We start from the raw sequence: 56362 nt of genomic DNA, 5'->3' as shown, positions 1-56362 counted from the left end.
AAAAACGTCGACACCATCATGAGATATTCAGTGAACTCGCTGACCCATGATATCCGCGCAAGTGCAAGATTTCGGATCACTACATCTGCACAGACAACGATAGCTATCGCGGCAAAGCCAACTGCGGAGGCGGCACCAAAACAGCGCATAGCCCAACTCATCGAATTTTTGATCAACGTCACTCCCCCAACCTTTTCAATCATGATAGTCATGCCGAATAGTAATTCAAGCTTAAAGTAAATGAGAGGAAGGGATAGACTGGCATGAGGTGAAAAGCCCATAAATTATGCAAATTCAGTGCCTAAAATACGAAATAGCCCATATTTTTGACAATAAATGGAAATTAAAACTTACAGACCATTTTAATAATATTTAACCTTAAATTATATGGGCGCATACATCGCGAGCCATCATAAGGCCAAACCTTGTGCGAACAACCTCAGAAAACACCCGCTTTGCACGCTCTTTGTAGACAAGATTCTACAGGCCTATAAGCGCGCAGGTCACCGGGGATGTAAATGCCGCGCACAGAAATAGGCTACAGTCTACTTCGCGCGTCAACTGTGAGAAGCAGCATCAATCGCAATCATACACGCGGTAGCGCAGCTCACTGTCTCTCAACTTACTTGGCTGACCAACGCGCAGCACATGATGTGCGGCGACCATCGCGGGATCAATCATCAATACCAAAGCTACCATTCCAAGTTCAGGCGCACCATCTGGGAGATAAGACAGGAACAGCGCAGGCGTTGGTGCGCGGCGCAGTTTGCCAACAGTCGCACTCAAGCCACATCGATCGGCATCAACCTCACGAACCTAGTTTTGTTTAACGAGCGGAATGGCGAACTTTTCCTACCGCTTGCGCCTGGGCAAAACAGCAAACGCGAAACGCTCTCCGCCACCATAGATCGCATTAATCTGCGGTATGGCAAAACCGTGATTAAGTATGGTGAGCAGCAAGAGCACCTTGGGTTCCTTGATAGGGGATGAGGGCGAATTCTGTTGAAAAACTCTTGTTGATTTGAAGTGCTATCAATGATTCAATTTATCTGTGAATGCAGGGGGATTGACGATGCAGGGACGAAGCAAGAGGCGCAAGGCGTGTTGTTCTATGGGTTTTCAATGACGATCATATTCCACAGCATCACCTGTTACGTTCGATTATCGGTTCGTCGATTTAAGTGACATTCACCAGTACTTGGCAGAGTTTTACAGCCACACAACGCGCTCATCCCAACGGTTGCGCCGTTGGGATGAGAGAGGCTGCATCCTGCGCGCTCATAATCTTGGATTAGCGAGATACTGGGGCAGCGCGATTGGATCGCATCATTCGAAATTCCACTTTGTCGAACGCGCTAGGCAAATTTGATTGATAGAAGTGGTTTGCAATATTGACAGGCAAGACGTCTTGCTCACACCCAAACATGTATCAAGTTGCAGTTCAGGCCACAAAGGCCCGAACGCAAAAACGACTGACGATGTCAGCTTTGGTACTTATAGAATCCTTCGCCCGTTGCGCGTCCCAGTTTACCTTTGTCGATGTAATTTTCCTTGATATAGGCGGCGAACTCTTTTTGGGTTTCGTCGCCTGTCATAGCGACGTTATAGGCCGTGTTGAGGCCAACCGTGTCATAGATTTCGAATGGGCCCGCAGGAGCGCCAGTGGCAATTTTCCACGTTTTGTCGATATCCTCAGCGCTGGCGATTCCCTTGACCAAGAGTCCCGACGCGGCGCGCAGGAACGGCACCAGTAGCGAATTCAGCACATATCCAGGTTGTTCCTTCTTCACCTGAATCGGCACCATCCCGATGTCTTCAGCAAAGCTCACAATTTCATCAAAGATAGCAGGGTCGGTTTTCGCGTGCCCCATAACCTCGGCGGTGTTGTGCAACCAAATGGTATTCGCGAAATGTAGCGCCAAGAACCGTTCTGGTCGCCCAGTCGCTTCAGCTATGTCGGATGGAAGCAGGGTTGATGAATTGGTGGCAAAGATTGTCTCGCTCGGGGCAAGGCGACCAAGTTCGGCATAAACCTTTTTTTTGAGGTCAAGAATTTCCGGAATCGCTTCGATCACCAGATCAGCCTGTTGAACCGCCAATTCCAAGTCGGTGGCATAGCTGATGCGGGCAGTCCCCTCAGCGACTTTCTCTGGGGTAGCATCGGTGAGGTCATTTAAATAGGAGTGGCCCAATTTCTCCATCGTTTTGCGCGCTGTGGCAATCTTGTCTTCATCAATATCGTAAGAGGTAACTTCGAAGCCGCTATAGGCAGTCTGAAAAGCGATTTGAGCGCCCAAAACTCCAGTGCCAAGTACGGTAACCTTACGAATAGACATAATTTTTCCTCTCATATGTTAATCTTGTATTTAGTATAGCTAATCACTATCGCACACGCTTCAATCCCCTCTAATCGTGCCATAAGGCCCGTTCTTGCCGAGCGAGATGAGGGCGGCAAGCGGACCTTCGCTGCAAGTTGCACCGAAGTCTACTTTGGGACAAACCCGCCGGTGCAGTTGCAGCTACGCACAGCTGTGAAGTTTGCGCCGTTCCGTTCCATGGCTGGATCAATGGGGCAGTGCCCCACTCCGTTTCGCGGGGGCACTGCCGTTTGTTAATTTCGCAATCCTTGTCTCAACAATGTGATGAATTGGTATGTCATGACAGGATCATGGAGAAATAGCCGCCAATCAATGCAAGCACAGTCGTGAGGGCATAGCTGACTGGATAAGGAACAGCCGCAACAGAGCTCTTGGATTCTTCCATGATTGCATTCAGTCCGGGGGTACTGTTTCTGCCGCCAGTCGTGGCACCATCTGAAATAATCGAATTTAAGCCAAAGACTTTTACTCCGACCCAAAATGCGACGAGTGGCGGGATAAGCGCCCCCGCTATTCCGATCAACGCGAGCCACATGATTGTGTCGCCACCGAGGGCAGAAATCACCTTGGGACCGACATTGGCCGACAAAACAGCCACAAATGCATTCAGACCGAAATCCTGAAGAAAGCTACGCGCGCCTTCATGTACGGGCCCCCCAAAGTTTGGATTCCGGCTTCGGAAATAGCTGACGCCCACACCGGCCATGATGACACCCGCGGATGTGCCGAGCGCGAAGGGGATGCCGGAAACTGTGACAGTAACAATTCCCACCAAGTACCCCACCAGCATGGCAAGCGCGAGATAGAGCACCTCGGATTTCATTGTCGGCAAAATCGCGTGCCCGCCAAGTTGTTTTGCTGCTGCTTTTATTGCGGCATCCGGACCTGTCAGGCGCAGCACATCGCCAAAACGAACGTCGCTATCGGGGCCTAATGGTAACTCGTTACCAGCTCGAAACAGAGCTTGAACTTCCACACCACCGGTACCGTGGCTTTCCAGTTTTGCTATAGTTTCCCCAGAAACAGCATGTGAACCAATATGGACGTCGGCAACTTCCAAAGGCACATTGCGGGCCAATTGATCATCGGATTCAGGTCCGATGAGTTCACCTTCTTCGAGGATCAGATCATGTACATTGCTGCGGACGGTTACGATATCGCCTGCAGCGATCACGGGATCGCTGGACAGCTCTACAATTTGGTGATCACGCACCACACGCAAGATCGGCACATGCGGGAAATCAGCAGCCAACTGCGAAATGCTGCGCCCTAGAAAGTGATAATGAGTCACACTGAACGCGCGAAGATCATAGGGGGACGCGCTCATCGTCAATGCCCCCGGGGCACCTGGCACTGGATGCATGGCGCCGCCCGTGTACTCGGCCTCGGCCCGCTTGGCGTCTGCTTCCGCATCATAGCCAAAGATACGGGGAAGGTAGCGGATCAACAGGATGATACCCACAGTCGATAGGACATAGCTGATCGCATAAGCCGCGGCCATGTTTGCACCGACTTCCTCAACCGTCATGCCATCAGGCGGCACGTATGCGCCACTGGTCATAGCACCTTGACCAACGCCTAAGATGGCCGTGATGGTATAGCTTCCCGATATCAGCCCTGTTGCGTAACCGGGTGCCAAACCGACCAGTTTTGCCCCGAAATAGCAGATGACCCAGTTCAGAACCCAGACGATTACGCCTATCCCGACAAAGGCCAAGCCGCCTTTGCGCAAGCCGGAAAAGAACTGTGGGCCGACTTTCAACCCGAGGGCGTACATGAACAGCAACAGCATGAAAGAGGACAAAATTCCGGGGATAGAATAGGTGATGCCATAGGCCGCCTCGGCGATCATCGAAAGAATGACCCCCACAAGCAGCGTGCCTGCGGTGGACCCCAAAGAAACCGTCTTAAAGCTGATCTTTCCGATCAATGTGCCAAGTGTCAGCGCAAGCAGAACAAAGGCAATTGGTTGGTTGTCCAGAAGCTGAAAGAAGCCGTGAAGCCCAGCCTCGGTGACCGGTTCGATCTGGTCAAATATCTGGCCAACCACGCTTTGGCCAGTTGAGGGTGCCCCATCTTGCGCCAGTGCAGGTCCAGCGGCCAACAACAGAGTCAGCCACGAGATATGGGCAGCAAGTCTCCCTGCCGCCCTCAAGTGGTTTCCCGATTTATCCATGATGGAAGCCCGGTTTAGCGGTGGAATTCGGGATCGGATTCTTTGATAGGTGCTCAATTGCACGTTTCATATCATCAAGAAGAAGTTCCACCAGATCGCGACTGACCCCGTGGCGTATCAGGATGCGTTGCACGACAGTTTCTTGGCGGTTCGACGGTAGCGGATAGGACGCAATCTGCCACCCGCGCATCCGCACCCGTTCTGAGAGATCGTAAAGAGTGAAGCCATGATCAGCATCTGTCAGCTTGTAGGCAACAGCAGGTAGACCGCCATGACCGTCGTAAACCATTTCGAATGGTCCGATCTTGGCCAGTTCTGCGCCCAGCCATTGAGCTGTGTCAGCACATGCCTGCTGAATCGCTGTATATCCATCACGGCCCAACCGCAGAAAATTGTAATATTGCGCAATAATCTCACCGCCCGGACGAGAGAAATTCAACGCGAATGTCGGCATGTTGCCACCCAAGTAATCCACGTAGAAAATCAGGTCTTCAGGCAGATCTTCTTTTGACGCCCAAATCACCCAGCCCACACCCAGCGGAGCCAGCCCGTATTTGTGGCCTGAAGCATTGATCGACCGGACGCGCGGGATCTGAAAATCCCAGACCAGATCACGCTGGATGAACGGTGCGATGAAACCGCCCGATGCCGCATCGACGTGGATCGGAATATCAAGCCCAAGATCACGCTCCATTGAATCCAACTCGCGCGCCAAGGCTTCGACCGGCTCGTAGATGCCAGTGAACGTCACGCCCAACGTTGCAACCACGCCGATGGTGTTTTCGTCGCAATATTTGCGCAGGTCTTCTGGCTGTATCCCAAGCGCATCGCCTTCAAGCGGCACTTCGCGGATTTCAACATCAAAATACCGTGCAAATTTTTTCCAACAAATCTGCACTGGGCCGGTGACGATATTGGGTTTGCTGGTGTCCTTGCCCTCGGCTTCGCGTCGCGCACGCCATTTCCATTTAAACGCCAAGCCCCCCAGCATAGCAGCTTCGCTTGATCCTGTGGTCGAGCAGCCGACAGTTTCCCATGATTTCTCGGCGTGCCAGAGGTCTGCGAGTATGTGGACGCAGCGGTTTTCGATCTCGGCGGTTTGTGGGTATTCGTCTTTGTCGATCATGTTCTTATCGACGGCGTCTGTCATCAGCTGTTTAACTTCATCTTCAACCCAAGTGGTGCAAAACGTCGCTAAGTTCTGACGCGCATTTCCGTCCAGCAGCAGTTCGTCACGTACCAAAGAATACGCGGCATGCGGCTCAGCTCCCCCGTCCGGCAAGCGATACTTTGGAAGGCCTTTTTCTGAGGCATCCGTCGCATAGATATCCTGAAGAGTGGATTGGTCGTTGAGATCAACTTTGTGGATAGGCATTTCGAGAGTCCTTTGATGGTGTCGATTTAGACTGAATACCAATTTATATGTGCGCCAGTTGACGCCGCGCCGATAGCGCTACCAATGATACCTTCTCTAACTAACGCCTAATCACCCAAAGCTGCATTGACTTAGGTCAATTGTAGAACATCTCGAAATTTGGCTTCCAAGTGGACGCGAATTTTCGAAAGCGGCAATTGGCGATACAATATACTGCGTCGTGCTCAAATATCTCGCCTGCCGAAATCAGATTCCGCCAGTTGTTGCCGGCCGGGCGTTCTGCAGCTTCTGTAACTTTTGGGCTCGAAGCGGCCGTTAGCTGCGACCAAGCCCAACGACGACTTTGGGCAGCTCGCGTCGATCAACACAAGGGGCGGAATCCAGACATTCGCGGTAAAATGAACTAAGTTCAGCTGTGCGGTTTCAATGGACCGCTGCAACACAGGCCTCAAATTTCTCTACTGGTGTTTGATATTGCAAGGTCTTTCTTGGTCGCTCGTTTGGCTGTCGAAAGGGATTTTTACAAAAACTTCACTTTTTGAGATTTATTAATTCTGTTATTCGTGAATTATGGAATCACAAATCATTAACCGCTTTTCATTGCTTGGCCATCCGCAACGGATGGCCCTGTTCCGGCTTCTCATGCGCCGTTACCCCGATCGCGTTCCTGCGACTGAGTTGGCGCGGGCGCTTGGGCTAAAGCCAAATACGCTTTCGGCCTATGTAAGCGCCCTGATGCAAGCCGGTTTGGTGACGCAAGAGCGTATCGGAACGTCATTGCGTTACGCTATCGACTTAGATGCTGCCCGCGAAACCATTGACTATCTCCTGCATGATTGTTGCAGGGGGCGACCTGACATTTGCGTTCCCAATACCAAGCCTGCCTCACACGGAGACACTCCAATGACCGACCGTAAGTTCAACGTCCTGTTCATATGTACGGGAAACTCTGCCCGCTCAATCTTTGCGGAAGCCATTCTGCGAGATATCGCTGGAGATCACATTGTTGCCTACTCCGCAGGCACTCAGCCCCGCTCGGCGCTCAACCCATTCGCGCTCCAAGTGCTGGAACAAAAAGGGCATAACGTCTCAGTCCTGCGTTCCAAGAACGTATCAGAGTTCCAAAGCGCGGATGCTCCTGACTTTGATTTCGTCTTTACGGTATGTAATCAAGCCGCAAACGAGGAATGCCCCTCGTGGCAGGGCCAGCCAATCAGTGCGCATTGGGGGCTTCCTGACCCGGTCAGTGTTGAAGGTACTGACGCCGAAAAAAGCCTTGCATTTCAGCAGACCTACGGCGCGTTGCGCAACCGCTTGATTGGCTTTACCGCCCTGCCGCTCGCGTCGCTGGATCGAATGTCTTTGCAAAAGGCAATCGATGAGATCGGGCAGTCGAAAGAGGAAGGGGCATTCACATGACTGTTTATGCTCTCAACGGCCTTGGCCGCATGGGCAAGCTCGCGCTGAAGCCCTTGCTTGAGCGGGGGGCAAAAATCGCTTGGGTTAATGATGCCGTAGGCGACCCTGAAATGCACGCTCATTTACTTGAGTTCGACACGATTCACGGGCGGTGGAAGGCTGATTTTTCACATGATGGCAATAGCATTACAATCGATGGTGTACGCCTGCCGTTTATCGGTACATGTGATATTTCATCGCTGCCTTTGGAGGGGATTGATGTTGTAATTGACTGCACCGGAGCTTTCAAAACAGAGGCAAAAATCGCGCCCTATTTCGATGCAGGTGTAAAAAAGGTGGTTGTGTCTGCGCCTGTGAAAGACGGGGATGCCGCCAATATCGTCTATGGCGTCAATCACGACATCTACGAACCCGACCGCCATCGTATTGTGACCGCTGCCAGTTGTACGACCAATTGCCTCGCGCCGGTCGTGAAAGTCATTCATGAAAACTTGAAGATCAAGCATGGCTCAATCACGACGATCCATGATGTCACGAACACGCAGACCCTTGTTGACCGTCCTGCCAAAGATCTGCGTCGTGCTCGATCTGCATTAAACTCATTAATCCCGACCACGACCGGCAGCGCGACAGCTATCACACTGATCTACCCCGAGTTGACCGGTCGTCTGAATGGCCATGCCATTCGCGTACCGCTACTCAATGCATCCCTGACGGACTGCGTATTTGAGGTGGAGTGTGAGACAACAGCAGATGAGGTCAACGCTCTGTTCAAAGCCGCATCACAAGGCCCGCTCAAAGGCATCTTGGGGTATGAAGAACGCCCACTGGTATCCGCCGACTATACCAATGACGAACGCTCTAGCATCATCGATGCGCCGTCCACCATGGTCATCAACGGCACACAGGTGAAAATCTACGCGTGGTATGACAACGAAATGGGATATGCGCATCGGCTGATCGATGTCGCCAGCATGGTAGGGAATAGCCTGTGACCGACACCTCCCCACGCCCTGAGGGGCTATCGGCCTACATTGCGGTCACTGCATCTTATTGGGCCTTTATGCTCACCGATGGCGCACTGCGCATGTTGGTGTTGCTGCACTTCCATATGATTGGCTTCTCGCCTGTTCAGCTTGCCTATCTGTTTGTGCTTTATGAGGTTGCAGGCATGGTGACCAATCTGTGCGCCGGCTGGATTGCTGCGCGATTTGGTCTAACGTCGACACTTTATGCAGGGATTGGCCTGCAAGTTCTCGCGCTGTTGGCTTTGTCCCGGCTTGATCCCAGTTGGACGGTCGGTGCTTCGGTTGTTTATGTGATGCTGGTGCAGGGGGCGAGCGGGGCAGCAAAGGACCTCGCCAAGATGTCTTCCAAATCAGCCGTAAAGTTGCTTGCACCATCAGCAAACGGGGGGCTCTTTCGCTGGGTGGCATTCCTGACCGGCTCCAAAAACATGGTTAAGGGCTTAGGCTTTCTTCTTGGTGCCGTACTGCTGGCAATGCTGGGGTTTGTCTGGGCTGTTCTCGGAATGGCTGCGATTTTGGCTGTGATCCTGATAGCGGTCCTGTTCGCGATGCCGCCGGGTCTACCAAAGGGACGTAAAGGTGCTAAATTTTCTGAAGTATTTTCCAAATCATACAACGTGAACTTGCTGAGCGCGGCACGGGTTTTCATGTTCGGTGCGCGGGACGTCTGGTTTGTTGTCGGTATTCCGATCTACTTTTATGCCGTACTGTCGGATGGCTCCACAGAAGGTAACCGGGCCGCGTTCTTTTTAATTGGAACGTTCATGGCCGGTTGGGTGATCATGTATGGTTTGGTACAGGCCAACGCTCCTCGTATTTTGCGGGCGAAAATCCGACCTGAGGCAGACTTGATCGCAGCCGCACACAGATGGGCATGGGGCCTTGCCATCGTTCCAGCAGGTCTGACCTTGGCGTCCATGTTCGCGGATGGCCCACAGATGTGGATGACCACAACTCTCATTGTCGGATTGCTGGTATTTGGCGCGATCTTCGCTGTGAATTCCTCCCTGCATTCCTATTTGATCCTATCCTTCACCAAGGCTGAGCGCGTGACCATGGATGTGGGCTTTTACTACATGGCCAATGCGGGGGGACGGCTGGCAGGGACACTGCTCTCAGGGTTGACCTACCAAGTCGGAGGGCTGCCTCTTATGTTCGGCACTGCAGCAGTTTTAGTCGCGCTATCATCGATCACGGTCGGGTATTTGAAGCCTGCTCAAAGATAGAGGTCTAGCTCAACGCGCGTGAAACCGACCTGACATTCATTAGTCATTTAAGCATAAGTGGCCGTGAGCCGAGCGGAGCGTCAATGGCAGCAATGAGAAGAAGATTTAATCAGGCCTTCTTGAGGTGAGGTTTAAGCGCACCTCTGTCCAGCCCACCTTGTTTGGTGGGTGGGCTTCGATCCGGGTCGATATCAGGGACCAATTGGTGCAGGGCTTGCAAGACCTGATAGAGCGAAATGCCATCAGCTTGAGCCATGCCTTCTTCTTCAGCGACACTAAGTTCGCTTGCGTCGTATTCCCAACGACGAAGAACCTCGATCTTTTGGCTCTCTGCAAGGTCAGGATCGTTCAAAACATCATTAGGGGTTTCGTACACGTCTTGCGGATCAAGGAGCGCACGAGCCAGTTTGGTTTCATGTGTCATCATTTGTCTCCTAGGCTGTGTGGTGCGCAGACCGTAAACTGCGTCATTATACTTACTGTAGCATATCGGATCCGAGCGTTGGCTGTATAGAGCGGTTGCAAATTAGGCCTCGGTAGCCTCTTCACCATCCCATTCAAGGCCGTGCGCGAGCGTGAAGTTTTTCTCGGCGCCATCAGGACCTGTCAAACGGGCCCCATATCTCAAACCTATAAGTTTCGGCTTTCGACATCAGCGTTCCCACGACGGCTGTTTTGGAACGTGGATGCGGTCTGTGATTTAAGTGCATGCAACGATCACGTCTGTGGCAGCGCAGCCAGTCGAAGCTCCAGAAAAAGTGCCTCCGCCTGCCCCGGTGCTGTCGCTATGGCATGTCGATAGGCGGCGGCAGATTGCGAGTAATTGCCCGTCTTGGCCAGCAATGCTGCGCGTGTGGCATGCCATGGCTGGTAATCTGACAGCTGATCGGCAAGACTTTCGACCCATTCAAGCGCATGCTCTGTCTGCCCTGCTTCAGCCATTGCAACCGCCGAGTTGAGAGCGACGACTGAGGTTGGCTCATATTGCCAAAGTGCGCGATAAAGTGCCGCTATTTGTAACCAGTCAGGAGCGGGTTCGGCCATTTGGCAATCGGCGATAGCGGCCTTGATCTGAAAAGGTCCTGCGTCGTTCCTCTTTACTGCACGAGCTAGAATAGAGCGGCCTTCAGTAATCCGCGCGCTGTCCCATAGGGTACGATTTTGCTCTGCAGGCGGCAGGCTTGCACCATCGTCTCCGATACGCGCCGCACGACGCGCAGCCGTCAACAGCATCATCGCCAGCGCCCCCTCGATCTCGGCGTCATTGGGACGTAGCTGGTCAATCAGTCGCATGAGGTATTCGGCCTCAAGGCACAGATCGCGCGGCTCATTCGGCCCCGCGATGTATCCGGTGGTAAAAATCAAATAAACGGTCGTCAACACGGCATCTAGGCGTGCGGGCCAAAGTTCGGGGTCCGGCACGGCAAAAGGAATACCTGCCGCCGAGATCTTTGCTTTGGCTCGGCTCAACCGTTGGCCCATCGTCGTGTCATTGTCCAAAAATGCGCGGGCTATTTCGACCGTGGTCAACCCGCAAACGGTGCGTAGGGTCAACGCGACACGCGATTTGGGGTCCAGTGCAGGGTGACAACAAGCGAAGATCAAGCGCAATCGGTGATCGGGGATAACGTTGGTATCAGGATCGGCATCATCATCAGTCAAAATTGCCAGTGCTTCAGTTTGAAGCTTACTGCGTTTAGCGCTGCGCAGTCGGTCGATGGCCTTGCACCGCGCCACCTGAAGCAGCCAGCCTTGCGGCGATGTGGGCAATCCTGATCGCCCCCAGTGCTTTAGCGCCGAAACGGCGGCCTCTTGCAGGACATCCTCGGCAAGACTGAGGTCGCGCAGGCCTGCCGCCAGCGCCGCGATCAACCGTCCCCGATCCAGCCGCATCACGCGGTCGAGCTCTTTTGCCGCCGCGATGGTGCGGGCTGTGGAACCGGGGACGGTCTTGGTCATTAATCGCCCGCCGGATTGTAGTCCATCATAGGCCGCACTTCGACCGTGCCATAGAGCGCGGCAGGCACCATGGCCGCATAGATTAACGCCGCATCCAGATCAGGCACGTTGATCAGATAGTACCCTCCCAAATGCTCGCGGGTTTCGGCAAATGGACCGTCCATGGTTTCCACGCGACCAGCGCGCACCCGCAGCGACGTTGCCGTTTCAATGCCCTGCAAACCTTCGCCACCTTTCAAGACTCCATCAGCCTGAAGTGTTGCGCTCAGAGTGGCATATCCCGCCATCATCTCGTCAAATTCAGGCGTTCCGTAAGCGGGCTCTTTCTTTGGATCACCGTATAGAAGTAGCATATAGTCCATTGGGTTAGTCCTTTTTGGGATGGGTGTTTTGGCCTACTGGCCAATGATTTGGATACAGATGCAGACCTCGCAGTGAGAGCTGCAAGGATGTTGGTGCCGTTGCCGACATAGCGCAGCGGATGGCTCGCCGTGTCCGACGTTAGTCCGAGCGGATGTGCGATGCGACCAACCAGCAGCAATGCGCCTGAGATGTGCAGCCACACTGCGGCTGCCCCCCTGCCTTCGGCCAAGATAAATCACGGCCACTGGCAGCGCGTAGAGGGGGGTAATAGCAAAAACCATTATTGCTCCTTCAATTTTGAGGTTCGATACCACTAGGACGCTTCACGTTTGCAGTTTTCGACATTTCCGTAAATTATTTTTGATAGCCCGCCTGTTCTTTTTGTAGAGACCCGCAAAATGCGGGTGCTGACAGCCTCAACACGGATGGCCGTAAGCTGCAAAGCTACGTGCCATGAGCAATCAAAACGCTCGTTTTTTTGCATAATTGCAAAACACGTCGTCTGATGCTTCCCCCCGTTCAAAACCAAAAAAGTTGTTAAAGGGTTTGGGCTCGCGCGAGATAGCAGACACTTGCATCATGCAGCATCCGTATATCTGGGCAAAAAAGCGGACTTTCGCGGCGAAGTTGCCAAGGTCGGCTTCTGGCCGTTCCCCCACCTCACACCACTCACAACGCGATCCTCTCCAGCCACGACAGCTTATTTTGCAAGCTTGCACCCTGTCCGTAGACGACGCCACCAATCGCGTGGCCCATCAGTTCTTTTCGGGTGCGGTCGGGGCAGTCTATATTTTGCAGGCTGTCCGAAAACATGTGTCGCAGCGAATATGTTGAATGGGCGTCGGTTTCCAACAAGCTATTATTGCGCAGGTATTTCATCACTAGATTGGACCAGCTCGTAGCGCGATCTGCATAGCGCGGAAACCCTGAGGCGCATTGCTTTGCAGCCTCGAGCGAGATCCCCGTCAATGGAATGTCGCGCGCGCTTTTTTCTGTTTTGAGCGCCCGCTCCCCTGCCCTAATCGCAATGTAGGGAATGTCTTGATCCAGCCGGATCCGGTCCGAGGTCAAACCAAGGATCTCGGAAGGCCGTGCGCCTGTATTTACCATAATCAAAAGCGCGATACGGGCCTCAAGGTTCAGCCCGTCAAGCGCCCCTTTGGCCAAAATTTTGTCGCGCACCCAATCGCGTGAAAACGCCAAGCGCTGCCCTTTGTCTTCATGAAACCGCACGCCTTTAAAGGGGTTCTCAAACGCGCGCGCCTCAAGCGTAATCACCGCGCCAATCATGGCCGACAAAAGCGAAAAGTCTTTGTTCGCGCTCGAGGCAGATGCAGCCCCCGCCCCGACCCGCGACCACCACCATATGCGAAACCGCAAGACATCGGATCGCGTCAGATCCTCGATGCCTTTGTCGCCGACCTGTTCGATCAAATTGCCGATCGCACGATTGCGCTCATTTTCCCAACGGCGCTTTTGATCTTTGCTTTTTCCGACCCACCTGTCCGCCGTCAATTCAGAAAACCGAGCCAACAGCGCAGACAGGCGTAAAGACGGCACAGGGGCGCAGCCTAGAAGCGCCATCGCAGTCTCTGGCAACTCACTCAACCGAGGGACTGTCGTTAATCGCGGCCACACGGGTCAAAATCTCAGATATAGGCCCGCGCGCCAAATCACCCGCCTCGATGTAAGCAAAGCCACGCCGCTCAGCCACTTCGCGCAAACGATCGAACATTTCTTCGGCGCGCCCATCAATGCCCGCAAGCCGCGCTTCCCAGATTGCAACCTGCAAACGCTCAATCTCAGCTTGCTTGGCCTGCGCCTCGGTTATGTCGCCCGTGTGCTATGAGGTGAATATATGCCGCCGCCCATCAACTTTTTGATACCATTTCGGCACCCGCCACACATGCGAAAATAGCTCATCCTTGCCCCGCCGAACCAACATGCGAAATCGCCTTTGTATAGTAATAAGTATAGCGCACAAGCGTAGGGGGCTGGCAAGCACAAACAAAAAAGCCGTAATATCCTTTATAATCAGGATATTACGGCTTTTTTGATATTTTTAAATCTGGCGGAGACGAAGGGATTCGGATCCTGGTACGCTTTCTTTTTTCTCCCTTAGTTGGGGGTCGCCTTCTCCTATTTGTTCTGGTGTTTGTTGTGCCGTTTTACGCTCGATTGTTTGGGTCGTGATATTTTCATGGGGGAGGGCTGGCATTTTTAATTCTTTTTTTGGGGTGCCTTTTGTTTGGGTGTCCTTTTCGATTATTTGGCTTGTTGTCGTCGGCTCCCGTGCTTAGCGGCTTTTTGGGGCGTTTTGTCCGCGTGTTTGTTCACGTTGTTGGTTTACGCTTGATTTGTTTGGAGGTTTGGGGGGACCAGCCCTTATGTGTTCCTGTCTTGTTTTTTTGCCGTTTCAATTGCTTGTGTATTTGCCTTTCTCTTTCCGTGGCTTGTTGTGCTTCGACTCGTCGGTTGTTTTTATCCAGTTTCGACATTTTTTTTCCTTGTCTGGCGCTTTCATCTTGTGTTTTTGCTGCGGTTGGTTTTTGTTTAGCCTTGCGTTTTCTCCCGCGCCCGGGAGTTTGCCCGAGCGGGTTTGTTTGTGTGTGTTATTCGCGATTTGGGCAATTATCTTTTTCTTTTTCTTCCCTTTCTCTTTGATTGTCTTCGTTTCGGTCAGCCTCTTGGCCTGGTTCAGGCCTTCGCGGTCGCATGTCTCATTGCGGCTTTCTGTCATCTGTGATGTGAATTGTTCTTTTTTTTGTCTTGCTTTGCCGTTGCCCAAGCCAGTTCCTGTTTGCAGTCCCTCTGTTGCATCTGTGGGGCGGTTCATGTTTTGTTGTTTTATGTTCGATATTCGGTACTGTCTTGGTGCGGTGTTCCTTATCTCGCTTTTGTTTTCGTTCCTGTTTTTTTCGCGTTTCAGGGTGCCGAGTTGTCGTTTCTAGCTGCTGTGCTTCTGCATCTCCTTGTCTTGTTCGTCCCTTTTTTGAGTTATGATGTTGTCCGCCCGGCCCCATGTGCTCTTGTGTTTCTTGGGGAGCTCCACCGTCTTTTTTTCCGTTGTGCGTTGTTTCAGGGTTTGCTGTGTATTCGCTTTGTGCTCCGCTTCTCCACTTTTCTTGGTCCGCTGTGCGCTTTCCAGGGGCATGTTTTGTGTTTGTGTTGCGGGGTTGTTGCGCGGCGTCCGTCTTTCTTTGGCCGGTTTTTATATATTTTGGTGATCTGTGTTTCTCCTGTTTTTCTTGAGGCCTGCTTTCCCGTCCCTTTCAATCTCTGCCCCCTTAAATGTCGCCACGTCGTGTATTTTTTCCTATCTATCATTTGTGCTATTTGGATTTGTGTCTTCTTTGTACTCGGCGGTCTTTTTCTAGTCTTGGGAATTCTTTTTGCGTTCTTTTTTTTCGTTGTATTTGTGTAGTTGATTTGTGCCCGTTATGTTTTTGCCTTGTTGAGTTTTTTTTGGTCTGTTTGGAGTTTTTAGTGGTTTTCCGCCTGCTTTTTTTTTGTCTTTGTTCCTTTTCTTGAGTTTGGGTTGCTCTTTTTGGGTCTTAAACTTCTTTGCGAGGCTCGTTCCCTGGTACTCTTCGTTCTCCCCGGTTTTTCTCCTCTCTGGTGTTTTGATGTTAGGGTTCATATTTCTCTCCGTGAAGTTTTCGGCGTGGTGGGCTTGGTTTGTTGGGTCCTTGGTTGCGGGCTGGCTCTCCCCCGGCGCGGCTACCTTCGCATTTTGTTTCTCTTAGCCTTTCTCGGTGCTGTGCTTGTCGAGTGCCCGTTTGTCTGGGTCGGCTTTTTTTTGTTCACTTGTCCCGTTTTTTGCCTTAGTTTGTGCGCGCCTTGGTTCCCTGGCTTTGTGTTTATTTTGCTCCCCGCTGCCACGCAGCTTTTTTGATTTTTTGTATTGCTGCCTCCGTGCGCCTTGTTTGCTCTTGCCCTTGTCTTTTTTGGTGTTGGCTTCGGCATCGGTTTGTTGGGCCTTGTTTGGCCTTTTTTCCGGCCCGTTGTCGTTTGTATCCTTGCGCGGGCGGTGTTGTCTGCATTTTTGTTCGATGGCTTTTTGCCTTGTATCTGGCTGTTGGGCCTTTGGCCGGTTCGTTTTTGGCGGGGGCTCGGGTGGTTTTGGTACCTTGGGAACTTGTTCCGGCGTCTTGGTCTTTTTTGTCGCGGTGGTTGGCGCGTTGCTTGGGTTCGTGTGTTTTCGCTTTTCTGTTGGGGGCTGCTCCAGCCTCTGCTGTTTTTTCGGGTCTGTGTTTTGATCGTGTGTTTTTCTCCTGTTCGCGGGCTTTAGGTTGCCTGGTTTTGCTGGCGTCTGCTCTGAATGTGCCTCCTGTGCGTTTGGCGTTTGGTTGTGCTTTTTCCGCTTTTTTCTTTTCTTCCTCGGCTTTGGACCGTGGGGGGCGGTGTGTTTGGTGGGGCTGGTGGTCGGCTGGGGTGCCTCTTTGTGTGGGGCCCGCTTTTGCTTTTTTGCCGCGTGCCCTTGTTGCTGATTTTTGGGCTCGGCTCGGCGGTGTTTGTGTTGAGTTTTATCGCTCGTTTGTTGCCAGTGCTGATTCTTGTGGGTGTGTTTCGTTACGTTATTTGGTGTGTCTTGCACCTTTTTTGTGCGATGCACCAGCGATTGGCGTTGGTGTGGTGTCCTTGGGTTCGGGTTCGATTTGCCCGGGCCCGCGTTGTGTTGGCTCAGCTTTTTTTTTTGTTGCCCCTCTTGCGTGTGCGTTTTTGCGCGTTTTTCTTTTTGGTCCGATTGTTGCTATCGTTGCCTGCTCCTCGTTTCTTTCGTCTCTTTCTTTTGTTCCCGGTCTTGTTTCTCTTCTCTCTGTTTATGTCTTTGCCGCGGACGGTTGTTCGGTAGTGCTTTGGGTTGCTCCACGTCTTTCCGGGGGTGTCGCGTTGCGTGGCTCTTTGTTTCATGTGGCGCTTGATTGCCTGCCCTTTGGTGGCGTTTGCGTTTGTTGGTTGGGCGGCTATCCTTGTCTGGGGGGTTTTGCTTCGTTTCGTTATCTCCTTCCCGTTTTGTGCCTGGGGAATTGGCCTGGGCTGGGGGTTTGTGCGTCGCCCGTGGCTCTGGGTTCTTGGTGTCTGTTTCAATTTTGGGGCGGGTTTTTTTATCTTGGTTGCTTTTGTTTTGATTGGGTTTTTTGACGTTTGGTTTCGGCTTGTGCGTTACAATTGGCCGCCCGTTCACGGACGGGGGGCGGTCGCTGCGCCGCCTGTTGGCTTGCGTGTCTGTTTCGGCCAGATGTTTGTCGGTGGCTTTGGTGGTCTGTTTTTGGTCTTTTACCATTTTGGGCCGTTTTTGTTTGTTTCGGTGTTGCGTGTCGGGTTTTTGATCTTGCTCTGTTTTGCGCTGTCGGTTTTTCCCTTTGGGGTTGTTTTGTTTGTTTCTTTGGCTTTTGTTTCGGCTTGTGCCGCGGTTTCGTCGGTCTTTGCTGTTGTTTTTGGGGTGGTGCTTGTGGGTTTGGCTTGGCCGTGGGTGCCGCCGGTTGGGGTCTGGGTCGTTTTGGTCGTTTTTGTGGTGCTTTTGCGTTGTTGTTTTGTGCGTGTCTTTGAGTAGGTTTCTCATTTCTTCGGCTTGTATCGTGCGTTCGTGGTTCTGTCGGGTGGGGGTTCTTCGCTGTCCGTTTCTTGCGAGCATCTTTGTGCTTCTTTGGTTTTGAGTTGTGACTTTTTTTGTTCGGTTTTGGGAGATGTTCCCGCGGGGGCCTCCTCGTTTTGGGTAGTGTTTTTCGTGGCATGATCTTGATTGGCGTTGTCTTTGGCGGCGTTTTGTTCTTGGCCGTTGCGCAGGTCCATGTTGGGTTTTTGCGCGGCAGGGTTTAGCGCTGTGCGGGGTTTTTTGTGGTGTTTGTCGGCTTCTTGGGCTTTGGCTGGTTTGTCATTTTCAATCTCTGTTTTTGTATTCGGCTGTTGACGGTTTTGTTTGGTTTCGTCTTTTTGGTTGCGTTTGATTTTGCGCCTGCGTCCGTTTTGGTGTTTCTTGGTGGTTTTACGGTTTGCCGTCTTGTTTTCTTTCTTGGTCGCTTTGGTCTGCTCGGTTGTTTCAACGCGCGCTTCAACCTGGGTCCCTTTTTTGTCTTTCTTTCTGCGTGCCATTTGGGGGTTGGTATTCCTTTGTTGGTTGTTGGTTCTGACTTGGTTTGCCTTTCCTTCTGTTTTGGCCGTTTTTTTTACCAGGCGCTCGCTTTCCCTGACGGTTATGTGTGTTGGGTTGTTTTGTTTTTCTCCCGTTATGTCGGTTCTCTTTTCCAGGGGGCTTTTCTGCTCTTTCACTTTGGCTGGGTTTGGGTCGATTGTTCCTTCGGGCTCGTTTGCGGTCTGTTCGGCTGTGTTTTTCGTCAAGGCGTTCCTCCGTGTTGTTTTGGCCATGTTTTTCAAGCGCTTGATCTCCCTTTTGTCCGGCATTTCGCGTCGCCTTTGTGTGGCTTCGGGGCGTGTGTGGGCGGTGGGGTCGATGGGCTTAGTGACCGGCTGGCTGGTGGTCGCTTGCCGTTTTTGCTCGGGTCGGGGAATCCTTGGCTGCTGTTTTGCAATGGAGCCTTTTGTTTTGGCCGTCTGCTGCTCGCATCGAGCCGCGATTTTGGTTTGTTCGGGGCGGGTGGGGCTAGGGGTTGGTGTCCTTTGTTGTGGTTGTCGATTCAGCCGGTCACGTAGCTCTTGGGCTGGTCGATTTCTTGTTTTCTGGTGGCGTGGGTTTCCTCGCCCTTGGTATTCTTTTGTCTGCTTTTGTTGGTGTGGGCCTCTGGCTTCCATTGGCTGGTTGCCGGTCGTTGCATTCTTGGTTGAGGTTGCCATTGCTTTTTTTTGTGGTTGGCGAGTTTGTGCCAGTCGTTGAGCGTTCTTGTGTTGTGATTTTGGGCTATTATTGTTGGGTTTCTTTTTGGGGCTTTGTTTCGTTTTTTTCGTATTTTCCAGTTGGTTGTGTTGTCGGGTTTTTCGTCGTGGATTTGTTCCGTTTTGCCGATGTTGAGTTATGGTTTTGTGCGGTGTCCGGGGTTCTTAATTTTCTTCGCTTGGCCTTGCTGAGGCCGTTTGCCACCCTTCTGGCATATGTGCTGGCCATTCCCTGTGGGTTTGTTTGTTGGGTGTCTGTGGCTGGTGTTTCGGTTGTCGTGGGCGTGTCATGCGACATTGTTGTGTTTGAGGTGGGGCGTGTTCTCTGGGCTGCCGGTTTGCCTGTGGTCGTGGGTTTTGGCGTGATCGCGCGGGGGGGTGTAGGTGTGGTTGTGTCGGTTGCAGGGGGTTTTGTCGTTGGCTCTGCGATTGTGGCCGTCATTGGCCTCGGCCTTTCGGTTGTCGATCTCGGCGTCTTTGTGATGTGGTTGGCGGTCTGTTCGGACATCGGCTTCGTTGGTCTCCTTCTCGGTTTTTTATGTGTGCTGCGGCGCGTTTTCGTTGTGGCGCAGTTCTTTGTCGGGTTTGGCTTCCCTTGCCTGCTCCTCCACATTGCCCTACCTCTACGGTGGATTTGTTGTGGCGTTTTTGTGGCGCTTCTTGTTGTTCTTTGCGGTTTTTGGGTTTTTGCTACTTCCCGTCTTTTTGCTCTGTTTGTTGGGCTCGCTGTCCTGTTTGATCGCTGTGGTGTTTAGGGTTTGTTGGCGGTCATTTGTTTTGTCTTTTTGCTCGTTTTCGATTTTGTGTTGTACTGTATGGGTGGTTCGCCGTCTTGGTCTTTGTTCGCGGTCTGTTTTTGTGTCGAGCGCTTCGTTCCTTTGTTTGTCTTTGAGCTCGGGGCATTTTGGGTTGCTTTGGGTGCTGATGTGATCTTCGTGTTCTTGCACGTTTCGATCGTCGTTGTTTTTTTCATCGCCGCCCGTTTCATGGGTTTTGTGGATCCGTTGGGTGATGGCGTGCGGGGGTTTGGGGTCAATGCGGGGGTGTGCTCTTCGGTTTTTGTTTTGGTGGTCGCTTTCGGGCCGTTGTCGCTCGTTGGTGAAGCGACGGTCGCCGGCTTTGTGGGTGTGGCGGATCTTATCTGTGGCTTTCTTTTTCGTGGCCGTTTTGGGCGTGGTGGTTTTGCTCGGTTGGTTGCTTTTGTTGTCTTTGTGTTTGTCTGCTTTGTTGGGTTGGTCCGTTTCATGCTTTGGATTTCTGTGGGTGGTGGTGTTGATTTCGCGTTCGTCCCTTCTCTTGTGTTTTGCTTTGCCGGGTTTGTGCATCTTTTTGTCGGGGTCGGTGCCGTTGATGTTTTTGTTGTTGCCGTTGCGGGCGGGGTCTTTTTTTTTCGTCCGCTCGCAGTGTTCGTTTTTGATACGCTTGTTGTTGGTCATGTCCTTGGGCTCGTTGATGGTTGGCTCGAGGCCCTTGTTTTTGAGCTTTTGATGTCGCGTTTCAGTTTCGCGGTCCGCCGCACCACTTGTGCGGATTGGTGGATGGTTTGGGGTGATTCCTGTTTGGCGGGGGCCTTTTTTTGTGTGTTGCAGTTTGGACATGCGGTTCATCCGGGTGACCGGCTGTCCCTTCGAGACGCTTGGGGCTCTAGTGTGGTCGCGTCCATTTGGTTCCTTGGTGTTATTTTGGTCTTTGTTGTCGTTTTTGATCTTTTTGGCATCCTTACCCTTGTGCGTGTTTTCTGTTATGTCGTTTTCTTTGTGGTTGTTGGGTTGGTCCTTGGACGGCTTGTTTCTCTGTTTGATGTTGGTGGGTTTTTTGCTTTTGATCAGCATGTCCTCTTTGTCGGTGGTGTCGGTTTCTGTGTTGTCTTGGTGCCCAAATGTGCGCATCACTGCTGTGTGTTTGGGGTGCTTCACCTTTTCCGTCGCAGGGTTTCGGAATGCGCCCGTTTGCTTGGTTGGGTCATAGATGGTGGGGCTGTTGCCGTCTTGGGTGTTGTGTTTGTTGTCTTCGTTGACGGGATGGGCCGTGGTGCTGTGGCCGCTTTGGTGGGGCGTGTTGTGGTTGCCTTCGTTTTCATTGTGGGTTTTTGTTTCGTGGCGGTTACGTTGTTGGATGCCTGTCTTGATGTCGTTGTTTGATATGTTTTCAGGGCGATTGTTGGCGCTTTTGACTTGTTGTGCGGCCTTGTAGCTTGGTTTTGCATCTGCGAGTTGTACAATGGCTTTGTCTGCGTTGAAGTAGTTATAGCTTTCATTTTGGTCTTTGGCTTTGCTTTGGGTGTGGTTTTCGCGTTTGTGTTTTTTGCCGTTTGCGCGTTGCTTGGCACGGTCCCTTTTCTCGGTGTTGTTGATCTCTACGGTGGCGGTGCGGGGCAATATTTTTTCTTTAGCTTTTTCCGTGAACTCCATTTTTTCGATTTGACGGGCTTTTTGTATTCCTTGCGCCTTGTGTGGTGGCAGCCTACCTTCATGTTTGCGGTTGGGGGTGTTTGGGAGATTGCTGTGGTTGTCTTGTCTCTGGTTTATATGTCTGGGCATGAGGTCGTGCATTGGCTGTCTGTCGGCTGCGCGGTTGTTGGTGTGTTTTTTTGGGTTTGCTTTGGCTATCTCTATGTCTTTTTTTTTTTTGTCTTGCCGTAGGTTGGGGTTTTTTTTTTGTATCGTGTGTTGACGGTTGCGGTTTGAGTTTTCGTTGCGTTCCGCTTTTTCTACGGTGTTGTTCTCGCTGCTTCTTCTTTGGCTCCTTCTTCCTGTGTTGCGGCCTGCTTGGTTGTTCTGTTCGCAGGCCTCAAAGGTGGGCGTGTTGTTGGGGTTTTGGTGTCCCAGGTTGTGTCTTTTTCATCAGCGTTCGTTGAATTCGGGTTGCAGGGCGTTTTCTTCTGGGCTGGTGTGCCCCGCGTGGCAGCTGCCGTGTTTGTCTTCATCGTCGATTTGGGTGTGGCCGTTGTTCTCGATGTTGAGGTGTTTGATCTGGTGTCGTTCTTCTCTTTTTTGGCCTGTGTTTGGGTGTTTGGTCGCGTTCTTATGGTTGGCCTTGTGGGCTGCGGTGCGTCTTTGTATGCCTCGGTGCGTGCTGGTCGGTGGCGGCTGGAACCGATGTCTTTTTTTGTGATGGGGTGGATTGGTCTTTTTGGTTCTTTGACTTGGTTTTTCTGGTGCTTTACCCGGCGCGACATGCGTGCTTTTTCGTGATCTTCTGTTAGGTCTTTTGTTCCTTTTCAACTGTTGCGCATTTTCAGGGCAGTGTCGCGTGTCTTCTCGTGGCTCGTTGCTTTTTTGTCGGTTTCTGGCTTGGGCTGTTTTCTCCGAGTTGGTAGGTGATTGTGCCCGGTTCAGCCCTGAGGGTGCCTTTTTTTCTTCGTTTCCAACATTGGCTGGTTTATCTGTTCGCGTGATGTTCGTGCGCGGTCGGTTTTTTTTTGTTAGTTCGATTGGGGCTTGTGGGTCGAGGAGCCTTTTCTCGCGGTGCCGTCAGGTTTTGTTTCCCTTTGATTTGGCTGCGGTTTGGCGGTCGACATGGAGGGCCGGTCAACCGCGACTGGATTGTTTGTGGTTGCTGTGTTCCTGCTCGTTGCGTTGTCGCTCTTTGGCCTGGTGTGTCTGGGCTGTGCTGATTGTGCGATTTCAGCCTCTGCCGGGGCTGCACCCTTGGTGGTGCCTTTTGGGCTATTGGGAATGTGTGTATGCTTTATGGCATCGGTTTTGCGCGAGGTCACCGAGTGGTTTTGGTTCCCGCTTTGGTTGTTGCTCGTCGTGTGCTTTTTGGCATACGTGTTTGTTTGCGGTACGGATTTGAAGTTCTCTGCTGTTTTGGTGCCGTTTTTTTTGCCCGTCTTGTGGCCTTGTTACATGGTTTTGACCTCCGGTTTGTCCTTGTTTATTCTGTCGTTGTTTTGCAATGTGCTTGATGTTGCGGCGTTCTGTCGTTGGGTTTTTGGGGTGCTGTGCGGGTTGGCCCTGTGGTTTGGCACTCTTTTGGGTCTTGGCCGTTGCGTCAGTTCTCTTGGGTCTTTGTTTCGCTGGTCGGCCGGTCCCTTTGTGCTGTGGTTGGCTTTGGCCTCACTCGCGCGGATTTTATAGATGTTTGGCTGGGTGGTGCTTTTGCCAGGGCTTTTGGCGCCTTTCTTTTCGTTTGTCGCTGTGTGTGTGGTTTCAGCGGCTTTCTTCGTTTGGACTCTGGGTTGGCGATCGTTGGCTGGTTGGTTGTTCTGGGTCTGGATTGTGCCGGTCTTTCTGGTGTCTGTGTGGGGTTGTGTTTTTGTGGTTTTAGTCAGTTGTCTTCGGTGTGGCGTTTCCGTTGTGGCGGGTATCTCTTTGTGCGCCGGAGTGGCTTGCCTTTTTTTTGCGTTTGTTTGCGGGCTGGGTGGGGTTGGCGAGGACGGTGTCCCCCCAGCGCTTGCAGTTGTTCACCCGGCTGTGGCTAGTACCCTGTTTCTTTGTGGTTGTCGGCGCCTTGGGTTGATGTCTTGTGTCACTGTTTTGGTGTGTGCCTCCTTTTTTGGGGACTTTGCTTCGTGTCGCCGCGATTTGGGGTTTCTCCTGTTGTTCTTTTTGGGTGCTGTTTTTCTTTTTTTGGGTCGCTTTTACGCGCGCGGCACGCGGTGGTTTTTCTTGCTTTACGGCGGGTAGAGTTGCGGTGGTTTTTATGTCGTCTTCGTAAAACTCCACTCGCTACTCCCCGCTATGCGCACTAAAGGCGCTTCGCTGTGGCCGGCGCGCGTCGCCTTTGAAGCCTATATTGTGCGTATGTTGGATGGTGTTGGTTCGTTGTTCTGGGTGCACCACTTTCCTAGTTGATGAATTTGCCGTTGGCTGGGTCGCTTCCGTTGCTATCGGCGTGATTTTGTTAGCTATGTTGGGCACTGACTGTGTTTGTGCAGCGGCCGTCTCTGGAGCTTTGGTCGCTTCCCGGGGGCCTGACGGCCGCGCGTTGGGTTCTTGGCCTGGTTTCTTTGTGCGTGATTGCCGCGCCGTACGCGCCGGTGCCCTCCCCGTGCTTGGTGTTGGTGGTCGATGCTTGCCGTGGCTTGCGGCTCGGGCGCGTTCTCGTTCGATGTCCAGTGCTTCTCCTGCTTCTGTTGCGTTTTCGGTTGGGGCCGCTTCTTTTGGTTTTACGCCTCCGCTGGTGCTGCAGACTGTCTGCTGTTGGCTGGGTGCGGTCTTTTGGCCTTCGTTTCTTTGCGGTGGTCGCTCTTGTTTTTGCTTGGCGGTTGCGTTGGTTTGCTAGTCGCTAAGTGCTCCTGCTGGCAGTTCTTGCTGAGGTTCTCACCCGGCTTGTTGGATCTTGGCCACGGCATCTGCCGTTGGTGCTGAGCACCTCGATCGCATCGGATGTTTTGGGTTCGTTGGTTGCGTTCCTTGGCGTTCTTCTCGTTGCTCTCATCGCATGTTCTTTTTGCTTTCGCGGCTCGGCATTGTTTGGTTTGATCTGTAGTTCTTTGGGTGCTGGGTCGTCTTTTGCTGCGCCCACATTTGTCCTTGTATCGTTGGTGCCTTTTCGGTGGGTATCGATGGCGATAGACGTCGCTTTATCGCGTGACTGATTTTTGGTTGGAGATGTTTCGCAAGCATTCGGGCTTTCGGTGCGCTATTTAGCGCGGCTGTTCGTTGTCAATGGTGGGCGTTTTTCTGGGTCTTTGTGGCGGGAACGTTTCGTGCGCAGGCGTTCCGATCTGTTGGGCTTGCCCCAAGTGTCCCTCGGTGTCGGTGCGATTGGCGTTTTGTGTTTGTTCATGACCTCTGTTCTTTTTAGTCGCTCGTTTGGGGAGTCGTTTGTTCTTTCTCCGCGTGTGTTACGTGTCGCCCGTCGCGCTTTGCCTTTGGTTTTTCCCTTTCGGGGCCGTGCTGGCTGTGTTTTGGCTTCGCTGTTGGTCGCGCTTTGTGGTCGGGTGTTGTGGGGGGTGCATGTGTGGCGTTGTGTTTTGCGAGTCTCTTGTCTGTGCGCGCGCCTTGCCGTGGGTTTTGTGCTTTGTGTGCGGGCCGCTCTGGTTTATTGGGGCTTTATTATGGCTGGTGAGCTTCCTGCTCTTTTTGTGCCTTCGGGTTCGGTGGTGGGCATGGGCGCCGTTCGTCAGGCCGGTGGTGATGGCTTTGTTCGCTTTATTGTTTATGGTGGTGGCGCTGATCGTTTTTTGATGTGGATGGCTTTCGCCGTTGTTTTGGACCGCCTTGGCGCGGGTCGTTTGTTTTCCTCTTTTTTTGGCCTGGGGGTTGGTGGCGGGTTCGGTGTTCGTGTTTTCTGTGGCGGGGTTCATGTTCTTGTGGTTGAGGCTTTGGCTGTCTTCGTTGTGTTCATTCTTGTTATTGGGGCTTGACGTTTTGCCCTTTTGCTCTTTGTTGGGATTGTTTTTGGCGGCGATGCTTCTGGGTTGTGGGGGTGTGGGTTTGTTGCTCCCGTTCGCGGTGCGGTTGGGCTCGTGGTGATTGCTGTTTTCGTGGTTGATCTTGTGACTTTGGACGTTTCGGGTGGTCTTTTTGGCTATGTTTGGCCGCTGTCTGCCGTGCCGTTTGGTGTTGTCCCTCGGTCTGTGGTTTATCGTGGTTTTGTTGTTGCTCACATCAGCGTGGCTGCGTGTATGTGTTCTTTTGATGGGGTGGCAGTGGCGGCGGGTGCTGCTTTCTGCTTTGTCGGCGTCGCGCCTGGCGAGGCATAGGTTTTTGGTCGTGTTGCCTCCGGTTATTTGGGGGGCCTTTTTGTCGCGTTTTTTTGTGGGCCTTTTACAAGGCTCTACTTGTCGGTCGTCGTGGCCGGTGCTTTGTTGTCTTTCGGTTACGGGCATTTGGGTCCGGGCGATGGCGCTGTTCGTGGGCCTGGGTTGTCGGTGTTTTTGATGTGCAGGGTGCGGGTGCGATTTTGGATTTCTGGTGCTTGCTCGGATCGGTGCCTGGGGGGTTTTTGCCGTGTGGTGTTTGAGGTTTCGGGTTTATGTTTGTTCGGGCGTTTTTGGTTGGGAAACGGTGTTTTTGCTTTAGGCCGCTGCGTTTATGCAGCTGTTTGTACCCTGTGTCGGGTTGGCCTTGCGGTTTTCCACGCTTTTGGCTGGCGCCGTTGTTTTGTTCTGGGTCGTTTTGGTTTTGGTGCCGGGGATGGTTCTGGTCTCATGTGTTTGGGGGTCTGTTTTGGCGTTCGGCTTGTGGTTGATTGACCCTTTGGTTTGCGCGGGCTGTTGTGGCGTTCTTTTTTGTATTGGGCGTGCTGGTCACTATTCCCTGGTTTGCGGGTATGTTCTCTGGGTTTTTTGGCAGGTGTTTGGAACGTTGTTTTTTGTTTTGATTCGTGTGTTGGTTGCTGGGGCTTTTCTTCTTGTAGCGGGGGTCGTTTCGAAATTTTGTTCGTTTGTTTGTTTTCGTGTTATTTGTTCGCTTTCTGGCTGCCTTCGATTCTCATTTCCCGCCTGTGCACGGCCGGCCGCGCGACGTGTGTGTGCGGTCTTCGTATGCTTTTGCCTTGGCTCTTGCTGGCCCTTTGTCCCGTTCGCTGGTGTGTTCTGTTGTTTGGGTGTGCGAGGCGTGGAATGGTTTTGGGCTGAACCTTTTGGGTTTTGTGTGCTACGTCCCTCCCCGGGTGCTTTTGTTAGGGCGCGTTCCGCGCCTGGTTTCTGGCTTGGGGTTCTCGTACTGTGTGCTGTGTTCTGGCCGCTTTGTTTTTGTGGTTTTGGAACTGTGTTGGCCTCTCTGTGTCACCGCCGGGCGGCGATTTTGGCTTTGCGGGTCTTAGGGCTGGGGGTTGTTGTTGTGTGTTTTGGCGGCGTTTCTTGGCGGCCCTGGCGGACGGCTGTGTTGGCGCTGTCCGGCTCTTTTTGACCCGTGTGCGTGTGCTTGCTCTCGTGTGTTTGGCTGTGCTCTTATTACGCGCGGATGAGGCCGTTTAGCGCCGTGGAATGTGAGTTGGGCTGCGCGAACGCGTCGTATCAATGTGGTTTGCGTGGCTGCGCGTTTTTAGTGTTGTACGGTTACGTGTGGTTTTTTCTGCGTCGGGTCCTTTGGCCTTTGTTTTGATCCCTCACTGGCGGGCGACCGTCCGGATTTCTTTGTTGCCCCGCGCAGCCGTGTTGCTCGGGCTGCTTTGTTGTTTGGGCTTTTTAGGTGCGCTTTTTTTCTGTTGTGCCTTAGCGTGCGAGGGTTCCGGCGGGGGCGTGGTTGCTTGGTTTTTGCACGTGCTTTGGCGGTGTTGCAGCGGCTCGTGCTCATTGGTCGGGCTTTATTGTGCGGGTTTGTTGTTGTTGAGTCTTGCGTGCTCGGGGCCTCTGTTTGGTTGGTCGGGGCCGGTGGTTGTTGAGATGCGCTCTCGCTTGTGGCGGTCGTGATTTTGCGGCCATTTGGTGGGGTTGCCGTGGCGCGGCGCGGGGTGGGCGCTCGTCCATTACGGGCGGTGTTCGCTTTTGTCGTTCATATCTTTGCCGGTCGCCTCGCTGCGGCTTGTGGGCACGGCTTTGTCGTCGTTGCAGGGCTTTGGTTTGCGCATCGTGTTGGATCTTCTTCCGCTTGCCGGGGTCACGGTTTCAGGTCGGTTTGGTTCTGCTTTGTTTTTTGGCTTGTGCCAGGGTATTTGTTTGCCGGTTGTCGTTTTTACGTCGTTGGGCGTTTCAGGGTATTGGTGTGTGCGCGTGACGTTGCCCGTGCCGTTTGGCTTGTTTTGCGCTTTGGTGATGGGGTCGGGGCGCCTTTTGTTGCTTTTGTGTTTCAAGGTTCCAGGTCCAGATGTGGGGGGGCGCCCTTTGGCGCTTAGCCTTTTCCTTGTGGATCCGTTTGGGGCTTTGCTTTCGCTTTGCTTGGCGGCGCTGTTGCTTGCTGCTTCCCGGCTTTTTTTGGTGTTGGCGGTCGGGGTGGCTACCGTGTGTTGGGGCTTTGGCGTTTCTGCGCTGCTTCTTGTGTTCCCGCTGGTGGGTGCCTTATTAATTTTGCCCACGACCTTTTTGATTTTGTGGGGGCCCGTGTGGTTCGGCTCGTTGCTCTTACGGTTTGTCTTTGGGCTGGGACTTTCGTTTGTTCTGTTTTTTTTGCCCTCCGGCGGGCTTGTGCGGGCGCGCTGTTTTTTGCTCGGCTCTTCGGTTTCTGGCCTGGCTGTTGGCTCATTTTTGGGTTTCTGTCCGTGTTCGTTAAGGCTGTTTCTCCGTGGGCTCATTGTGTGGGCCGCAACGCTGCCGCCCTCGTTGTTTCGGTGGCGGTTTTTGTCGGTGCCATTCGTTCGGCTTTTGGGGCGATCATTCATCTGGCGGGTGTGGTGGTTTGGCGGTGACGTGTGTCGTTCTTGCGTTCTTGTTTGTTGGCCTGTTTGTAGGGGTGAGGTGCGGCGGCTTTGGGTGTTTTGGCTTTTTCTTGGGCCCGCTTGTTTTGTGTTTGGTGACTTCCCCTGCGTGCCCGTTATGCGTCGCTGGTTGTTTGTTTTGCGGCGCTGTTTTTGGCGTGGTCTTTTACCTTTGTGGGGGTTTCGTCACCTGCTGATGCGTTGATCTGTTTTGCCGCTGTTCTTTGCTTGGCTTGCATCGCGTTGTCCGGCGTCAACTCGCTTGCGGGTGTGGTGGGGGCGTTTTCGGCGCTCTTGGAATTGCGCCGCGAGTTTGGCGCTGCGGCCTTCTTGCCGGGCCTCATCGTGGGTTTGGGGTTTTTTTTGTGGGCCAGTGCCTGCTCTTTGCTGGCCTTATCGGCTTCTCGCGCTTGCTTTTCTTGGGTGGTGGGGTTGCTCACGGTCTTCATCCGGGGCGCCCCGTAGGGCGGCTGTTTTGTCTTCCTTCGCTCCATTTCTTCAGCTGGTTGTGGGTTGAGCCTGTTTGTTGTGCCTTCGGCCGCCTTGCGGTCCAGTTCGGTGTCCGTTGCCTTGCTCACGAAAGCCTTTTTGGCCGCGCTTTTTGTCGGTTCCGGCGCCCGTTCTGGCGGCAGCTTTCTGGTGCCTTTTGGTGGCGTTTTAGGTCTTGCCCCTCGCTGTGCGTCTTGGGTGGTGGCTGTGGGGGCTGTGTTGGTTGCTTGCGGGTTGTTGATGCCACTGGTTTTTATTTTTGTGTGCTTTGGCCTGTCTTTCTGTGTTGATCAGCTCGGGCCCTTCGTGGTTTTCAGTTTTGGGCTTGTCGTCCTTGGGGTTGGGGATTTGGCGTGCCTGTTGGTTTTTCTCCCTGCGGTGCTGGGTGGCGGCGTCGCGGTGTTTGTCCTGGCGCGTTTTTTCCTCTCGGAATTGGGTTATGAGTCTCGCGATGATCTTGCGGGGGATGAGGCTCCGCAGGGGCGTTTGTCTCGCCTTGCCGCCGCCGGTCTGCTTGGCCGTTTTCGCCGGGGCGCGGTTTAGGGTGCCCTTGCTGCGATTGGCCAGGGCTTTGGTGTTGTTGGGCCGGTCGATTTCCGCGCGTATTTCCTCACGGTTGGTGCGCTTTTGGCGTTCGTTCGTTTTCGTTTCATCGTTTGCGGAGGGGTTTGCTGGTTTTGCAATTCGGTCCTTTTTTTTCTTTTAGGGGTCCCCTCTGTCCGGTCCGTGGCTTTCGTCCTGTTTTTTGATCGGTTTTTTTGTGAGCATCGGGGCGAGCTGCGTGCCGTTGGTGTCGATTTTGTTTGTGCGTGGCTTGGGTGATTTCTTCAGCGCTTGTGTTCCCGATCTGGTCGTCGTCGCGTTGGTCTTTGTGTGGGTTTTCTTCTTTTTTGTTCTGGCTGCGTTCTGTTGGGGTTGTGCAGTTTTCTGGTGCTGTTTGTTGTGGTCCGGGTCAACTTGTGGGGTCTTCTATGGGTGTCGGGCGCTGGTTTTGCTGGTGGTGTAGTTTTCTTGGCGTTGGTGTTCGTTTTTTTCCTTCTACTTCTGTGGTTTTGGGTCGAACTTATGGGGGCCGTCCTTTTTTTTCTGCGTCATTTCGGGCCGCCTGTTTTGGGATTTCTCATCGCTCCAGTGCGGCTTGTTGGTCTTTGCGCTTTCGTCACCGCTGCGTTTGCCTCTGGGCCGTTCATTGCGTGGGTGCGGGTCTATATAGAGGCGCTTGGCATTCTGGGGGTTTTTCTTCTTCTTCTTGGGATGGTTCGCTGTGTTCTCAGTGTTTTGTTTTTGATGGTGCGCCATGGCTGTGGTCGCGTTTCGCTTGGGATGGTGCTGCTCTGTGCTGTTCCGCTGTTTGTTTTTCTTTGGGTCTTTGATGTGCTTTGGTTGTTCCACGTCGACGGTGTGTCTTTTGTTCCTTTTTTGTCACGCGTGCGTCCGGTTTGTTTTTACGGTTTGGTGGTTGAGGTTGCTGTTGTGCGCGCTGGTGTGCTCGGTGGGGGCGTGGTGTATCGGTTTTTGCACCTTCGTCCTGGCCTTGAACGCGTCTTTTTTCGCTCTGTGTCGCTGTGACAGTTGCTTTTGTGGCGCGTTTGCGTGCTTCTATTTCGCGAGCGAGGGTTTCGTCTTGCGGTTTTCTGGGCGGGGTTTTGGGTTTTTTTTGCCGGTCAGCTTCGGTGCTCCCTGGTTTCGTTTCGTCGGCTTTGGGGCATTTGTGGGTTGCGTGTTCTGTTCGTTCGTGGCATGTTGGGTCGTGGTTGTGAGCCGTGCTTTGGATGTCGCTGTTTTTGGCAGCTCGCGGGCTTTGTTGGGTGCTGTTTTTGCGTTCGCCTTGGCGTTGTGTTTGCTCTGGTTGCGTTTGTGTCGGCGTTTTTGATGTGTTACGTTGCGTCTGTTTTTGCTTGCGCTTTGCTCGATTTTTGGCCGATTGGGTTTTCTGCCCCATCCCTTCTCGTTCTTGTGGCGTGGGAGCGTTTTTTCGTGGTTGTGCGTTTTTGTTTGTCTGCGAGTTTTTGGGATCGTGTGCTGGACCTTCGTCGCGTGGGTCCAGTTGCATTGCTGCTCGGTTTTCTGTGGTTTTTGTGCTTTGGCGCGTGTGACGTGGTTTGGGTGGTCGTTTCGCTTGGCCATGGTTCTCCGGATCCTGCTGCGGTTTTTTTGTGCGGAGGGATTTCGGCTGCGTTTTTTTGTTGGTTTTGCTCGGTTGCTGGTTGTTGTTGTTTGGGCTTGTGAGGATGTGTTGTGGTTTGTTCGGTGGGCGCCATGCCATGTCCGTAACGTGTGGCGCTGTTTCTCCGCCGGCTTGATGGCGAGGGGCTCCGTGTTCGGTGTTTTTTTTTGCCCCGCCTTCATCTGGTTGACGTTGTGTTCGGTTATTGCTTCGTTCTGCGCGTTTTTCTGCAGGTGCTTCTTCTGGGGTTGCTGGGCGCTAACCTGGGCTGTTTCCCGGCTGATGGTGCCTTTTCCGACTTTGGAATTGGTGTTTTCGCCGGGTCGGTGGTTTCGGTTTGCGGTTTGGTCGTGCGTCGTCTTGTGCCGGTGGCCGCGTCGGGTGTGGTCTTTTTAGGTCTGGTGTGTGGCCGTGTTTTCTCCGACGTGGTGTTGTGGCGTGCGGTCTCTCTTCAGTTTCGTCGGGTTTTTCTGGGCGGTCGGCTGCTTCTTGTCGCCGGGGTTTTTCGCGGGGAATGTCTTGTTGTGCATGTGCTTTTTCAGCGGGTTGGAGGTGTCTTTCACCGTCTTCGTCCTTTGGGTTGGCGTGTGGTTCGTGCGGTTTGGTGAATTCTTTTCGCTGCAGGCGGCGTTCCGTTTTGTCGCCTCCGTCGTTGCTGGCTTGGCCTGCTTGATTAGGCCTGACTTTTGTTTTCGCGTCGGGACTTTCTTTGGGTGTGTCTGTTTCGGTTTTTTGTGGGTGCTTTGCTTGGATTTCTTGCATCGTGGTATTTTGAGTCTTGTGTTCTCGGTTTGGTTTTCCGCAGGTCTATTCGGGGCGTGGGGTTGTCTCGGCCGGTCTTTTTGGTTGCGTTTGCGGTTGGTATCGCAGTGCTTTTTGGGCTTATTTGCTGGCCGAAGGTTTCGCTTTGTGCCTTGTTCATGTTTGTCTGTGTCCTTTTGTTGTGTTCTGGATGGGTTTCGTCTATGGGCCTTTCGTGTCGATCGCCACCCTTGGCGGCGTCGCGACCTTCGCTGTTTCTTGGGGGTCTGTGTTTCGGACTTGCCCAAGGTGGCCTTCGCTTTGTCGGCGACTTTTGGTGAATGTGGGCTTTCGGGTTGTTCTTGATTGTTGGGCGTTCCCATCGCTTCCTCTGGTGCGTAGTGGTTGGCAGTTCGTGAGTGCTGTGCTTGTGGCGTCTGGAGGGTTCCGTCGGGGGCCGGTGCCATGTGGTGTTTGGGTTGCGCCCTCGCTTGCGCTTGGTGATGCGGTTCGTTGTGGTGCGTGGTTTTTCGGCTTGGGCTCGGCTTGCCTTGTTTAGCGTTGGCTGATGGCATGGGGTGTGTTGAACTCGCCTATTGCGTCTCGTCGTGTTTGTGGGGCGCGCGCACCGTTTGTGCCGTTGTTGCATAGGGCGTCTCGGACTTCGTCGGGTGGGGCCGGTTTGTGCTGTTGATGTGGCCCGTTTTTTCCAGCTGTGTAGGTGCGCAGTGGGGGGCCGACGCGTGCGGCCGGCTCAGGTTTGCGGCCTAGTTTGCGGGGGAGCGGCTTGACCGTGGTCTTTTCGCGTGTCGCTGCGTGCGTTCGCGGGGTTGAGGTGGCACCTGCGTGAGGTCGTGCTTGTCCTCGCGGTATTTGCTTTTCTCGACGTGCTGCTCGTGCGTCCGATTGCTCGCTTGCTTGTTACGGCGCCTCGGGGGGGGCGTGTTGCTGTCCGGTGCGGGTGCGCTCGCGTGCCCAGTCTGCCTGCGGTTCGGGTCCTGTGCCTTCGGCGTGTTTGGTTGTTGGTCGCCGCTGAGCGTCGCGTGGTTGGGTATCGTTGTTCCCGGTGGCCTGCGCCGTCTGCTTTTTGTTGGCGTTGGGGCATGGCGGGTTTTGTTGGCCGTGGCAGTGGTTTGGGGCGGCGGCATTTTGTTATGTTCCGTCCTCCCCATCGTATGTATCGGCCCGTGTTCCCTTTTCTGCGCTCAGGCCTCTGATGGTGGGCTGGTGTGTGGTTTTTGGCTTGGCTTTGCGGCGGTCGCGGGGTGCTTGGTGGACGCTTTTTGCCTTGTCGTGTGTCATTTTGGGGGTGTGCTCTGTCCGCGTGGCGTTTATGGGGGCCGCTCTTTCGCTTTTTTCGTCGGTGGGTCCATCTTTTAAGGGGTGTGTGCGGGCGCCCTGGGCGCTGTTTTTGAGTCGTTTCCTGGTGGCGTTCGTCAGTGGGTTTTTGTCGCGCGGGCTTTCCGCTGGTTGGTTACTTTTTTTTTCGGGGCCGCTTTCTCGCTATGTTCGTCTCGTGTGCCGCGCGGCTGGGTGGCGGCGGGTTTGCTCCCTTTTTCTTTCCGGTCTGGCGTTTCGTTGGAGTGTTTTGGGTTGCTGGCTTCCGTTTGGGTGCTGTGCATGGGCGCTTTTTTCGCTGCCGGCCGTGGCCACCGACTTGTGCTGTCCGCTTTGCGGGCGGGGTTTTTTTGGTTCGGCTGGGCGTTGTGTGTTCAGTTCATGGCTTTTCGGTTGTTTTCGTAGCTTTGTCATCTTTCTCGTGTGCCTGTGCGGTTTTTTGGCTGTTGGTCTCTCTTTGCTTCGGTGCGTGCGTTTTCTTGGTGCTTGTTTGCTGCTGGTCTTCAGTGGTGTGTGGCGTGTGTGGGCTGCTCTTTTGGGCGTGCTGCGGTTTTCGGTTTTTCGTGCGTTTCGGTGTTGCGGCTATTTCTGGGGTGCCAGGTCTGAAGCGCGGGCGTGGTTGGGGTGCTGGTGCTCGGGTTTGGGATGCTTGCCACTTTTTCTTGGGTGCGGGGTTTTGCCGTTTGCATTTTCTTCTTGGCTTCGGGCCCATTTCATTTCTGTGGCCTGGTGATGATCGGTGCTTTGTTTCGGGTCTGTGTTTTGCTGCATGTCGTGTATTTGGAGGATTGTGATTGTTTGCGGCGTATCCTCTTTGTCGGCATGCATCTCTGCGTGGTTGTCGTCGTATCCCTCTTTTTGTTTTTCTTTGCGGGTTTGGGGTGAGTGCGCTCTGTTGCCGTCGTTTGGCGGGCTGATGTTCCCGTCTCTTGCGGCGTCGTGGCGTGCTTTCCCCCGTGGGCCCTCGTTTGTTGTCCTCTGGGCGACGCATCTGGCGTTGAAATGGTGCGCGAAGCCGGCTTTCCGCCTCTTCGCCTCAGGGCTTGCCTCGTTTTGGTGCGCCGGTCTGGGGGTTATTCGCTTGGCCAAGTTGTGTGGGCGGTGCTTCTTTTGTCGTATTAGGCTTTTTGGTAATTATCTCGTCTTGAGTAGTCTTGCGTGGTGCTGTTGCCCGATCTGCGTGGCGTGTGTTGCGTTCGTGGGTGTTTTTTGGCAGTTTTTCTTGCGTTGTCTTTTCGTTCGTTTTGCTCTGTTCCTCCGCGCGCCGCTTGGCGTGGTGTTCGTGGGGGGGTGTGCTTTGGCGTTTCGCTTGGGGTTCGGTTCGAGTGTGTGTGCGGCTGTCGGGCCTATTGAGCGCAGGTCGGCCTTTTGGGCGGGTTGGGGGCCTTTGCTGGTCTTTCTCGGGATGGTGTCTTTCGTCACTGGCTGGCCCGGGCGTGGCGGCTTGTCGCGGCTCGCGTTCTCGCTGTTGGTCGTGCTGTGAATCTTGGGCATTGCGCCTTTGTGGCGCGTCGCTCGGCGGGGGTGCTTCTTGGGTTTTTGCTCCCGTCGTGCTTTGCCGCGGGGGTGTTTGTAGCTACGTACATGGTTTTGTTTCCGCCGGTTCCGGCGGGCGGGTCTGCTTGGGTTCAGCGGGATGTTCTTCTCTTGGCGTTCCGGCTCTCTTTTGTGTGTTTCGTCAGTTGGCTGTGGCAGCTGGTCCGCTGGGTTGCGCGGTGGCGGTTTTAGTTGCCTTCGGCCTTGGTTCGTTGGACGTGTGTGCTCGGGTGCGTGATTCTGCTTTCGGATTGTGTTCTCGATGTCGTCTTTGTGGGCGCGTTCTCGGCAGCTGTGGGTTTTTGTGGTGCTGTTCTCGTCAGCCGGTCGTTCGTCGGATTGCGGTTGTCGGTATTTGTGGCTCTGGTTGGGGCTTTCTTTCCGCTTGTTGGCTCGGCCCCGGTGCGGATCGATTTGTGTTTTTCTTTTTTGGTGTCGGCGCCGCAGTTTTTTGTCGCACGGGCGGTGGCGTTGGTTCTGTCGGTTTTTTTTCGTCTCCGTTGTTTGACGCCCTTGCTTTGTGTGGTGTTTTCCGCTTTCGTTGCGGCCATCGGCCCTGTTGGTTATTCTTCACTGTTGGTTGGGGTGTGCGTTGTTGGTCCTTCGATCCCTTTGGGTTTTGCATATTTCTTGCTCGGGTTGGTACCGGTTTTTGCCCCCTGGGTCTTTGGTTTTTCAGATGTGGTGTCTGGTCTCCTTTGCTTTCGCGTGGTGTTTGGGCCGTTGTGTGTGGTGTTTTGGTTTGCGCGCTGCATCCGGATGTCTGCGTCGTTGGTGGTGCAGGCCTTGGGCTGCGGTCGTGTTGCTGGTGCCGGATCTGGCGGTGCTGCTCCCTCTTTGGTTTTTCGTTCGTTTTTGCTTGTGTTGGTGCTTTTTTGTCGTTTTGGCGCGCCTTCGGTCCTGGGGTGTTGTCGTCAGGTGGGCGCCGTAGTTTGTGTTTTTTTTTTGGTGTGTTTTTTTTGTCTCGCCGCTGTTTTGGTTGGGGCTTTGTTCCCGGGCGACAGCCCGTCGGCTTTTACTTGTGTTGGCGGTGTTGGTGTGGTGTATTTTGCAGGTGTTTTGTCGCCGGTGCCGACTCTGGTCATCGGGCTTCGCCTGGTCGAGCGGGTCGCGGATTTCGTGGCGCCCGTCTCGGCCGGGTCGGTGCGGTGCGCTGTGGTGCGTTTGTTTCGTGGGGCATGTGCCGTGTACGTTAGCGCTTCGGGGGTTGTGGGCGCCCCGCTTGTTGTCGGGGGTGGTGCCGTGCCGGTGTTGCCGCGTTTTGTCTTGTTTTCAGTCTGGGTTGGGGGGTTTGCGCTTTTTTCCTTTGTTTAGCAGTTTTTCGCGCTGTGTTCCCGCCCCTGTGTGCCCTTGTCGGCGCTTGGTTTGTCCGTTTCGGGGATATCTTGGGCTTGTGGTGCGCTTGGGGTTTTGGTTTTGCCTGTGGTCCTTGCGGTGGGCGTCGAGGTGCTGTTGGTTGTGGGTTTCTCGGGTGGTCCTCTGGCGGTGCTTCTGCGCGGGCCTGATTTTCGGGGTGTGGTCGGTCTTGGGGTGGCGTTGCTGGTCGTGGGTTTCTCGTCCTGTGGGGGTTGTTGTCGTTTTTTCTTTGCTTATCTGGTTGCGTTGTCCGGAATTGTGGTCTATCTGGGAGGCCTTGTTGGGGGCAATTCTTAGTGTGTGCTGTAGGGCTCTGGATTGTTATTTTATGCGGTGTGCGAGCTTTGTGGAGTGCTTTTTGTTCTTATCGTGTCGAAATCGGCTCAGCGGACGATGTGGTTATGTCTTTTGTATTTCCTTCCCCCTTAGGCTGCGTCTTTTGTTCCTCTTTTCTCTTTTGGGGTTGCTTCTGGGGGGTGTTGGTGTGGCCGTGGAATTGTGTGCCCTGCTTTATTGGTTTGAAGGGCGGGTCTAGTTGCTGTTGTGTGCGGACCTTTGTCCTGTGGTTGGGGGTTTTCGGGCTTGTGTCGTTGTTGTTCCATGTCGTTTTTTCCCGTCTTTCATTCGGCCGTCTCTCGCGTCGGTTTGGGCCTTTTTGTGGGTGCGGCCATGTGTTTTTTGTGCGAAGCTTGTTTCTTTTGGCCGTTCTCATGTCCGCGCTGTTCATGCTTTGTTCGTTCGCTCTCGTTTTCGCGTTGTGTTCTGCTTCGCGCGTCTGGGTTACCTTGTCTCGGTGTGTCGCGCCGTTGTGGCTGTAATGGGTTTTTCTTTTGCGTTTGGTCGTTGTCTTAATTGTTTTGCTCTCGGTGTTCGTCTTTCATTCCCCTCTATGTTTTTTGGCTGCCTTGAGATTTTCGGTCTGCTATTTTTTTTGCGGTTGATTGTTTTTGTTTGCTTGGGGACGGCTTTGGCAATTGCGCCGAGGTTGGCCAGCTTGCTGTGGGGCGGGTGTGGGGTTTTTCGGGTTTGTCTTCTGTGTCGTGGTTCTTGCTTTGTCAGTGGTGGGGCGTTGCTGCATGGCTTGTTTTTTGAGGCTGGGGTGCGGGTTGGGCGTGGTGTGCGGAAGGGGGGTGGTTTGCTGTGCCGTGTGTTTGATTCAGCCTTTTTGCGTTTGGTTAGTTTTGCTTGCATCTTGGGGCAGTTGTGTGGGTTCGCTTGAATTTGCTGCGTTGGTGTCTGTTGGGCTCGCTATTTGTCCGTACGCTTTTGTTTTTGTGTGTTTCGGTTTGTTCGGATCGCGTTTGGTGCGCATGCCGCTCGGGGTTCTATCGTTGGTTTTGGCTTTTGCCGCTTTGCTGCGCTGTGTCTTGGTTTTGGCTGTTTGCTTCAGGTCCGCTTTTGTCGGCCGCGGCTTGGGCACGCTGGTTTTTTAGGCTCGTTTCATGGTTGCGCTTTCCGTTAGTCCGTTCGCTACGACGTTTTTCGCCAAATACCGTGCTGCGTAAGCCGCCGAGCGGTCCACTTTGGTTGGGTCTTTGCCCGAAAAGGCGCCGCCACCATGTGGGGCCGCACCACCGTAAGTGTCGACGATAATTTTACGGCCCGTCAATCCGGCATCCCCATCGGGGCCACCGATCACGAATTTACCAGTCGGGTTCACGTGCCAAATGGTGTCTGGCGTGATCCAACCTTCGGGCAGGACATCCAGAATATATGGCGTAATTAGATCGCGAACGTCCGCAGAAGTCATTGTCTCATCAAGATGCTGCGTGGATAAAACCAAGGACGAAATACCAACAGGTTTGCCGTCACGGTATTGTACAGAAAGCTGAGATTTCGCATCTGGGCCAAGGCGTGGTTCTGTGCCATCTTTGCGCACTTCGGCCAAACGGCGCAAAATGGCATGGGCGTAGTGCACAGGTGCAGGCATCAACGCGTCAGTCTCGCGCGTGGCATAGCCAAACATGATGCCCTGATCGCCAGCGCCCTCATCTTTGTCGCCAGACGCATCAACGCCTTGAGCGATATGCGCAGATTGTTCATGCAGATAATTCGACACTTGGAGCGTGTTCCAATGGAACTTCTCTTGTTCATAGCCAATGTCACGCACGCAATCGCGCACAATGCCATCAATCTTACCCATATACTCTTTGAGTTTTTCGGGGTCAGACAGGCCAACTTCGCCGCCAATAACAACGCGGTCGGTGGTGGCAAACGTTTCTGCTGCAACCCGCGCTTCGGGTTCTTCGGTTAGGAATGCATCCAGAACAGCATCAGAAATGCGATCACACACTTTATCGGGATGGCCTTCGGAAACAGATTCCGAAGTGAAAATATAATTTTTACGAGACATGGGTGGTGCTCCAGTTTTATGTCGCCCATCACGTCAGGAAGCCGTTGTGTTGGGCCGATGTCCAGTTGCGATATAGCTCGGTCTTGTCAGGGTCAAACGGTTTTTCGGAATATGCGCCTAAGGGGCAGCAACCATGCACATACAGCAACAAAGATTAAGAAACCGAAAACACCGCGTTCGCCCAAACGAGCGTAGAGCGTGGGTGGCAAGGCAGACGGCAAAATAGCGTTGAGAGCACCCGCTTGGCCCAAAGGAATAAACGCGCGCACAGTGCCGCGCGCATCTGTGATAGCAGATACGCCCGTATTGGCCGCACGCACCATCGGCAGGCCCAATTCAATCGCGCGGAACCGCGCTTGGGCCAGACTTTGCTGCGGGCCAGACAGCTTGCCAAACCATGCGTCATTGGTGATCTGTAAAAGCCAATCGGGGCGGGTTTCACTGCGGGTGTCGCGGGGAAAAATCGCCTCGTAACAAATTAAGGGCAGCGCTTTGCCCAATGGGCCAAAATCAAACAGTGCTGCCTCTGTTCCTGCTGAAAACCCGTATCCTTCTTGCGCCGTAAAACTGCGTAAACCAAGTGCGTTCATGATGTTTGGCAAGGGCATATATTCACCAAACGGCACCAAATGGCGCTTGTCATATATCTGCGTCACCGCGCCGCCAGTGCCAATAACGGCAGCCGAATTGTAGCCACGATACCCTTCTACGCGCTGCAACCCGACCACAGTTTGAACTGGCGCTGAACGGGTTGCTATTTGTTCAAGATATGGCTGAGCGGCATACAGCGGTGCTGCGACTGAGGTTTCTGGCCAGATCACTAAATCCGCCCCCTCGGGCGCAGACAAATCAAGCGCGCGCTCAAAAAAGATCGGAATATACGCAGGATCCCACTTGAGATGCTGTGCAGCATTGGGTTGTACGATGCGCAAGGTGTGGTCAGTGTCTGCAGGCAAAGGTTGCGCAAAGATAAATGCACCGCTGCCGACCATAGCGCAGACATAAACAATCGGCCACGCAGCGGCCACATAGCTTTTTTTCAGGTAAGCCCGCGCGCACAGGGCAGCCAAACCAAAGGTCATTGCCGTCAGGCCATATGGCCCAATGTAGGACGCGATCTGTGCCACAGGAGTATCGAGCCAAATATAGGCGGGCAAAGCCCAAGGAAAGCCCGTTAAAACATAACCGCGCGCCAATTCAGCGAGCCCCCAAAAGGCCACGAGCCCCCAAAGGCCCGTCCTCACCCGCTTGGACAGATAAAAGGCCAAGGCCCAAAATAGAGCCAAACCACCCGCCATGCCAGCCAAGGCAAAGGGGATCATCCATGCATGGCGTTCGGGTTCGACCAAGAACGGTTCTGCCAGCCATGACACAGAAATTAAAAACGTGCCGAGCCCGAAAAACCAACCTACATGAGCCGCATTGCGCGGGCTGGACGACTGCGCCCAAAGCACAGCCGCCACAGCATATCCAAGCACTGCCAAGACCGTAGATTGCCACGGTGCTTGGCCAAAGGCACATATAATACCCGCGATAAACGCACGCATCTGCGGTTTACACATGACAGCCTTGAAACGCTGCACCGTATACATCGTTAGGCCGAAGCCGTTTCAATGGCAGACGACAATGCGCCCATCAACGTTTTGGGGGCGCGTGCGGCATTGGGCAAACGCACGCGAATGCGTTTGATACGACGCGGATCGGCATCGATGATTTCGAATTCAGCACCCGAGGGATGCGGGATCACTTCGCCACGCACTGGCACCCGCCCCGTGAGCAAGAATACAAGCCCGCCAAGCGTTTCGATTTCTTCGTCGGCATCATCAGGCGTGAGGCGCAGACCAATTTCGTCTTCGAAATCATCCAACGGCGTGCGCGCTTGGGCAATGTAAATGCCATCTTCGACAAGAGTCCAAAACACGTCTTCTTCGATGTCGTGTTCATCTTCGATCTCGCCGATCACTTGCTCGACCAAATCTTCGAGCGTCACCAAACCATCAACGCCGCCGTATTCATCAATAACCAAAGCCATGTGCATACGGTCAGTTTGCATTTTGGTCAAAAGCACCCCGATGGGCATTGAGGGCGGCGCAAAGATCAAAGGGCGTAGCATTTTTTCAAGATTGAATGGCTCGCCTTTGGCGTTGAACCCGTGATGAAGCGCGAAATCTTTGAGGTGAATAAGCCCGATAGGTGTGTCCAGCGTGCCGTTGTAAACAGGCAGCCGTGTGTTGCCGCTTTCACGGAACACTTTAACCAAATCGTCTTTTTCAATGTCTGCTGGCACAGCCGTGATTTCAGCTTTGGGCACAGCCACATCATCAACCCGCATAGATCGCAGGTTCATCATGCCAGGGCGTTCAACAGGAACGCTGGGTTCTGGGGTGCCGATCACAGGCGTGACCGCAGGCATTTGCGGTGAGAAAACAGAAAACGCGCGTGCAAACCAGCTCGGTTTGGAGGCAGTTTTCTCAGAGCCGTGGCTCGTGTCGTTCGGGGAGAGGCTCATATCTGAGGCTCTCTTGGGGTCTGGGCGCGCGCTTTGCGCTGCCGTAGAAGACCCAGGCTCGGTGTCGCCCATGCGTCCTTTCCAAATTTACAGCCGAAATGCGGCTAAGACCCTTAATATGGGTCAGGGATACCCATAGTTTCAAGTAGTTCTGTTTCAAGCGCTTCCATTAACGCCGCATCTGCATCATTTATGTGATCATATCCAAGCAAATGTAACAAACCATGAATAACCAAATGGGTCACATGATGCTCTAATGGCTTTAGTGCCGCGGCGGCTTCGGTCGCGCAAGTGTCGTAAGATATAGCGATATCGCCAAGCTCAATTGCGCCGAACACATCCGGCGCGGGCAGATCGGGCACTTGACCCTCACCTGCACCACGTTCCTCAGCCGGCCATGACAGCACATTAGTGGCTTTGTCTTTTTCGCGAAAATCGGCGTTCAACTCTTTGATCCGAGTGTCATCACACCCAAGAATGGAAACTTCGCAGTCATCCGCATCAAGGCCAAGTCGCCCCAGAACAGCCCCCATCGCGGTCTCGGCAATAGCCGCCAACCCAAGGTTAGCCCACCGCGGGTCCGTAATATCAATGTCAATTTGCATCGCGCTCAACGCCCGCTTTCAAAACTCAAAATCGCACCAAACATACAAGGCACACGAAAAGGCAGATGCCCTCACTTGGCCTCGTCAGCCTCATAGGCTTCAATGATGGCGGCCACAAGCGCATGACGCACAACATCTTTTGAGGTGAAATAATTAAAGTCCACGTTTTTAACACCCGCCAAAATCCGTTCGGCATCACGCAGACCCGATGGCACGCCGCGCGGCAAATCGATTTGAGTGCGATCGCCAGTGATCACCATGCGCGAGCCTTCGCCCAAGCGGGTTAAAAACATCTTCATCTGCATGGTTGTGGCGTTTTGCGCCTCGTCCAACACCACAAAAGCGCGACTAAGTGTGCGCCCACGCATAAATGCCAAAGGTGCAATTTCGATGGTTTTTTCTTCTTTGAGCTTGCTCACCAGTTTGGCTGGCAAAAAGTCATTCAAAGCATCGTAAAGCGGTTGCATATAGGGATCGACTTTTTCCCCCATATCACCGGGCAAAAAACCCAAACGCTCGCCCGCTTCCACAGCAGGGCGCGATAAGATAATCTTATCGACATGCCCGTTGATGAACATGTTCACCCCCACAGCTACCGCGAGGTATGTTTTGCCCGTACCAGCAGGCCCGATGCCAAAGGCCAACTCGCTTTTGAACAGACTCTCCACATACGCCTTTTGTGCCTCAGTGCGCGGCTCGATGGTTTTTTTACGGGTCTTGATTTCAGAGCCTGAGCCTTTGAACATTTCGATTTGATCCGCAGGGAAAGCGCCATCACCGCGACGTGCTTCGGCTTTGCTGCTTCGACCTTTAACGCTTTTTCCCATGCGAATGGTGCCAGCAATTTCGCCCTCGTCGATGTCGCGCCCCGCATCCAGCTTGAGATACAATTCGGTTAACGTCGAACATGCCAGTGCGCGAGGTTCAACATCGCCCATCACAGCCAAAATATTTCCGCGTCGCACAATTTGTACGGAAAGATTGGTTTCAATCTGTGCCAGGTTACGATCATATTCACCGCAAAGATCTATAAGAGATCTATTGTCATCAAACTCTAACAGAGTTTCGTGACCGTTATCTTGCATCAGCGGGGGGGAAAGCTCGGTGGTGGCCAAATGTGTCTCCGACTCGTCATATGTCTATATGTAGAGGGTGCCAAGGGATTGTGACGGACGCAAGACGTGATCCGCAAGATTCCACCAGCAAGCAGAAATAGGCGCAACCCTGCGCACAAGTTTGCACAGCATTACGCCACCAAAAAAGCCGCCCAAAACTGAGCGGCTTTTAGAATAGTACAATCGGTGCGCTTAGACAGGGTCACCAAAAAGGCTTGAACCGCCCTCTTTAAAATCACCAATTGCTGTGCTTGGCGCGGCCGAACCAGAACACACAGGCTTACCGTATTTATCAACACGAGGAGATAGATAGCCCTCAACCCCATCGTCAATAATCCAGTGATCGCACCCAATGGGATCAATCCAAATTCCAGCTTGCAGCGTGGACAAATGCTTTGAGTCAAAACCCCGATCGACTGTTTTGTCGCGCTTATTACCACTCGCGAGCTCAGTTAGGCCAGTTTCACAGGCAGACAAAGAAACAGCGACAGACAGAATGGCAATGCCTTTAATAGCTTTCATGCGTTCGCTCCTTATTTGATACAAATGATTTCGACGCGGCGGTTCTTTTGCATACCAGCGGCCGTTGCGTTGGATGCGATTGGCATACGCTCGCCGTAGCCACGCACATCAGCAACCCGCACGCCAGCTTGCTTTGCGATTCCTGCAACAGTATTGGCACGGTTGGCGCTAAGTTTCATGTTGTATTCATCAGAGCCACGACTGTCTGTGTGACCTATGATCGTGTAGGCTGTCGCCCCTGCCGTTGCAAAAAAGTCAGCCAAATGTTTGCGACCTGTCGCAGAAATAGCAGACCGTCCTGTCCCGAAAAGCTGATCTGAATTCATCACAGCACACGTTTGAACGGGATGGCACGTGGGCATGCCCTGACGGTCAACTTTAAGGTCCATATAGCCCTCAATACCATCATCCATCACCCAGTGCTCACACCCATCTGGATCGATCCAGATGGTGGGTTCATAGCTTTCGCCACCAGAGATCGTTTGCGCGTGCGCCGCCGAGCCCGCAAAAGCCATAGCAGCAACCAATGAGCCAGCAAGCGTGGCTCGTGCTTTAGAAAGAAGTTCGTTCGTCACGTCTTCAGTCCCCTTTGATTAACTTTTTCAGGCTTTCCCACTCGACGCATCGACTAGATCAACATTTCGGCGTAGTACCCGCAAATTTGGTGCATACATAACAAATTACGCATCATTGTGAAGAAAAATTACCATATATTGTGCCCATATTGAAAACGATACCGCAAATATTGCCGCTTTGTCGACGCAACGTAAAGCACATGGATATTTTTAAATGGCGCGGCCTATATTTAGACTCAGGCGTTACCAAATAACAAATCAGTCAATCAATTGACCTTCAAGCGAGTTCGTTTTGCTTTGGGTGATTCTCACGCGCCGGATGTCACCAATATTGACACCTTCAACAGAGGCATGCACCGCGTGAAGATATTCGGACTTGCCGATCATCTGCCCCTCTTGGCGGCCTTTTTTCTCGAACAACACAGAAACATCGCGGCCAACCATGCTTTCTTGAAACGCATATTGTTGCTCTGAAATCAACGCCTGCAGACGGTGCAAACGATCCATAGCCACAGCGTGGTCGACCATTTTGCCGTCTTTTTCAGCCGCTGGTGTACCAGGGCGCGGTGAGTATTTGAAAGAATAGGCTGATGCATATTTCACTTCGCGCACCAGTGCCATGGTGTCTTCAAAATCTTGTTCTGTCTCACCGGGGAAGCCGACAATAAAATCACCAGACAGCGCCATATCAGGGCGCGCCGCGCGCATGCGTTTCATCAGTTCGATGTATTGCTCAGCTGTGTGCTTGCGGTTCATCGCTTTGAGAATTTTGTTCGACCCAGATTGCACAGGCAGGTGCAAATAGGGCATTAATTTCGCACAGTCGCCATGGGCTGCGATCAGATCGTCTTCCATGTCATTGGGGTGTGATGTGGTGAACCGGATACGTTCCAATCCGTCCACTTCAGCCAATTTACGGATGAGCTGCGCCAAGCCCCACGTGTCTTTCGAACCACCGGTGGCCTGCCCGTGATAGGCATTAACATTCTGGCCCAAAAGGGTAATTTCGCGCACACCACGCTCAACAAGATCTTGCGCTTCACGCAAGACACGGTCGGCAGGGCGTGACACTTCGGCGCCACGTGTATAAGGCACGACACAGAATGCACAGAATTTGTCACAGCCTTCTTGCACCGTCAAAAACGCCGCTGGCGCACGCCGCGCTTTGGGCCGATTGGGCATGGCAGTGAATTTATCAACTTCAGGGAAATCGGTATCAACAGCTGTCACGCCGTTGCCCACCTTTGCCTCAAGTTCGGGCAGACGATGATAAGCTTGCGAGCCGACAACAAGATCGACCATAGGCTGACGGCGGATGATTTCTTCGCCCTCGGCCTGCGCAACACAGCCCGCCACGCCAACCTTCAAATTCGGGTTCGCCAGCTTGATATCTTTAAAACGCCCCAGATCGGAATACACCTTTTCAGCCGCTTTTTCACGGATGTGACAGGTGTTCAGCAAAATCATATCAGCTTCTTCAGGGCTGCTCACTTCGACATAGCCAGACCCACCCAATGCCTCGACCATACGCTCGGAATCGTAAACGTTCATTTGGCAGCCGTACGTCTTAACGAACAGCTTTTTTACTTCAGCTTTTGTATCAGACTTTGTGTCAGCCATGCCAGAATTCCGTGCGTTGAAAGGGTGCTTTTGAAGCGCCTTGCTACACAATACCAAAGCAGCTTGCAATCCACAGCACATAACCAACTCAGGCGATAAACGGCGCAGGCGCGAAATAGGGGGCAGATTGCCCCAGTCTTGCACCAAGATTGTGTCCACAGCGCTTGCAATCTGCCGGTCTTCATGGCTTTTTTATCACGAACAGAAACACTGAATGCAGTGTTCAGGAGACCCCATGCGCTTTGACAGCTTAGAAACCTTTTTAAAAGACGGCAAAGATGCGCTGGCCAAAGGGCCAATTGCGATCATTTTTGCCGAAGACCCGACTGAGGTGGACACCTGCGTGCGCCACCATCTGTCATTGGGGTTTAAATCGGTGATCTTGTTCGCGCCCGACGATGTGACCCTGCCAAAACCCATTGAACTAAAAACTCATCGCATCACCTATAACACCCGCGCCCCGCAGATGCTGACACAGGCGATCAATGCACTGATCGCCGCAGCCCCCGATATTTGGATGTACTATTGTTACAACGCCGAATATCTATTCTACCCGTTTTGCGAAACCCGCTCAGTCGGCGATATGCTGGCATTTCACACCGAAGAGCGCCGCGACAGCATGTTGACCTATGTGGTTGATCTGTACGCGGGCGATCTACATGAGCATCCAAACGGCGTGTCCATTGAGACTGCGTATTTAGACAAATCGGGCTATTATGCTTTGCAGCGGGCAGATGCCCCTAAAGAACGCCAGCTTGATTTCTTTGGTGGGCTGCGGTGGCGGTTTGAGGAACATATGCCTATCGCACGTCGCCGTATTGATCGGATCGCGATATTCAAATCCCAAAAAGGTCTAGAGCTGCGCGAAGATCACACGTTTAATATGGAAGAATACAACACGTATTCCTGCCCATGGCATCACAATATCACTGCAGCTATTGGCAGCTTTCGCACAGCTAAGGCGCTAAAAGAAAACGCGGGTTCATCCTTTGATATCGACACCTTTCGTTGGCACAATTCCGTGCCATTTGATTGGCACTCGCAACAATTGCTTGATCTGGGGCTGATGGAGCCGGGGCAATGGTTTTAAGACCAACTGGATCATCGGGTTTACATCTGTGTCCACATCCCTATCTTGCCCGCCAGAAATAATGGCGGCACCCCAACGAAGCGTGCGGCGCAACCCATAGTAAGGACGCATCATGAGCGACGTAAAATCTGGCGACAAAGTACGCATTCACTACAAAGGTACATTGGACGATGGCACTGTTTTCGACAGTTCGGAAGGCCGAGATCCATTGGAATTCACAGTTGGCGCGGGCCAAGTCATTGTCGGTATGGACAAAGAAATGATCGGCATGACTGTTGGCGAAAAGAAAACCATCGTGGCTGTCGCTGACGAAGCCTATGGCCAACGCCAAGATGACGCCCAACAAAACGTGCCGCGCGAAATGATCCCTGCAGATATTCCACTCGAAGTTGGCATGCAGTTGCAAATGCAATCTCCAGAGGGCCAAGTGATTCCCGTGTCTGTTGTGTCGATCGAAGAAGAGACAGTGACACTTGATGCGAACCACATGTTGGCAGGCAAAGACCTGACATTCGACATTGAGCTTGTTGAAATCGCATAAGCCACATTCGGCGCGGGCCATCTGCCCGAACGCTACGACAGATTTAGGCGGCGCACATATGATGCGTCGCCTTTTTTCTTGCGCCGCTGTGCCGCCAATGGCACCTGTAGAGCATGATTGATCTGAATGATTTCGCCTCTGACTGCGCCAAGTGTGCCGAACTTTGCTGTCTGGCTTTGGCCTTTGATCAGGGCGATAGCTTTGCACACAGCAAAACGGCGGGCAGCCCGTGCCACAATCTGTCGCCTGCGACATCCGGCTGCTCTATCCATAAAGACCTGACACGAAAAGGTTATTCGGGGTGCGTCGCCTATCAATGTCTTGGTGCCGGGCAACGTGTCACGGCGCTTTTCGATCAAACGTGGCGCGATGACCCCAAACTAATCGCCCCGATGATGGATGCTTTTCGCCAAATGCGCAGCGTGCAATCTTGCTTACAGCTTTTGGCCGCAGCACAGGCATTAACACTGCCCGTGCAGCTTGAGGTCGAGCGCGCTGCATTTTTCACGCAGCTTTCCCCAAACCAGTGGTCTGTAGACACTTTACAAAGATTTGAAACAGACGGCGTTGCGGTCGAAATCAACACATGGCTCCGCGGATTGGCCGCTTTTGTGTCCAGCGCGCCTTAGGTTTTGCGCAAGCGGATCACGACATCGACCGAAGCGATTTCAGTACCCTCAGGCGCATCTGGCAGACCAACGATTTGCAGTGCTTCCGCAGGCGCATCCGTAAGTTCGCCACTGTTTTCCCAGTAAAAATGCGGGTGCTCTTTCATATTGGTGTCAAAGTAAGACCGCGTGCCATCCACTGTGACCTCTTGCATCAGCCCTGCATCGCAAAACGTGCGCAACGTATTATAGACCGTGGCCAAAGACACTTTTTCACTCGACGCACAGACCGAGGCAAACAAGCTTTCAGCGGTGACATGACGATCTTGCCCATCCCCCACCAACATCGCAGCCAAAGCAACGCGTTGCCGTGTTGGGCGCACATCAGCTTTGGCCAGCCAAGCTTCCCCCCGCTGTGTTTGCAGCGCGGCCATGGTCGTCTCTTGTATCATGGATTGTGTCATTTGGGTGCCGTTTCAAAATGTGCCAGTGAGTGCCTTCCTCAAGGCACCCTGCGCGGGTTTCCCGTACTATAAAGCCTTACAGAGGTATTTTTCAAACAAAATTCCCATAAATACGGCACATCGCCGCTGACCCTGTACACTTGCACCAATTGCTTTCACAGTGATAAAGACAGCCAAACCTGAAAAAGACCCTAACATAAGGCAATCGCATCCATGGCCGATTTTCCGACAAGCTTCACCAAAGAAGACCTATTGAAATGTTCGCGCGGCGAATTGTTTGGCGAAGGCAACGCCCAACTTCCAGCCCCACCCATGTTGATGATGGACCGCATCACCGACATCTCAAGCGATGGCGGCGCACATGGCAAAGGTCACGTGATGGCGGAATTCGACATCACCCCAGACCTGTGGTTCTTTGAATGCCACTTTCCAGGCAACCCGATTATGCCTGGCTGTCTTGGCCTTGATGGTCTGTGGCAGCTGACAGGATTTAACCTTGGCTGGCGCGGCTGGACAGGTCGCGGCTATGCTTTAGGTGTTGGCGAGATCAAACTCAAAGCCATGGTACGCCCAGAAGCCAAGCTTTTGACCTATGAGATCAACTTTACCAAAGCCATCCAAACCCGCCGCCTAACCATGGGTGTCGCGGACGGTATCGTCAAAATTGACGGCGAATTGGCTTATGAAGTGAAAGACATGAAAGTGGCTTTGTCCGAGAGCTAAGTCGCTTTGGCGATCACTGTCTGAGACAAATTTGGAACAAGCGGCAGCGTCAAACCTGTCGCTTGTTTTCGTTTTGATACGCTGAAGTCCGCATAGCCCTTAGGCCTAGCTTGACGTCAACCATGCTTCGGCTTGTGCGGTTTCACTTGGCTCAAAACTTTTGATGTCGAGCCCCGGAAAAAGAGCGCCCTCAACCATCGCGGCTTTTCTCAGCCACGCGGTGTCGCAGATGACCGCGCATTTATCAAACTTCCCCAACAGCCCGAAAAGTTTCGGAAGGCGGCCCACTTCAACACCAAAGGCCCCCAAAGTCGGCATGGAAAAATCCGAAATCGTGTATAACATCTGCCCGTGGCGCACATTCTCGGACACTTCGATCAAACGATCTAAGCCCAAGCGCATACCATCAGCGTCCAGATGACCAGAAAGCTCAATTTCCACACGATCCGAGTTCGGTTTAGTAACATTTAACATGATGACATTCTCCCAGTTTCACCATGATCCTAGCATCTCAATCAGGTAACACGCTTGATCCACCTCAATGTTGTGCACATTTACCCGTCAAAATCCCCTATGCGCGCCAGCCATACACCCGCCGCAGCTGCCTATCCCCTTGCACCTTTCCCCCCGCCTGCCTTACAAAAGAGCAAACGTATAAAGGGAGCACACCATGCGTCGTGTCGTTATCACTGGTCTTGGCGTTGTCTCGTCAATTGGCAACAACGCTGATGAGGTTTTGGCCTCTCTCAAAGCAGGTACCTCTGGCATCACTGCCAATGAGGATATGAAAGAATACGGATTTCGCAGCCAAATCGCGGGCAACATCAAACTCGACATCAAAGACCACGTTGAAAAGCGGGCTTTGCGGTTCATGGGACCAGGGGCGGCGTATGCCTCTATCGCTATGTCGCAAGCTATTGCTGACGCGGGTCTGGAAGAAAAAGACGTTGTTAACGAGCGCACAGGCCTGATCGCGGGCTCTGGCGGTCCGTCAACATCAACGATGTTTGCCTCGCACCAAGCTGTGCTGAAATCAGGCGCCACAAAACGCATCGGGCCGTTTGCTGTGCCTAAATGCATGGGCTCTACGATTTCTGCGAACCTTGCGACCGCCTTTAAAATCAAGGGCATCAACTATTCCATCACCTCTGCCTGTTCCACATCACTGCACTGCATTGGTTCTGCGTCAGAGCAGATCATGATGGGCAAACAAGACGTCATGTTTGCAGGCGGTGGCGAAGAATTGGACTGGACCTTGTCTTGCCTTTTCGATGCCATGGGCGCGATGTCCAGCAAGTACAACGACACCCCCACAAAAGCATCCCGCGCGTTTGATGCCGACCGTGATGGTTTTGTCATTGGCGGTGGTGGCGCAATTTTGGTTCTCGAGGAATTGGAGCACGCAAAAGCACGCGGCGCGAAAATCTATGCAGAAGTCACTGGATTTGCAGCCACATCAGACGGCCACGACATGGTAGCCCCCTCTGGTGAGGGCGGCGAGCGCGCAATGCGTTTGGCACTGCAAACCCTGCCAAAAGATCGCAAAGTCGGCTACATCAACGCGCATGGCACATCGACCCCTGTGGGCGATGTTGGCGAAGTCGAAGCGGTGCGTCGTGTGTTCGGCACAGGCACGACCCCACTCATTTCATCCACGAAATCCATGACGGGTCACTCGCAAGGGGCCACAGGCGCACAAGAAGCCGTCTACTGTTTGCTCATGCTGCAAAATGACTTCATCGCACCATCAATCAACGTGGAAACATTGGACCCCGCGATCAACGTCGGCGAAATCGCCACAGGGCTCGTCGACAATGCAGGCCTTGATACGGTCATGACCAACTCGTTTGGTTTTGGCGGCACCAACGGGTCAATGTTGATGTCGAAATACCGCGACTAAGCTTTTCAAATTTGAAAATACAAACGGCTGCGCTTAAAAAGCGTGGCCGTTTTTGTATGTGTAGGGCATGAAGTGACTACGGATTAGCATCCAGTCCGCCCAAGACTGCACGCCACCACGATGATACAGGCATATTTTTCTTTACTGTCCGTTGAAGCTATGGCTGACTTTGAAAAAGCTTGGAAAGGCATTCCAATGGATTTTCAAATCTGGCTGGCGTTTGTCGCCGCTTCAATAGCACTGCTTCTCATCCCTGGACCAACGGTTCTGCTTGTTCTCAGCTATGCCATTAGCCAAGGAAAGCGCGTTGCGCTTGCGACGGTCGGCGGCGTTGCTCTCGGTGATTTTATCGCGATGACGGCATCGCTCGCAGGTTTGGGTGCTTTGGTTTTGGCCTCAGCTGCCCTCTTTACTGTGATCAAATGGGTCGGTGCAATTTACCTTGTTTATCTAGGCATCAAACTCTTTAAAAGCGCGTCGACCGCATCGCTTGGTGATTTAGAAAAAGTGTCCTACACCAGCGCTTCAAAGGTATTCGGGCACGCCGCAGCTGTTACCGCGCTCAACCCAAAATCCATCATATTTTTCATCGCTTTTGTTCCACAGTTCATCGCAGTCGACAGTCCACTTTTGCCGCAGTTCAGTATTTTGATCCTAACCTTTGTGGGGCTCGCAGCTATAAATGCACTGACCTATGCTCTGCTGGCTGACAAGCTAAGGTCTAAAATAGCGCATTCATTTGTATTGGAATGGTTCTCGCGTGTTGGTGGTGGTGCGTTGATTGCGATGGGTGTCGCGGCAGCCGCCTTTAAGCGCGCATAATAACTGTGAACTCAGGGATTTTTTGTCCGCAAAAGAGGTATCAGCGCAAATGATAAGCACCATCTAATCTGCGCTAAACATTCCAAAAACTTGACGCCACGCCGTAAAAGCGTCAAATACCATCCAACAAATTATGGGGTTTTACGATGGCAGATCTTCTCAAAGGCAAACGCGGACTTATCATGGGGGTCGCAAATGAGCGCTCCATCGCTTGGGGCATCGCGAAAGCTTGTGCCAGCGAGGGCGCGGAACTGGCGTTTACCTACCAAGGCGAAGCGTTTGGCAAACGTCTTGCCCCATTGGCCGAACGTGTTGGATCTGACACGATGGTCGATGTCGATGTCACCAACCCTGCACAAATGGACGAAGCTTTCGCAACGCTGAAAGACAAATGGGGCACGCTGGATTTTGTTGTGCATGCCATCGCTTATTCAGACAAAAACGAACTCACCGGCCGCTTTCGCGACACGTCGGTAGAGAACTTTAAAAACTCCATGCATATTTCGTGCTACTCGTTCATCGATGTGGCCAAACGTGCAGCAGAACTGATGCCAAATGGCGGCTCATTGATCACGCTGACTTACGGCGGATCAAACCGCGTGACACCAAACTACAACGTCATGGGCGTGGCCAAAGCGGCGCTGGAATCCTCAGTGCGCTATCTTGCTAACGACCTTGGCCCCCAAGGCATCCGCGTCAATGCTGTGTCCCCTGGTCCAATGAAAACGCTTGCAGGAGCTGCCATCGGTGGTGCCCGCCGCACGTATCGCTTTGCAGAAGAAAATGCGCCCTTGCGGTCAAACGCAACGTTGGAAGCCGTGGGCGCGACTGCTGTGTATTTGAATTCGGACGGCGGCGCATACACCACCGGTGAAATCATTCGCGTGGATGGCGGCTTTCACACCATCGGCATGCCGCAGGTCGAAAACCTGTAATCGACCCACGATTGTGCAGACAGCCTGCACACGAAGACATCAAACGCCTCGCTTGAATTCCAAGTGGGGTGTTTTGCGTTTCTGCGCGATATCTATCAAACCCGTTTGGCCAAACGGGCAGTATTTCCGACGTACAAGGCAAGCCTTGAGACTAGGCTTTCCTTACGCATCGCAGCGTGCAAAGCTGATGCATTCACGTCGTTTTAATCCCTTTAGCAACCCCTATTTCATGGTCCCGAAATGCACAGTACCTTTACCACTCCTGATGGACTAAAGCTGGCCTATGACATCCACGGGACAGGCAAACCTGTGCTGTGTTTGGCAGGGCTCACACGTAACATGGATGACTTTGATCCCATCGTCGCCGGTTTTTCAGATCGTGCGATGATCATTCGGCTTGATAGTCGCGGGCGCGGTGCCTCTGATTATGATCCGAGCCCGCAAAACTATACGATCCCACAAGAAGCGGCTGATGCAATCGCACTGCTCGATCACCTTGGCATCGACCGCACAGCCATCATCGGCACCTCGCGTGGTGGGTTGATTGCGATGGTACTGGCAGCCACGGCCAAACATCGCCTGTCTGGCGTGTTGCTCAATGATATTGGACCGGAATTGGACCCTGCAGGACTTGGCCATATCATGGAGTATCTAGGGCGGCCTTGCGCCTATAAATCGTATCAAGATGCCGCTGATAAATTACCCAAAGCCATGGGCGCACAGTTTCAAAATGTGTCGCGCGCTCAGTGGATGACCTACGCCCAGCGCCTTTGGCATGAAGGCCCAGACGGATTGCAACTGCGCTATGACCCAAAGCTGCGTGACGCTGTACAGGCCCAAAGCGCATTGGCAGAATCGCCAGACCTATGGCCGCTATTTCATGCGTTGAACGACCTGCCTTTAGCGGCATTGCGTGGCGCCAATTCAAATCTTTTGACACCCGAATGCTGGCGCAAAATGCGAAACCTACGCCCAGATATGATTTCAGCCGAGGTCCCAGACCGCGGTCATGTGCCGTTTTTGGATGAACCAGAAAGCCAAAATGTCATTAAGCGCTTTATGGCGTACATCACATAACACATCTCAAAGCTGCATCATATTTATGTTGGCAATGTCTCTGCGCAGGTTTATTATTCAGCCATCGTCAACAACAATAAGGGGCTTTATGTTAGCCTATGCAGTACCGCAATCCGTATTATTAATCCTTGTCGGTTCAAGCTATGCGCTTGCCACTATGGGGATGAAGCTCGTCTCAGGTATTCAATTTGCTTGGGGAGGAGCCGCTCTCATCCTCGCGGGGTTAGCTCTCGCCGCGACCGGCGAAATAGCACTGCTAAAAAACAACTCGATGAGTCAATTATATCTCATCTTGGTGGGTGTCGAGACCGCGCTCGTGCTGGTCTGTGCACTTTTCATGGGCGAAAAATTTACCCCCAGAATGATACTCGGCGGAGGCCTTATCATTTCCGGCATGATTGCCGTAGCTCACTGAATGCGTCGACGCGCGTTACTCCCAAATCGGGCCCAATAGGTCACCTAGGTAGGATAGAAATGCGCGTCGAAGTCAGTGACATAACTTTCAACATTTTAGATGACGGTCCCAAAGATGCCCCAGCGGTGGTCTTTATCCATCCGCTTGGAACAAGCTTGCGTATTTGGGATGATGTCTGCGCGCAGATGCCCAAAACACTGCGCCTGATCCGATATGACACGCGCGGTCATGGCGCCTCTGACGTGCCCCCAGCGCCCTATAGCATGGGGCAATTGATCCGCGATGCGGAACAGATTTTGGATCACCTAAACATCAAAGATTGCGTTTGTGTTGGCGCAGGGCTTGGCGGATTAATTGCACAAGGGCTTGCGGTCAAACGGCTAGACCAAATACGCGCCATGGTATTGTGCGGCACGGCTGCGAAAATCGGCATTCCTGCACAATGGGCCAAGCGCATTCAGCAGATCGAAACCAAGGGCCTGCCCAGCATGGCCCCAACGTTAAGCGCACTCAATTTCGGACGTGCCACACAAAATACACCACTGGCACAATTTTGGGCCAATGCTTTGGCCTACAGTGACCCCATAGGCTACAACGCAACATGCACAGCCATTTCTGGTACAGATTTCTACACCCCCACGTCAGGATTGCGCCTGCCTACTTTGGGGCTTTGCGGCATTGATGACCGAGTGACCCCACCAGATTTGATGCGTGAAACCATCGACCTGATTCCGGGTGCCCGGTTTGAATTGCTACGCCGTTCAGGGCATTTCCCTATGATCGAGACACCAGATGCTTTTGCCGCGCACCTCAACACTTTTCTAAGGGAGATAAGCCATGCATGACGCCAGTCCCGCATATGTGTTCATCCACGGATCGTGCCACGGCGCATGGTGTTGGCGCGACGTCATCGCGCAGATGCAAGCCAAAGGTCACACCGCTCGCGCGCTGGACCTGCCACCCTATCGCCCTGCCCCGCATGCACAAGTAACGTTACAAGACTATCGCCAAACCATTTTGGATGACATCGATGCTCATGGCGGCGCACCTGTAATTTTAGTGGGGCATTCGGCGGGCGGATATGCAATCACCGCAGCAGCGGCCTATGCCTCCGAAAAAGTCGCAGAGCTTGTGTATGTTTGCGCCTATGTGCCTCAAGCGGGGCAAAGCCTTGCGGATATGCGCAAAACTGCAGACCATCAGCCGATCTTGGATTTGATACGGAAAACACCAGACGGCGAAGCCTTTGAATTTCGCACTGACACAGGGCGTGATGCCCTCTACCACGATTGCGCAGATGCGCTTGCGCAAAAAGCTATGGCACAACTCAGACCACAACCTATCGCGCCTCAAAGCACACCCGTACCTGATTTAGCCCCGGCCCAAAACATCACGCGCCGTTATATAATTTGCACACAAGACCGCGTGATCCCACCGGTAGAGCAAGAAAAAATGACCGCAGACTGGCCCCAAGGCTCAATTGAGCGCATGAACTGCGGTCATTCGCCGTTTTTGGCAGATCCCACAGGCTTGGTCAGCCTTTTGATATCCAGCCCGTAAACACACTCTAAAAACACCACGGGTTTGCAAAAGGAACGCGGCAATCTACAAAGGCAAACGCTTTGTAGTTTTAAAACCGGACACCATTATGCGGTCTCGCTTGCCAATCATTTTTATTGTCGCAACCATTTTGCTGGATGGTATTGGCGCGGGCTTGATCTTTCCCGTGCTGCCCGATTTGATTTTGGACGTCACGGGCAAAACCTTGGCCGAGGCCGCTATCTGGGGTGGTGTTTTGGCGACTGGCTATGCCGTCATGCAATTTCTATTTGGTCCGATTGTAGGCAACCTTTCTGATCGCTACGGGCGCAAGCCCATCTTGATCTCTGCGCTGTTTGTGCTGGCCATCGATTACATGATTATGGCCATTGCAGGATCAATTTGGCTGTTACTACTAGGCCGTGTCATTGCGGGGCTGATGGCCGCGACCTATTCTACAGCATCCGCATTTATGGCTGATATTTCTGCCCCTGAAGATCGCGAACGCAACTTTGGCATTGTTGGTGCAGCCATGGGCGTAGGCTTTGCACTGGGGCCTGTGATTGGCGGACTTTTGGCAGGCATCGACACCCGTGCGCCATTTTGGGCTGCAGGGGCAATGGCGCTGCTCAACGGGATCTTTGGATTGTTGGTTATGCCTGAATCCCTACCCCAAGAACGGCGCAGACCTTTTTCGATAAAACGCGCCAATCCCTTATCCTCATTTCAATCCATCAGCGCTTTGAATGGTGTGCGCCCTTTGCTAATTTTATTTTTCCTCTACCAGATCGCCCATTTCGTCTACCCCGCAGTTTGGGCCTTTTTCGGGCGTGAACAATTTGGGTTTTCGGCCCGCGACATTGGCCTGACGCTGTTCACCTTTGGCATCTCTATGGCGCTGTCGCAGGCCGTCTTGGTCGGGCCCTGCGTCAAACGCTTTGGCGCCTATAAAACGGCGATCTACGGCATGGGCCTGGAAATGGTGATTTTCGCTACATTTGCAGTGATCACCCAGTCGTGGATTGTGTGGATTTTCTGTGCATTATCAGGGCTTGGGTCCATCGTCATGCCCGCCCTGCAAGGCATCATGAGCCGCGCCGCCAGCGACGATCAACAAGGCGAATTGCAAGGGGTTCTCGGATCAATCGCAGCACTCGCCACCATCATCAGCCCGCTGGTGATGACACAGACTTTTGCCTATTTCACCCATGTCGGAACGCTCTTTTACCTTCCGGGCGCGCCTTTTGTACTGTCTGCCATATTGCTGCTTGGCTGCATTGTGATGCTGCGAAACTGGCGACGCGCCGCGACCTAA

General features: G+C 53.1%; 57 protein-coding genes, 2 pseudogenes and 1 riboswitch (1 of these 60 cut by a window edge). Of the genes and pseudogenes, 27 read left to right on the top strand and 32 right to left on the bottom strand.

What is annotated here, in order from left to right; all coding sequences use genetic code 11:
- The 5 genes from BM025_RS06385 to gad form a co-directional block, all read right to left on the bottom strand.
- Positions 1–212 carry the 5' portion of a TRAP transporter small permease gene (locus BM025_RS06385; protein ID WP_170842133.1) on the bottom strand. 301 nt of this gene lie to the left of the window's left edge, so 212 of the gene's 513 nt are visible here — the first part of the coding sequence; it begins with the start codon at positions 210–212; its stop codon lies beyond the left edge, outside the window.
- A 364-nt stretch (positions 213–576) separates the two neighbouring features.
- On the bottom strand, positions 577–786 hold the full coding sequence (locus BM025_RS06380) for a hypothetical protein (RefSeq protein WP_085850664.1): 210 nt from the start codon (positions 784–786) through the stop codon (positions 577–579).
- 695 nt (positions 787–1481) lie between these two features.
- Entirely contained in the window at positions 1482–2336 is an 855-nt protein-coding gene (locus BM025_RS06375; RefSeq protein WP_085850663.1) for a 3-hydroxyacyl-CoA dehydrogenase, read from the bottom strand.
- 319 nt (positions 2337–2655) lie between these two features.
- Complete coding sequence (locus tag BM025_RS06370; RefSeq protein WP_085850662.1) at positions 2656–4554, bottom strand: aspartate:alanine exchanger family transporter; 1899 nt, start codon at positions 4552–4554, stop codon at positions 2656–2658.
- On the bottom strand, positions 4547–5929 hold the full coding sequence (gad, locus tag BM025_RS06365; protein ID WP_085850661.1) for a glutamate decarboxylase: 1383 nt from the start codon (positions 5927–5929) through the stop codon (positions 4547–4549). The genes BM025_RS06370 and gad overlap by 8 nt, the downstream gene beginning before the upstream one ends.
- A gap of 570 nt (positions 5930–6499) precedes the next feature.
- Between gad and BM025_RS06360 the strand changes: the two genes are divergently transcribed.
- From BM025_RS06360 to arsJ, 3 genes are read left to right on the top strand one after another with little or no spacing between them, the layout of a single operon-like run.
- On the top strand, positions 6500–7348 hold the full coding sequence (locus BM025_RS06360) for an arsenate reductase/protein-tyrosine-phosphatase family protein (protein ID WP_085850660.1): 849 nt from the start codon (positions 6500–6502) through the stop codon (positions 7346–7348).
- Positions 7345–8343 (top strand): ArsJ-associated glyceraldehyde-3-phosphate dehydrogenase, encoded by a 999-nt coding sequence (locus BM025_RS06355; RefSeq protein WP_085850659.1) that lies wholly within the window; start codon positions 7345–7347, stop codon positions 8341–8343. Before BM025_RS06360 ends, BM025_RS06355 begins: the two co-directional genes overlap by 4 nt.
- Positions 8340–9602 (top strand): organoarsenical effux MFS transporter ArsJ, encoded by a 1263-nt coding sequence (arsJ, locus tag BM025_RS06350; RefSeq protein ID WP_085850658.1) that lies wholly within the window; start codon positions 8340–8342, stop codon positions 9600–9602. The genes BM025_RS06355 and arsJ overlap by 4 nt, the downstream gene beginning before the upstream one ends.
- A 109-nt stretch (positions 9603–9711) precedes the next feature.
- Here arsJ and BM025_RS06345 read toward each other — a convergent pair whose 3' ends face one another.
- The 10 genes from BM025_RS06345 to BM025_RS19735 form a co-directional block, all read right to left on the bottom strand.
- Positions 9712–10026, bottom strand: a complete 315-nt coding sequence (locus tag BM025_RS06345; protein WP_085850657.1) for a hypothetical protein — start codon at positions 10024–10026, stop codon at positions 9712–9714.
- Between the two features lie 293 nt (positions 10027–10319).
- Positions 10320–11561 carry an RNA polymerase sigma factor gene (locus BM025_RS06340; protein WP_085850656.1) on the bottom strand — a complete coding sequence of 414 codons (1242 nt, stop codon included), beginning with the start codon at positions 11559–11561 and terminating at the stop codon, positions 10320–10322.
- Positions 11561–11923, bottom strand: coding sequence for a YciI family protein (locus BM025_RS06335; RefSeq protein WP_085850655.1), 363 nt, complete (start codon positions 11921–11923; stop codon positions 11561–11563). Before BM025_RS06335 ends, BM025_RS06340 begins: the two co-directional genes overlap by 1 nt.
- A gap of 670 nt (positions 11924–12593) precedes the next feature.
- Positions 12594–13508 (bottom strand): tyrosine-type recombinase/integrase, encoded by a 915-nt coding sequence (locus BM025_RS06325; RefSeq protein WP_085850654.1) that lies wholly within the window; start codon positions 13506–13508, stop codon positions 12594–12596.
- 16 nt (positions 13509–13524) lie between these two features.
- The gene (locus BM025_RS06320; RefSeq protein WP_085850653.1) at positions 13525–13716 is read right to left on the bottom strand and encodes a hypothetical protein; all 192 of its coding nucleotides are present in this window, start codon (positions 13714–13716) and stop codon (positions 13525–13527) included.
- A 624-nt stretch (positions 13717–14340) separates the two neighbouring features.
- Positions 14341–14760, bottom strand: coding sequence for a hypothetical protein (locus BM025_RS06315; RefSeq protein WP_090875280.1), 420 nt, complete (start codon positions 14758–14760; stop codon positions 14341–14343).
- A gap of 537 nt (positions 14761–15297) precedes the next feature.
- A complete protein-coding gene (locus BM025_RS06305) occupies positions 15298–15564 on the bottom strand; it encodes a hypothetical protein (RefSeq protein ID WP_090875276.1) in 267 nt (88 codons plus the stop codon).
- 102 nt (positions 15565–15666) lie between these two features.
- The gene (locus BM025_RS18910; RefSeq protein ID WP_139204548.1) at positions 15667–16539 is read right to left on the bottom strand and encodes a hypothetical protein; all 873 of its coding nucleotides are present in this window, start codon (positions 16537–16539) and stop codon (positions 15667–15669) included.
- 138 nt (positions 16540–16677) lie between these two features.
- Positions 16678–17490 (bottom strand): Trk family cation transporter, encoded by an 813-nt coding sequence (locus tag BM025_RS18905; protein ID WP_139204547.1) that lies wholly within the window; start codon positions 17488–17490, stop codon positions 16678–16680.
- Entirely contained in the window at positions 17487–18266 is a 780-nt protein-coding gene (locus BM025_RS19735) for a hypothetical protein (protein WP_139204546.1), read from the bottom strand. Before BM025_RS19735 ends, BM025_RS18905 begins: the two co-directional genes overlap by 4 nt.
- 272 nt (positions 18267–18538) lie before the next feature.
- Here BM025_RS19735 and BM025_RS19730 point away from each other — a divergent pair.
- A pseudogene (locus tag BM025_RS19730) lies at positions 18539–19141 on the top strand (tryptophan synthase subunit alpha); the annotation flags it as partial.
- Positions 19142–19381: 240 nt separating this feature from the next.
- Here BM025_RS19730 and BM025_RS19460 read toward each other — a convergent pair.
- A complete protein-coding gene (locus BM025_RS19460) occupies positions 19382–20650 on the bottom strand; it encodes a hypothetical protein (protein ID WP_244515504.1) in 1269 nt (422 codons plus the stop codon).
- Positions 20651–20707: 57 nt separating this feature from the next.
- Between BM025_RS19460 and BM025_RS18900 the strand changes: the two genes are divergently transcribed.
- The 3 genes from BM025_RS18900 to BM025_RS06255 all read left to right on the top strand — a co-directional run bounded on the left by BM025_RS18900 (position 20708) and on the right by BM025_RS06255 (position 22840).
- A complete protein-coding gene (locus BM025_RS18900) occupies positions 20708–20899 on the top strand; it encodes a hypothetical protein (protein ID WP_139204545.1) in 192 nt (63 codons plus the stop codon).
- A gap of 627 nt (positions 20900–21526) precedes the next feature.
- Positions 21527–21952: a hypothetical protein gene (locus tag BM025_RS06260; protein ID WP_090875259.1), complete on the top strand. Its 426-nt coding sequence runs from the start codon at positions 21527–21529 to the stop codon at positions 21950–21952.
- A 324-nt stretch (positions 21953–22276) separates the two neighbouring features.
- The gene (locus BM025_RS06255; protein ID WP_090875257.1) at positions 22277–22840 is read left to right on the top strand and encodes a hypothetical protein; all 564 of its coding nucleotides are present in this window, start codon (positions 22277–22279) and stop codon (positions 22838–22840) included.
- Between the two features lie 186 nt (positions 22841–23026).
- On the opposite strand, the gene BM025_RS18895 is transcribed toward BM025_RS06255, so the two are convergent.
- On the bottom strand, positions 23027–23428 hold the full coding sequence (locus BM025_RS18895; protein ID WP_139204544.1) for a hypothetical protein: 402 nt from the start codon (positions 23426–23428) through the stop codon (positions 23027–23029).
- Between the two features lie 986 nt (positions 23429–24414).
- Here BM025_RS18895 and BM025_RS06235 point away from each other — a divergent pair.
- The 3 genes from BM025_RS06235 (at position 24415) to BM025_RS19725 (ending at position 26631) form a co-directional block, all read left to right on the top strand.
- Positions 24415–25074: a hypothetical protein gene (locus BM025_RS06235; protein ID WP_139204543.1), complete on the top strand. Its 660-nt coding sequence runs from the start codon at positions 24415–24417 to the stop codon at positions 25072–25074.
- 105 nt (positions 25075–25179) lie between these two features.
- Positions 25180–25413, top strand: coding sequence for a hypothetical protein (locus tag BM025_RS06230; protein WP_139204542.1), 234 nt, complete (start codon positions 25180–25182; stop codon positions 25411–25413).
- Positions 25414–26379: 966 nt separating this feature from the next.
- The gene (locus tag BM025_RS19725; RefSeq protein ID WP_170842131.1) at positions 26380–26631 is read left to right on the top strand and encodes a DUF2237 family protein; all 252 of its coding nucleotides are present in this window, start codon (positions 26380–26382) and stop codon (positions 26629–26631) included.
- A gap of 491 nt (positions 26632–27122) precedes the next feature.
- On the opposite strand, the gene BM025_RS18890 is transcribed toward BM025_RS19725, so the two are convergent.
- Positions 27123–27971, bottom strand: coding sequence for a PALP domain-containing protein (locus BM025_RS18890; RefSeq protein WP_139204541.1), 849 nt, complete (start codon positions 27969–27971; stop codon positions 27123–27125).
- A 152-nt stretch (positions 27972–28123) separates the two neighbouring features.
- Positions 28124–28585 (bottom strand): hypothetical protein, encoded by a 462-nt coding sequence (locus BM025_RS18885; protein WP_139204540.1) that lies wholly within the window; start codon positions 28583–28585, stop codon positions 28124–28126.
- Between BM025_RS18885 and BM025_RS06200 the strand changes: the two genes are divergently transcribed.
- The 3 genes from BM025_RS06200 to BM025_RS06195 all read left to right on the top strand — a co-directional run bounded on the left by BM025_RS06200 (position 28578) and on the right by BM025_RS06195 (position 30065).
- A complete protein-coding gene (locus tag BM025_RS06200; protein ID WP_139204539.1) occupies positions 28578–29039 on the top strand; it encodes a hypothetical protein in 462 nt (153 codons plus the stop codon). The two genes, BM025_RS18885 and BM025_RS06200, sit on opposite strands and share 8 nt — an antisense overlap.
- A gap of 15 nt (positions 29040–29054) precedes the next feature.
- Positions 29055–29318 (top strand): hypothetical protein, encoded by a 264-nt coding sequence (locus BM025_RS19720; RefSeq protein ID WP_425287521.1) that lies wholly within the window; start codon positions 29055–29057, stop codon positions 29316–29318.
- Between the two features lie 243 nt (positions 29319–29561).
- Positions 29562–30065, top strand: a complete 504-nt coding sequence (locus BM025_RS06195; protein WP_139204538.1) for a hypothetical protein — start codon at positions 29562–29564, stop codon at positions 30063–30065.
- A gap of 30 nt (positions 30066–30095) precedes the next feature.
- Here the strand turns inward: BM025_RS06195 and BM025_RS18880 are convergent, their stop codons facing one another.
- Both BM025_RS18880 and BM025_RS19130 read right to left on the bottom strand, forming a co-directional pair.
- Positions 30096–30623 carry a hypothetical protein gene (locus BM025_RS18880; RefSeq protein ID WP_139204537.1) on the bottom strand — a complete coding sequence of 176 codons (528 nt, stop codon included), beginning with the start codon at positions 30621–30623 and terminating at the stop codon, positions 30096–30098.
- A gap of 432 nt (positions 30624–31055) precedes the next feature.
- Positions 31056–31226: a hypothetical protein gene (locus BM025_RS19130; RefSeq protein ID WP_170842130.1), complete on the bottom strand. Its 171-nt coding sequence runs from the start codon at positions 31224–31226 to the stop codon at positions 31056–31058.
- Between the two features lie 2738 nt (positions 31227–33964).
- Here BM025_RS19130 and BM025_RS06150 point away from each other — a divergent pair.
- Entirely contained in the window at positions 33965–34225 is a 261-nt protein-coding gene (locus tag BM025_RS06150; protein WP_139204536.1) for a hypothetical protein, read from the top strand.
- A 241-nt stretch (positions 34226–34466) separates the two neighbouring features.
- Here the strand turns inward: BM025_RS06150 and BM025_RS18875 are convergent, their stop codons facing one another.
- Positions 34467–34829, bottom strand: a complete 363-nt coding sequence (locus BM025_RS18875; RefSeq protein WP_139204535.1) for a hypothetical protein — start codon at positions 34827–34829, stop codon at positions 34467–34469.
- Positions 34830–35643: 814 nt separating this feature from the next.
- On the opposite strand from BM025_RS18875, the gene BM025_RS19360 reads away from it, so the two are divergent.
- Positions 35644–35931 (top strand): hypothetical protein, encoded by a 288-nt coding sequence (locus BM025_RS19360; protein ID WP_211753571.1) that lies wholly within the window; start codon positions 35644–35646, stop codon positions 35929–35931.
- 859 nt (positions 35932–36790) lie between these two features.
- Here the strand turns inward: BM025_RS19360 and metK are convergent.
- The 8 genes and pseudogenes from metK to miaB form a co-directional block, all read right to left on the bottom strand.
- Positions 36791–37987, bottom strand: a pseudogene (gene metK / locus BM025_RS06130) (methionine adenosyltransferase).
- 6 nt (positions 37988–37993) lie between these two features.
- Positions 37994–38043: riboswitch (SAM-SAH riboswitch) on the bottom strand.
- 36 nt (positions 38044–38079) lie between these two features.
- Positions 38080–39549, bottom strand: coding sequence for an apolipoprotein N-acyltransferase (lnt, locus tag BM025_RS06125; protein WP_085848985.1), 1470 nt, complete (start codon positions 39547–39549; stop codon positions 38080–38082).
- Between the two features lie 32 nt (positions 39550–39581).
- The gene (locus tag BM025_RS06120) at positions 39582–40568 is read right to left on the bottom strand and encodes a transporter associated domain-containing protein (protein WP_085848871.1); all 987 of its coding nucleotides are present in this window, start codon (positions 40566–40568) and stop codon (positions 39582–39584) included.
- Positions 40569–40609: 41 nt separating this feature from the next.
- Positions 40610–41101 (bottom strand): rRNA maturation RNase YbeY, encoded by a 492-nt coding sequence (gene ybeY / locus BM025_RS06115; protein WP_085848869.1) that lies wholly within the window; start codon positions 41099–41101, stop codon positions 40610–40612.
- Positions 41102–41172: 71 nt separating this feature from the next.
- Positions 41173–42216, bottom strand: a complete 1044-nt coding sequence (locus BM025_RS06110) for a PhoH family protein (RefSeq protein WP_370738059.1) — start codon at positions 42214–42216, stop codon at positions 41173–41175.
- Positions 42217–42408: 192 nt separating this feature from the next.
- Positions 42409–42738, bottom strand: coding sequence for a hypothetical protein (locus BM025_RS06105; protein ID WP_085848867.1), 330 nt, complete (start codon positions 42736–42738; stop codon positions 42409–42411).
- 11 nt (positions 42739–42749) lie between these two features.
- Positions 42750–43253 carry an OmpA family protein gene (locus tag BM025_RS06100; RefSeq protein WP_085848983.1) on the bottom strand — a complete coding sequence of 168 codons (504 nt, stop codon included), beginning with the start codon at positions 43251–43253 and terminating at the stop codon, positions 42750–42752.
- 318 nt (positions 43254–43571) lie between these two features.
- Complete coding sequence (miaB, locus tag BM025_RS06095; RefSeq protein WP_085848982.1) at positions 43572–44933, bottom strand: tRNA (N6-isopentenyl adenosine(37)-C2)-methylthiotransferase MiaB; 1362 nt, start codon at positions 44931–44933, stop codon at positions 43572–43574.
- 235 nt (positions 44934–45168) lie between these two features.
- Between miaB and BM025_RS06090 the strand changes: the two genes are divergently transcribed.
- The 3 genes from BM025_RS06090 (at position 45169) to BM025_RS06080 (ending at position 47193) form a co-directional block, all read left to right on the top strand.
- A complete protein-coding gene (locus BM025_RS06090; protein WP_085848865.1) occupies positions 45169–46023 on the top strand; it encodes a glycosyltransferase family 2 protein in 855 nt (284 codons plus the stop codon).
- Between the two features lie 112 nt (positions 46024–46135).
- The gene (locus BM025_RS06085) at positions 46136–46564 is read left to right on the top strand and encodes an FKBP-type peptidyl-prolyl cis-trans isomerase (RefSeq protein ID WP_085848864.1); all 429 of its coding nucleotides are present in this window, start codon (positions 46136–46138) and stop codon (positions 46562–46564) included.
- 113 nt (positions 46565–46677) lie between these two features.
- Positions 46678–47193 (top strand): hypothetical protein, encoded by a 516-nt coding sequence (locus BM025_RS06080; RefSeq protein ID WP_085848862.1) that lies wholly within the window; start codon positions 46678–46680, stop codon positions 47191–47193.
- Here the strand turns inward: BM025_RS06080 and irrA are convergent.
- Positions 47190–47624, bottom strand: a complete 435-nt coding sequence (gene irrA, locus BM025_RS06075) for an iron response transcriptional regulator IrrA (RefSeq protein ID WP_370738058.1) — start codon at positions 47622–47624, stop codon at positions 47190–47192. The genes BM025_RS06080 and irrA overlap by 4 nt on opposite strands.
- Before the next feature lie 225 nt (positions 47625–47849).
- Between irrA and fabA the strand changes: the two genes are divergently transcribed.
- On the top strand, positions 47850–48359 hold the full coding sequence (fabA, locus tag BM025_RS06070; protein WP_085848860.1) for a bifunctional 3-hydroxydecanoyl-ACP dehydratase/trans-2-decenoyl-ACP isomerase: 510 nt from the start codon (positions 47850–47852) through the stop codon (positions 48357–48359).
- Positions 48360–48464: 105 nt separating this feature from the next.
- Here the strand turns inward: fabA and BM025_RS06065 are convergent, their stop codons facing one another.
- A complete protein-coding gene (locus tag BM025_RS06065) occupies positions 48465–48833 on the bottom strand; it encodes a SpoIIAA family protein (protein ID WP_085848858.1) in 369 nt (122 codons plus the stop codon).
- A gap of 196 nt (positions 48834–49029) precedes the next feature.
- Here BM025_RS06065 and fabB point away from each other — a divergent pair, with 196 nt between their 5' ends.
- From fabB to BM025_RS06025, 8 genes are all read left to right on the top strand, one after another.
- A complete protein-coding gene (gene fabB / locus BM025_RS06060; protein WP_085848856.1) occupies positions 49030–50259 on the top strand; it encodes a beta-ketoacyl-ACP synthase I in 1230 nt (409 codons plus the stop codon).
- A gap of 195 nt (positions 50260–50454) precedes the next feature.
- Positions 50455–51081 carry a LysE family translocator gene (locus BM025_RS06055; protein ID WP_085848980.1) on the top strand — a complete coding sequence of 209 codons (627 nt, stop codon included), beginning with the start codon at positions 50455–50457 and terminating at the stop codon, positions 51079–51081.
- Between the two features lie 146 nt (positions 51082–51227).
- On the top strand, positions 51228–52016 hold the full coding sequence (locus BM025_RS06050; RefSeq protein WP_085848854.1) for an enoyl-ACP reductase FabI: 789 nt from the start codon (positions 51228–51230) through the stop codon (positions 52014–52016).
- 240 nt (positions 52017–52256) lie between these two features.
- Positions 52257–53093, top strand: coding sequence for an alpha/beta fold hydrolase (locus BM025_RS06045; protein WP_085848852.1), 837 nt, complete (start codon positions 52257–52259; stop codon positions 53091–53093).
- 88 nt (positions 53094–53181) lie between these two features.
- Complete coding sequence (locus BM025_RS06040) at positions 53182–53508, top strand: hypothetical protein (RefSeq protein WP_085848851.1); 327 nt, start codon at positions 53182–53184, stop codon at positions 53506–53508.
- A 59-nt stretch (positions 53509–53567) separates the two neighbouring features.
- Positions 53568–54353, top strand: a complete 786-nt coding sequence (locus BM025_RS06035) for an alpha/beta fold hydrolase (RefSeq protein WP_085848849.1) — start codon at positions 53568–53570, stop codon at positions 54351–54353.
- Positions 54346–55068: an alpha/beta fold hydrolase gene (locus BM025_RS06030; RefSeq protein ID WP_085848847.1), complete on the top strand. Its 723-nt coding sequence runs from the start codon at positions 54346–54348 to the stop codon at positions 55066–55068. The genes BM025_RS06035 and BM025_RS06030 overlap by 8 nt, the downstream gene beginning before the upstream one ends.
- Before the next feature lie 88 nt (positions 55069–55156).
- Positions 55157–56362 (top strand): TCR/Tet family MFS transporter, encoded by a 1206-nt coding sequence (locus BM025_RS06025; protein ID WP_085848845.1) that lies wholly within the window; start codon positions 55157–55159, stop codon positions 56360–56362.

The sequence above is a fragment of the Pacificibacter marinus genome, assembly GCF_900109555.1.
In the GTDB taxonomy this organism is placed as follows: domain Bacteria; phylum Pseudomonadota; class Alphaproteobacteria; order Rhodobacterales; family Rhodobacteraceae; genus Celeribacter; species Celeribacter marinus_C.
This window is presented reverse-complemented; position numbering and strand designations above follow the sequence as displayed.

What these genes read in the sequence shown, in the direction of transcription:
- BM025_RS06375 (WP_085850663.1), bottom strand. Translation starts at nt 2,336, where the DNA reads ATGTCTATTCGTAAGGTTACCGTACTTGGCACTGGAGTTTTGGGCGCT.
- BM025_RS06370 (WP_085850662.1), bottom strand. Translation starts at nt 4,554, where the DNA reads ATGGATAAATCGGGAAACCACTTGAGGGCGGCAGGGAGACTTGCTGCC.
- gad (WP_085850661.1), bottom strand. Translation starts at nt 5,929, where the DNA reads ATGCCTATCCACAAAGTTGATCTCAACGACCAATCCACTCTTCAGGAT.
- BM025_RS06360 (WP_085850660.1), top strand. Translation starts at nt 6,500, where the DNA reads ATGGAATCACAAATCATTAACCGCTTTTCATTGCTTGGCCATCCGCAA.
- BM025_RS06355 (WP_085850659.1), top strand. Translation starts at nt 7,345, where the DNA reads ATGACTGTTTATGCTCTCAACGGCCTTGGCCGCATGGGCAAGCTCGCG.
- BM025_RS06345 (WP_085850657.1), bottom strand. Translation starts at nt 10,026, where the DNA reads ATGACACATGAAACCAAACTGGCTCGTGCGCTCCTTGATCCGCAAGAC.
- BM025_RS06340 (WP_085850656.1), bottom strand. Translation starts at nt 11,561, where the DNA reads ATGACCAAGACCGTCCCCGGTTCCACAGCCCGCACCATCGCGGCGGCA.
- BM025_RS06335 (WP_085850655.1), bottom strand. Translation starts at nt 11,923, where the DNA reads ATGGACTATATGCTACTTCTATACGGTGATCCAAAGAAAGAGCCCGCT.
- BM025_RS06325 (WP_085850654.1), bottom strand. Translation starts at nt 13,508, where the DNA reads ATGGCGCTTCTAGGCTGCGCCCCTGTGCCGTCTTTACGCCTGTCTGCG.
- BM025_RS06315 (WP_090875280.1), bottom strand. Translation starts at nt 14,760, where the DNA reads ATGAACCGCCCCACAGATGCAACAGAGGGACTGCAAACAGGAACTGGC.
- BM025_RS06305 (WP_090875276.1), bottom strand. Translation starts at nt 15,564, where the DNA reads ATGAACCCTAACATCAAAACACCAGAGAGGAGAAAAACCGGGGAGAAC.
- BM025_RS18905 (WP_139204547.1), bottom strand. Translation starts at nt 17,490, where the DNA reads ATGAGAAACCTACTCAAAGACACGCACAAAACAACAACGCAAAAGCAC.
- BM025_RS06255 (WP_090875257.1), top strand. Translation starts at nt 22,277, where the DNA reads ATGGAGGGCCGGTCAACCGCGACTGGATTGTTTGTGGTTGCTGTGTTC.
- BM025_RS18890 (WP_139204541.1), bottom strand. Translation starts at nt 27,971, where the DNA reads ATGAATGATCGCCCCAAAAGCCGAACGAATGGCACCGACAAAAACCGC.
- BM025_RS06195 (WP_139204538.1), top strand. Translation starts at nt 29,562, where the DNA reads ATGGGGGCCGTCCTTTTTTTTCTGCGTCATTTCGGGCCGCCTGTTTTG.
- BM025_RS18880 (WP_139204537.1), bottom strand. Translation starts at nt 30,623, where the DNA reads ATGGCCAAGCGAAACGACCACCCAAACCACGTCACACGCGCCAAAGCA.
- BM025_RS18875 (WP_139204535.1), bottom strand. Translation starts at nt 34,829, where the DNA reads ATGGCCGCAACGAAAGCGGAAAACACCACACAAAGCAAGGGCGTCAAA.
- lnt (WP_085848985.1), bottom strand. Translation starts at nt 39,549, where the DNA reads ATGTGTAAACCGCAGATGCGTGCGTTTATCGCGGGTATTATATGTGCC.
- BM025_RS06120 (WP_085848871.1), bottom strand. Translation starts at nt 40,568, where the DNA reads ATGGGCGACACCGAGCCTGGGTCTTCTACGGCAGCGCAAAGCGCGCGC.
- ybeY (WP_085848869.1), bottom strand. Translation starts at nt 41,101, where the DNA reads ATGCAAATTGACATTGATATTACGGACCCGCGGTGGGCTAACCTTGGG.
- BM025_RS06105 (WP_085848867.1), bottom strand. Translation starts at nt 42,738, where the DNA reads ATGAAAGCTATTAAAGGCATTGCCATTCTGTCTGTCGCTGTTTCTTTG.
- BM025_RS06100 (WP_085848983.1), bottom strand. Translation starts at nt 43,253, where the DNA reads ATGGCTTTTGCGGGCTCGGCGGCGCACGCGCAAACGATCTCTGGTGGC.
- miaB (WP_085848982.1), bottom strand. Translation starts at nt 44,933, where the DNA reads ATGGCTGACACAAAGTCTGATACAAAAGCTGAAGTAAAAAAGCTGTTC.
- BM025_RS06090 (WP_085848865.1), top strand. Translation starts at nt 45,169, where the DNA reads ATGCGCTTTGACAGCTTAGAAACCTTTTTAAAAGACGGCAAAGATGCG.
- BM025_RS06085 (WP_085848864.1), top strand. Translation starts at nt 46,136, where the DNA reads ATGAGCGACGTAAAATCTGGCGACAAAGTACGCATTCACTACAAAGGT.
- BM025_RS06080 (WP_085848862.1), top strand. Translation starts at nt 46,678, where the DNA reads ATGATTGATCTGAATGATTTCGCCTCTGACTGCGCCAAGTGTGCCGAA.
- irrA (WP_370738058.1), bottom strand. Translation starts at nt 47,624, where the DNA reads ATGATACAAGAGACGACCATGGCCGCGCTGCAAACACAGCGGGGGGAA.
- fabA (WP_085848860.1), top strand. Translation starts at nt 47,850, where the DNA reads ATGGCCGATTTTCCGACAAGCTTCACCAAAGAAGACCTATTGAAATGT.
- BM025_RS06065 (WP_085848858.1), bottom strand. Translation starts at nt 48,833, where the DNA reads ATGTTAAATGTTACTAAACCGAACTCGGATCGTGTGGAAATTGAGCTT.
- fabB (WP_085848856.1), top strand. Translation starts at nt 49,030, where the DNA reads ATGCGTCGTGTCGTTATCACTGGTCTTGGCGTTGTCTCGTCAATTGGC.
- BM025_RS06055 (WP_085848980.1), top strand. Translation starts at nt 50,455, where the DNA reads ATGGATTTTCAAATCTGGCTGGCGTTTGTCGCCGCTTCAATAGCACTG.
- BM025_RS06050 (WP_085848854.1), top strand. Translation starts at nt 51,228, where the DNA reads ATGGCAGATCTTCTCAAAGGCAAACGCGGACTTATCATGGGGGTCGCA.
- BM025_RS06045 (WP_085848852.1), top strand. Translation starts at nt 52,257, where the DNA reads ATGCACAGTACCTTTACCACTCCTGATGGACTAAAGCTGGCCTATGAC.
- BM025_RS06040 (WP_085848851.1), top strand. Translation starts at nt 53,182, where the DNA reads ATGTTAGCCTATGCAGTACCGCAATCCGTATTATTAATCCTTGTCGGT.
- BM025_RS06035 (WP_085848849.1), top strand. Translation starts at nt 53,568, where the DNA reads ATGCGCGTCGAAGTCAGTGACATAACTTTCAACATTTTAGATGACGGT.
- BM025_RS06030 (WP_085848847.1), top strand. Translation starts at nt 54,346, where the DNA reads ATGCATGACGCCAGTCCCGCATATGTGTTCATCCACGGATCGTGCCAC.
- BM025_RS06025 (WP_085848845.1), top strand. Translation starts at nt 55,157, where the DNA reads ATGCGGTCTCGCTTGCCAATCATTTTTATTGTCGCAACCATTTTGCTG.